59 protein-coding genes, 1 tRNA gene and 1 riboswitch are annotated in these 55,241 nt (G+C 71.5%); of the genes, 42 read left to right on the forward strand and 18 right to left on the reverse strand.

Going from position 1 to position 55,241, the window contains the following annotated elements:
- Nucleotides 1–129: 129 nt before the first annotated feature.
- The 6 genes from fdh (at nt 130) to selB (ending at nt 8,893) form a co-directional block, all read left to right on the forward strand.
- The gene (fdh, locus tag AB0B86_RS22905; protein WP_357419797.1) at nt 130–3,402 is read left to right on the forward strand and encodes a formate dehydrogenase; all 3,273 of its coding nucleotides are present in this window, start codon (nt 130–132) and stop codon (nt 3,400–3,402) included.
- Complete coding sequence (locus tag AB0B86_RS22910) at nt 3,395–4,516, forward strand: 4Fe-4S dicluster domain-containing protein (protein ID WP_357405672.1); 1,122 nt, start codon at nt 3,395–3,397, stop codon at nt 4,514–4,516. Before fdh ends, AB0B86_RS22910 begins: the two co-directional genes overlap by 8 nt.
- Entirely contained in the window at nt 4,513–5,685 is a 1,173-nt protein-coding gene (nrfD, locus tag AB0B86_RS22915; RefSeq protein WP_357405388.1) for an NrfD/PsrC family molybdoenzyme membrane anchor subunit, read from the forward strand. Before AB0B86_RS22910 ends, nrfD begins: the two co-directional genes overlap by 4 nt.
- A gap of 13 nt (nt 5,686–5,698) precedes the next feature.
- A tRNA-Sec gene (locus tag AB0B86_RS22920) sits at nt 5,699–5,794 on the forward strand.
- A 22-nt stretch (nt 5,795–5,816) separates the two neighbouring features.
- On the forward strand, nt 5,817–7,121 hold the full coding sequence (gene selA / locus AB0B86_RS22925; RefSeq protein ID WP_357405390.1) for an L-seryl-tRNA(Sec) selenium transferase: 1,305 nt from the start codon (nt 5,817–5,819) through the stop codon (nt 7,119–7,121).
- 2 nt (nt 7,122–7,123) lie between these two features.
- The gene (gene selB / locus AB0B86_RS22930; protein WP_357405392.1) at nt 7,124–8,893 is read left to right on the forward strand and encodes a selenocysteine-specific translation elongation factor; all 1,770 of its coding nucleotides are present in this window, start codon (nt 7,124–7,126) and stop codon (nt 8,891–8,893) included.
- A gap of 15 nt (nt 8,894–8,908) precedes the next feature.
- On the opposite strand, the gene AB0B86_RS22935 is transcribed toward selB, so the two are convergent.
- Entirely contained in the window at nt 8,909–9,949 is a 1,041-nt protein-coding gene (locus AB0B86_RS22935) for an NAD(P)-dependent alcohol dehydrogenase (protein WP_357419798.1), read from the reverse strand.
- 96 nt (nt 9,950–10,045) lie between these two features.
- Here AB0B86_RS22935 and AB0B86_RS22940 point away from each other — a divergent pair, with 96 nt between their 5' ends.
- From AB0B86_RS22940 to AB0B86_RS22960, 5 genes are all read left to right on the forward strand, one after another.
- Entirely contained in the window at nt 10,046–10,654 is a 609-nt protein-coding gene (locus AB0B86_RS22940) for a TetR family transcriptional regulator (RefSeq protein WP_357405396.1), read from the forward strand.
- A 55-nt stretch (nt 10,655–10,709) separates the two neighbouring features.
- Entirely contained in the window at nt 10,710–11,441 is a 732-nt protein-coding gene (locus AB0B86_RS22945) for a hypothetical protein (RefSeq protein ID WP_357405398.1), read from the forward strand.
- Between the two features lie 39 nt (nt 11,442–11,480).
- Entirely contained in the window at nt 11,481–11,678 is a 198-nt protein-coding gene (locus AB0B86_RS22950; protein ID WP_088989536.1) for a hypothetical protein, read from the forward strand.
- Nucleotides 11,679–11,758: 80 nt separating this feature from the next.
- Nucleotides 11,759–13,036: a hemolysin family protein gene (locus AB0B86_RS22955; RefSeq protein ID WP_357405400.1), complete on the forward strand. Its 1,278-nt coding sequence runs from the start codon at nt 11,759–11,761 to the stop codon at nt 13,034–13,036.
- 72 nt (nt 13,037–13,108) lie between these two features.
- Nucleotides 13,109–13,294 (forward strand): hypothetical protein, encoded by a 186-nt coding sequence (locus tag AB0B86_RS22960; RefSeq protein WP_036410487.1) that lies wholly within the window; start codon nt 13,109–13,111, stop codon nt 13,292–13,294.
- 4 nt (nt 13,295–13,298) lie between these two features.
- On the opposite strand, the gene AB0B86_RS22965 is transcribed toward AB0B86_RS22960, so the two are convergent.
- Nucleotides 13,299–13,949, reverse strand: coding sequence for a hypothetical protein (locus AB0B86_RS22965; protein WP_357405402.1), 651 nt, complete (start codon nt 13,947–13,949; stop codon nt 13,299–13,301).
- Between the two features lie 133 nt (nt 13,950–14,082).
- On the opposite strand from AB0B86_RS22965, the gene AB0B86_RS22970 reads away from it, so the two are divergent.
- On the forward strand, nt 14,083–14,286 hold the full coding sequence (locus tag AB0B86_RS22970) for a hypothetical protein (protein WP_357405404.1): 204 nt from the start codon (nt 14,083–14,085) through the stop codon (nt 14,284–14,286).
- A 6-nt stretch (nt 14,287–14,292) separates the two neighbouring features.
- Here the strand turns inward: AB0B86_RS22970 and AB0B86_RS22975 are convergent, their stop codons facing one another.
- From AB0B86_RS22975 to AB0B86_RS22985, 3 genes are all read right to left on the reverse strand, one after another.
- Entirely contained in the window at nt 14,293–14,769 is a 477-nt protein-coding gene (locus tag AB0B86_RS22975; RefSeq protein WP_357405406.1) for a hypothetical protein, read from the reverse strand.
- A complete protein-coding gene (locus tag AB0B86_RS22980; RefSeq protein WP_130401038.1) occupies nt 14,766–14,978 on the reverse strand; it encodes a phosphatidylethanolamine-binding protein in 213 nt (70 codons plus the stop codon). The genes AB0B86_RS22975 and AB0B86_RS22980 overlap by 4 nt, the downstream gene beginning before the upstream one ends.
- A 73-nt stretch (nt 14,979–15,051) precedes the next feature.
- Nucleotides 15,052–15,933: a universal stress protein gene (locus AB0B86_RS22985; RefSeq protein WP_357405409.1), complete on the reverse strand. Its 882-nt coding sequence runs from the start codon at nt 15,931–15,933 to the stop codon at nt 15,052–15,054.
- A 115-nt stretch (nt 15,934–16,048) separates the two neighbouring features.
- Between AB0B86_RS22985 and AB0B86_RS22990 the strand changes: the two genes are divergently transcribed.
- The 15 genes from AB0B86_RS22990 to AB0B86_RS23060 all read left to right on the forward strand — a co-directional run bounded on the left by AB0B86_RS22990 (nt 16,049) and on the right by AB0B86_RS23060 (nt 27,611).
- The gene (locus AB0B86_RS22990; RefSeq protein ID WP_357405411.1) at nt 16,049–16,795 is read left to right on the forward strand and encodes an SAM-dependent methyltransferase; all 747 of its coding nucleotides are present in this window, start codon (nt 16,049–16,051) and stop codon (nt 16,793–16,795) included.
- 71 nt (nt 16,796–16,866) lie between these two features.
- Nucleotides 16,867–18,045, forward strand: a complete 1,179-nt coding sequence (locus AB0B86_RS22995) for a PP2C family protein-serine/threonine phosphatase (RefSeq protein ID WP_357405413.1) — start codon at nt 16,867–16,869, stop codon at nt 18,043–18,045.
- Nucleotides 18,046–18,101: 56 nt separating this feature from the next.
- The gene (locus AB0B86_RS23000; protein WP_357405415.1) at nt 18,102–18,566 is read left to right on the forward strand and encodes a MarR family transcriptional regulator; all 465 of its coding nucleotides are present in this window, start codon (nt 18,102–18,104) and stop codon (nt 18,564–18,566) included.
- A gap of 289 nt (nt 18,567–18,855) precedes the next feature.
- Nucleotides 18,856–19,485, forward strand: coding sequence for a CDP-alcohol phosphatidyltransferase family protein (locus AB0B86_RS23005; RefSeq protein WP_357419799.1), 630 nt, complete (start codon nt 18,856–18,858; stop codon nt 19,483–19,485).
- Entirely contained in the window at nt 19,482–20,426 is a 945-nt protein-coding gene (locus AB0B86_RS23010) for a DUF881 domain-containing protein (RefSeq protein WP_357405419.1), read from the forward strand. The genes AB0B86_RS23005 and AB0B86_RS23010 overlap by 4 nt, the downstream gene beginning before the upstream one ends.
- Nucleotides 20,423–20,755 (forward strand): small basic family protein, encoded by a 333-nt coding sequence (locus AB0B86_RS23015; RefSeq protein ID WP_030327710.1) that lies wholly within the window; start codon nt 20,423–20,425, stop codon nt 20,753–20,755. Before AB0B86_RS23010 ends, AB0B86_RS23015 begins: the two co-directional genes overlap by 4 nt.
- An 11-nt stretch (nt 20,756–20,766) precedes the next feature.
- Nucleotides 20,767–21,777: a DUF881 domain-containing protein gene (locus AB0B86_RS23020; protein ID WP_357405421.1), complete on the forward strand. Its 1,011-nt coding sequence runs from the start codon at nt 20,767–20,769 to the stop codon at nt 21,775–21,777.
- A 60-nt stretch (nt 21,778–21,837) separates the two neighbouring features.
- Nucleotides 21,838–22,218 carry a glycine cleavage system protein GcvH gene (gene gcvH / locus AB0B86_RS23025; RefSeq protein WP_357405423.1) on the forward strand — a complete coding sequence of 127 codons (381 nt, stop codon included), beginning with the start codon at nt 21,838–21,840 and terminating at the stop codon, nt 22,216–22,218.
- A gap of 215 nt (nt 22,219–22,433) precedes the next feature.
- Nucleotides 22,434–22,886: an FHA domain-containing protein gene (locus AB0B86_RS23030; RefSeq protein ID WP_007071101.1), complete on the forward strand. Its 453-nt coding sequence runs from the start codon at nt 22,434–22,436 to the stop codon at nt 22,884–22,886.
- A gap of 50 nt (nt 22,887–22,936) precedes the next feature.
- Complete coding sequence (locus AB0B86_RS23035; protein ID WP_357405425.1) at nt 22,937–23,638, forward strand: MerR family transcriptional regulator; 702 nt, start codon at nt 22,937–22,939, stop codon at nt 23,636–23,638.
- Between the two features lie 185 nt (nt 23,639–23,823).
- Complete coding sequence (locus tag AB0B86_RS23040) at nt 23,824–24,288, forward strand: bifunctional nuclease family protein (RefSeq protein ID WP_030492026.1); 465 nt, start codon at nt 23,824–23,826, stop codon at nt 24,286–24,288.
- A gap of 196 nt (nt 24,289–24,484) precedes the next feature.
- On the forward strand, nt 24,485–25,081 hold the full coding sequence (locus AB0B86_RS23045; RefSeq protein ID WP_357405428.1) for a MerR family transcriptional regulator: 597 nt from the start codon (nt 24,485–24,487) through the stop codon (nt 25,079–25,081).
- Nucleotides 25,082–25,336: 255 nt separating this feature from the next.
- Nucleotides 25,337–25,735 carry a group 1 truncated hemoglobin gene (locus tag AB0B86_RS23050; protein WP_357405430.1) on the forward strand — a complete coding sequence of 133 codons (399 nt, stop codon included), beginning with the start codon at nt 25,337–25,339 and terminating at the stop codon, nt 25,733–25,735.
- A 2-nt stretch (nt 25,736–25,737) separates the two neighbouring features.
- On the forward strand, nt 25,738–26,919 hold the full coding sequence (locus AB0B86_RS23055; RefSeq protein ID WP_357405432.1) for a globin domain-containing protein: 1,182 nt from the start codon (nt 25,738–25,740) through the stop codon (nt 26,917–26,919).
- Nucleotides 26,916–27,611 carry a cell division protein DivIVA gene (locus AB0B86_RS23060; RefSeq protein ID WP_357405434.1) on the forward strand — a complete coding sequence of 232 codons (696 nt, stop codon included), beginning with the start codon at nt 26,916–26,918 and terminating at the stop codon, nt 27,609–27,611. The genes AB0B86_RS23055 and AB0B86_RS23060 overlap by 4 nt, the downstream gene beginning before the upstream one ends.
- Nucleotides 27,612–27,752: 141 nt before the next feature.
- Here the strand turns inward: AB0B86_RS23060 and AB0B86_RS23065 are convergent, their stop codons facing one another.
- Nucleotides 27,753–28,409 (reverse strand): NAD(P)H-binding protein, encoded by a 657-nt coding sequence (locus AB0B86_RS23065; RefSeq protein WP_357405436.1) that lies wholly within the window; start codon nt 28,407–28,409, stop codon nt 27,753–27,755.
- Between the two features lie 122 nt (nt 28,410–28,531).
- On the opposite strand from AB0B86_RS23065, the gene AB0B86_RS23070 reads away from it, so the two are divergent.
- The 3 genes from AB0B86_RS23070 to gcvP all read left to right on the forward strand — a co-directional run bounded on the left by AB0B86_RS23070 (nt 28,532) and on the right by gcvP (nt 33,703).
- Entirely contained in the window at nt 28,532–29,599 is a 1,068-nt protein-coding gene (locus tag AB0B86_RS23070) for a MerR family transcriptional regulator (protein WP_357405438.1), read from the forward strand.
- A gap of 166 nt (nt 29,600–29,765) precedes the next feature.
- Nucleotides 29,766–30,617, forward strand: a complete 852-nt coding sequence (locus tag AB0B86_RS23075) for an NAD-dependent protein deacetylase (protein WP_357405440.1) — start codon at nt 29,766–29,768, stop codon at nt 30,615–30,617.
- Between the two features lie 87 nt (nt 30,618–30,704).
- Nucleotides 30,705–30,804: riboswitch (glycine riboswitch) on the forward strand.
- Nucleotides 30,805–30,880: 76 nt separating this feature from the next.
- Complete coding sequence (gene gcvP, locus AB0B86_RS23080; RefSeq protein WP_357419800.1) at nt 30,881–33,703, forward strand: aminomethyl-transferring glycine dehydrogenase; 2,823 nt, start codon at nt 30,881–30,883, stop codon at nt 33,701–33,703.
- Nucleotides 33,704–33,827: 124 nt separating this feature from the next.
- Here the strand turns inward: gcvP and AB0B86_RS23085 are convergent, their stop codons facing one another.
- Nucleotides 33,828–34,028, reverse strand: coding sequence for a DUF5999 family protein (locus AB0B86_RS23085; protein ID WP_007460326.1), 201 nt, complete (start codon nt 34,026–34,028; stop codon nt 33,828–33,830).
- 123 nt (nt 34,029–34,151) lie between these two features.
- Here AB0B86_RS23085 and AB0B86_RS23090 point away from each other — a divergent pair, with 123 nt between their 5' ends.
- Nucleotides 34,152–35,396: a chorismate-binding protein gene (locus AB0B86_RS23090; RefSeq protein WP_357405444.1), complete on the forward strand. Its 1,245-nt coding sequence runs from the start codon at nt 34,152–34,154 to the stop codon at nt 35,394–35,396.
- A gap of 10 nt (nt 35,397–35,406) precedes the next feature.
- Nucleotides 35,407–35,916, forward strand: coding sequence for a peptide deformylase (gene def, locus AB0B86_RS23095; RefSeq protein ID WP_357405446.1), 510 nt, complete (start codon nt 35,407–35,409; stop codon nt 35,914–35,916).
- On the opposite strand, the gene AB0B86_RS23100 is transcribed toward def, so the two are convergent.
- A complete protein-coding gene (locus tag AB0B86_RS23100) occupies nt 35,896–36,681 on the reverse strand; it encodes a GNAT family N-acetyltransferase (RefSeq protein WP_357405448.1) in 786 nt (261 codons plus the stop codon). The two genes, def and AB0B86_RS23100, sit on opposite strands and share 21 nt — an antisense overlap.
- A complete protein-coding gene (locus AB0B86_RS23105) occupies nt 36,681–37,454 on the reverse strand; it encodes a TSUP family transporter (protein ID WP_357405450.1) in 774 nt (257 codons plus the stop codon). Before AB0B86_RS23105 ends, AB0B86_RS23100 begins: the two co-directional genes overlap by 1 nt.
- Nucleotides 37,455–37,638: 184 nt before the next feature.
- On the opposite strand from AB0B86_RS23105, the gene AB0B86_RS23110 reads away from it, so the two are divergent.
- On the forward strand, nt 37,639–38,418 hold the full coding sequence (locus AB0B86_RS23110) for an endonuclease/exonuclease/phosphatase family protein (RefSeq protein ID WP_357405452.1): 780 nt from the start codon (nt 37,639–37,641) through the stop codon (nt 38,416–38,418).
- Between the two features lie 90 nt (nt 38,419–38,508).
- On the opposite strand, the gene AB0B86_RS23115 is transcribed toward AB0B86_RS23110, so the two are convergent.
- Nucleotides 38,509–39,507, reverse strand: coding sequence for a tyrosine-type recombinase/integrase (locus AB0B86_RS23115; RefSeq protein ID WP_357419801.1), 999 nt, complete (start codon nt 39,505–39,507; stop codon nt 38,509–38,511).
- Nucleotides 39,508–39,660: 153 nt separating this feature from the next.
- Between AB0B86_RS23115 and AB0B86_RS23120 the strand changes: the two genes are divergently transcribed.
- Entirely contained in the window at nt 39,661–40,629 is a 969-nt protein-coding gene (locus AB0B86_RS23120; protein ID WP_357419802.1) for a hypothetical protein, read from the forward strand.
- A gap of 98 nt (nt 40,630–40,727) precedes the next feature.
- Here the strand turns inward: AB0B86_RS23120 and AB0B86_RS23125 are convergent, their stop codons facing one another.
- Nucleotides 40,728–41,522, reverse strand: a complete 795-nt coding sequence (locus AB0B86_RS23125; protein ID WP_357419803.1) for an alpha/beta hydrolase — start codon at nt 41,520–41,522, stop codon at nt 40,728–40,730.
- Nucleotides 41,523–41,746: 224 nt separating this feature from the next.
- Between AB0B86_RS23125 and zwf the strand changes: the two genes are divergently transcribed.
- The 4 genes from zwf (at nt 41,747) to AB0B86_RS23145 (ending at nt 45,656) form a co-directional block, all read left to right on the forward strand.
- Nucleotides 41,747–43,120, forward strand: a complete 1,374-nt coding sequence (gene zwf / locus AB0B86_RS23130; protein ID WP_357405460.1) for a glucose-6-phosphate dehydrogenase — start codon at nt 41,747–41,749, stop codon at nt 43,118–43,120.
- Between the two features lie 67 nt (nt 43,121–43,187).
- Complete coding sequence (locus tag AB0B86_RS23135; RefSeq protein ID WP_357405462.1) at nt 43,188–44,012, forward strand: hypothetical protein; 825 nt, start codon at nt 43,188–43,190, stop codon at nt 44,010–44,012.
- Between the two features lie 109 nt (nt 44,013–44,121).
- A complete protein-coding gene (locus AB0B86_RS23140) occupies nt 44,122–45,534 on the forward strand; it encodes an OFA family MFS transporter (RefSeq protein WP_357405464.1) in 1,413 nt (470 codons plus the stop codon).
- Nucleotides 45,531–45,656: a hypothetical protein gene (locus tag AB0B86_RS23145; protein ID WP_357405466.1), complete on the forward strand. Its 126-nt coding sequence runs from the start codon at nt 45,531–45,533 to the stop codon at nt 45,654–45,656. Before AB0B86_RS23140 ends, AB0B86_RS23145 begins: the two co-directional genes overlap by 4 nt.
- 30 nt (nt 45,657–45,686) lie before the next feature.
- Here the strand turns inward: AB0B86_RS23145 and AB0B86_RS23150 are convergent, their stop codons facing one another.
- Complete coding sequence (locus AB0B86_RS23150; protein WP_357405468.1) at nt 45,687–46,415, reverse strand: SDR family oxidoreductase; 729 nt, start codon at nt 46,413–46,415, stop codon at nt 45,687–45,689.
- A 79-nt stretch (nt 46,416–46,494) separates the two neighbouring features.
- On the opposite strand from AB0B86_RS23150, the gene AB0B86_RS23155 reads away from it, so the two are divergent.
- The 3 genes from AB0B86_RS23155 to AB0B86_RS23165 all read left to right on the forward strand — a co-directional run bounded on the left by AB0B86_RS23155 (nt 46,495) and on the right by AB0B86_RS23165 (nt 48,606).
- On the forward strand, nt 46,495–47,328 hold the full coding sequence (locus tag AB0B86_RS23155; RefSeq protein ID WP_357405471.1) for a patatin-like phospholipase family protein: 834 nt from the start codon (nt 46,495–46,497) through the stop codon (nt 47,326–47,328).
- A 49-nt stretch (nt 47,329–47,377) separates the two neighbouring features.
- Nucleotides 47,378–47,839 carry a peroxiredoxin gene (locus AB0B86_RS23160; protein WP_357405473.1) on the forward strand — a complete coding sequence of 154 codons (462 nt, stop codon included), beginning with the start codon at nt 47,378–47,380 and terminating at the stop codon, nt 47,837–47,839.
- Between the two features lie 83 nt (nt 47,840–47,922).
- Entirely contained in the window at nt 47,923–48,606 is a 684-nt protein-coding gene (locus AB0B86_RS23165) for a hypothetical protein (protein WP_357405475.1), read from the forward strand.
- 56 nt (nt 48,607–48,662) lie between these two features.
- On the opposite strand, the gene AB0B86_RS23170 is transcribed toward AB0B86_RS23165, so the two are convergent.
- A complete protein-coding gene (locus AB0B86_RS23170; RefSeq protein WP_357405478.1) occupies nt 48,663–49,115 on the reverse strand; it encodes a MarR family winged helix-turn-helix transcriptional regulator in 453 nt (150 codons plus the stop codon).
- A gap of 96 nt (nt 49,116–49,211) precedes the next feature.
- Here AB0B86_RS23170 and AB0B86_RS23175 point away from each other — a divergent pair, with 96 nt between their 5' ends.
- Nucleotides 49,212–49,643, forward strand: coding sequence for a hypothetical protein (locus AB0B86_RS23175; protein WP_357405480.1), 432 nt, complete (start codon nt 49,212–49,214; stop codon nt 49,641–49,643).
- Nucleotides 49,644–49,824: 181 nt separating this feature from the next.
- On the opposite strand, the gene AB0B86_RS23180 is transcribed toward AB0B86_RS23175, so the two are convergent.
- From AB0B86_RS23180 to AB0B86_RS23200, 5 genes are all read right to left on the reverse strand, one after another.
- Entirely contained in the window at nt 49,825–50,757 is a 933-nt protein-coding gene (locus tag AB0B86_RS23180) for a CU044_5270 family protein (RefSeq protein WP_357405482.1), read from the reverse strand.
- Nucleotides 50,754–51,338, reverse strand: coding sequence for an RNA polymerase sigma factor (locus AB0B86_RS23185; RefSeq protein ID WP_357405484.1), 585 nt, complete (start codon nt 51,336–51,338; stop codon nt 50,754–50,756). The genes AB0B86_RS23180 and AB0B86_RS23185 overlap by 4 nt, the downstream gene beginning before the upstream one ends.
- 75 nt (nt 51,339–51,413) lie before the next feature.
- Nucleotides 51,414–52,607, reverse strand: coding sequence for a GNAT family N-acetyltransferase (locus tag AB0B86_RS23190; protein WP_357405486.1), 1,194 nt, complete (start codon nt 52,605–52,607; stop codon nt 51,414–51,416).
- A gap of 198 nt (nt 52,608–52,805) precedes the next feature.
- A complete protein-coding gene (cydB, locus tag AB0B86_RS23195) occupies nt 52,806–53,804 on the reverse strand; it encodes a cytochrome d ubiquinol oxidase subunit II (RefSeq protein ID WP_357405488.1) in 999 nt (332 codons plus the stop codon).
- Nucleotides 53,805–53,818: 14 nt separating this feature from the next.
- Nucleotides 53,819–55,234, reverse strand: coding sequence for a cytochrome ubiquinol oxidase subunit I (locus AB0B86_RS23200; RefSeq protein WP_357405490.1), 1,416 nt, complete (start codon nt 55,232–55,234; stop codon nt 53,819–53,821).
- Between the last annotated feature and the right edge of the window lie 7 nt (nt 55,235–55,241).

The following is a 55,241-nucleotide window of genomic DNA, read 5'->3' on the forward strand; positions in this document are numbered from 1 at the left end:
GCACACCGACACCAGCGCCGCCCCCGGCCCACGAGGCCGGGGGCGGCGCTGTCTGACCGCCCCCACTCGCGAACATGTCTCGGTTGACCTATCTTCATGGGGTCGCTCGGGTGGGAGGGGGTGTCGGGCATGGGTCTGCGGACCTTTGTCGAGGGTTGGCCGGTCTACCGCCAGCTCACCGGCACGGACCCGTTGGGCCGGGGCGCCGCCGCCAAGTCCGCGCGCTCGGCCGGCCTGACCGCCCGCACCGACACCGCCGACAGCGTGGCCCGCTCGGTGTGCCCGTACTGCGCCGTCGGCTGCGGTCAGCGGGTGTACGTCAAGGACGGGCAGGTCAGTCAGATCGAGGGTGACCCGGACAGCCCGATCTCGCGGGGTCGGCTCTGCCCGAAGGGTTCGGCGAGCAAGAGCCTGGTGACCAGTCCGCTGCGGCAGACGACGGTCCGCTACCGCCGTCCCTATTCGACGCAGTGGGAGGATCTGGACCTCGACACCGCGCTCGACATGATCGCCGACCGGATGCTCGCGGCCCGCGAGCAGACCTGGGAGGACATCGACACGCAGGGCCGGCCGCTCAACCGGACGCTGGGTTTCTCCAGCCTGGGTGGGGCGACGCTGGACAACGAGGAGAACTACCTCATCAAGAAGTTGTTCACCGCGATGGGGGCGCTCCAGATCGAGAACCAGGCCCGTATTTGACACTCCGCCACCGTCCCCGGTCTGGGGGCCAGCTTCGGTCGTGGCGGTGCGACGGATTTCCAGCAGGACATCGCCAACGCTGACGTGATCGTCATCCAGGGTTCGAACATGGCCGAGGCGCACCCGGTGGGTTTCCAGTGGGTGATGGAGGCCAAGCGTCGGGGCGCGAAGGTGTTCCACGTCGACCCCCGGTTCACCCGGACCAGCGCGGTTGCCGACGCGTACCTGCCGATCCGGGCCGGCACCGACATCGCCCTGCTGGGTGGCGTGGTGCGCTACATCCTCGACAACGAGCTGGACTTCCGCGAGTACGTGCTGTCGTACACGAACGCGGCGACGATCGTCAGCGAGGATTTCGTCGACACCGAGGACGGCGACGGGTTCTTCTCGGGGTTCGATCCGGAGACCGGCAGCTACGTGCAGGACAGCTGGCAGTACGCGGGGCACGAGGGTTCGTCCGGCAGTGGGCACACCGCCCAGGAGCGGGACAGCGCCGCCGGGTTGACGCACGAGTCGCACGGCGCGCAGGTGGGTGGGCAGACCGAGCGGGACGAGACGTTGCAGCACCCGCGCTGCGTCTACCAGATCCTCAAGCGGCACTTCTCCCGTTACACCCCGGAGATGGTGGAACGGGTCTGCGGGATTCCGCGGGAGCAGTTCCTCGAGTTGGCCGAGGCGTGGACCCGCAACTCCGGTCGGGAGCGGACCGGCATGCTGATCTACTCGGTGGGCTGGACGCAGCACAGCGTCGGTGTGCAGTACATCCGTACCGGCGCGATCATCCAACTGCTGCTCGGCAACATGGGTCGCCCGGGTGGCGGTGTGATGGCGCTGCGCGGGCACGCGAGCATCCAGGGCTCCACCGACATCCCGACGCTGTTCAACCTGCTGCCCGGCTACCTGCCGATGCCCCACCATGCCGAGCACCCGAGCTTCGACGAGTGGGTGGAGAGCATCCGGCACCCGGGTCAGAAGGGGTTCTGGGGCAACGCGCGGTCGTTCGCGGCCAGCCTGCTCAAGGCGTACTGGGGTGACGCGGCGACACCGGAGAACGACTTCTGTTACGGCTACCTGCCCCGGTTGACCGGTGATCACGGCACCTACCAGCAGGTGCTCAACATGATCGACGGGAAGGTCAAGGGGTACTTCCTGCTCGGGCAGAACCCGGCGGTCGGCTCGGCGCACGGCCGCGCGCAGCGCCTCGGCATGGCCAACCTGGACTGGCTGGTGGTCCGGGACCTGTTCATGATCGAGAGCGCCACGTTCTGGCAGAGCGGCCCCGAGGTGGCCACCGGGGAGATCGTGCCCGAGGAGTGTCGGACCGAGGTGTTCTTCCTGCCGGCCGCCTCGCACGTGGAGAAGGAGGGCACGTTCACCCAGACGCAGCGGCTGTTGCAGTGGCGGGAGAAGGCCGTCGAGCCACCGGGCGACGCCCGTTCCGAGCTGTGGTTCTTCTACCACCTCGGGCGCAGGCTGCGGGAGAAGCTGGCCGACTCGCCGCTGCCGCGCGACCGGGCGTTGCTCGACCTCACCTGGGACTACCCCACGCACGGTCCGCACGCGGAGCCGAGCGCCGAGGCGGTGCTGCGCGAGATCAACGGGTACGACGTGACGACCGGCCGTCCGCTGTCCAGCTTCGCCGAGGCCCGCGACGACGGCTCCACAGCGATCGGCTGCTGGATCTACACGGGGGTGTACGCCGACGGCGTCAACCAGGCGGCGCGGCGCAGGTCCCGACACGAGCAGGACTGGGTGGCCGCCGAGTGGGGCTGGGCGTGGCCGGCGAACCGGCGCATCCTCTACAACCGTGCCTCCGCCGACCCGGACGGTAACCCGTGGAGCGAGCGCAAGAAGTACGTCTGGTGGGACCCGGACAAGGGCGAGTGGACCGGCTACGACGTGCCGGACTTCGAGAAGACCAAACCGCCGTCGTACCGGCCGCCGCCCGGCGCGTCCGGGACCGAGGGCATCGCCGGTGACGACCCGTTCGTCATGCAGGGTGACGGCAAGGGTTGGCTGTACGCGCCCAGCGGCGTGCTGGACGGGCCGCTGCCCACCCACTACGAGCCGGTGGAGTCGCCGGTGCGCAACCCGCTGTACCGGCAGCAGGCCAACCCGACGCGCAAGATGTACGCGCACCCGGTGAACTCGGTGAACCCGAGCCCGCCGCAGGAGCACGCGCAGGTGTTCCCGTACGTGTTCACTGTCAGTCGGCTGACCGAGCACCACACCGCCGGGGCGATGAGTCGGATGGTGCGGACGCTTGCCGAGTTGCAGCCGGAGATGTTCGTCGAGGTGTCGCCGGAGTTGGCGGTCGAGCGTGGGCTGGCACATCTGGGGTGGGCGCACCTGGTGACGGCGCGGGCGGCCATCGAGGCGAAGGTGTTGGTGACCGATCGGCTCACCCCGTTGCGGGTGGATGGTCGGGTCATTCATCAGGTGTGGTTGCCGTACCACTTCGGGTTCGAGGGCCTGGTCACCGGCGATTCGGCGAACGACCTGTTCGGTATCAGCCTGGACCCGAACGTCCTGATCCAGGAGAGCAAGGTCGGCACCTGCGACATCCAGCCGGGCCGGCGGCCCACCGGGCCGGCTCTGCTCGACCTGGTGGCTGACTACCAGCGGCGGGCCGGGATCCTGCCCGGCCAGCACGCTCCGGCCGTCACCACCGACAGTGTGGCGGAGGAGCGCGGTGATTCCTGACCCGAACAGCCTGTACGGCCCGTTGGATCCGGCGCCCGAGGCCGGTTACCAGAACGCGCCGCCCCGGATGGGGTTCTTCACCGACACCAGCGTCTGCATCGGCTGTAAAGCGTGCGAGGTGGCCTGCAAGGAGTGGAACGGTGTCCCGGAGAGCGGGCTCGACCTGCTCGGCATGTCGTACGACAACACCGGCGCGTTGACCGCGAACTCGTGGCGGCACGTCGCGTTCATCGAGCAGCCCCGGCCGGCCGGGCACCGCGCGCCGCCGTTCGCGGGGACGCCGACCGATGGCTCGGTGAGCGCGGCGTCGGCGGCCGTGGCGGCGGGTACGACCGAGCGCACCGGCACGGACCCGGGGCTGCCGACCGGCACGCCGTCCGCCGCCGCCCGGATGACCGGGGGCGGGCCGATCGATGTCCTCGGCGCCCCGATCGCCGACTCTCCGACCGGTCCGATCGCCACGGGCCGGGCTGGCGGGGGTCCGCAGTTCCTGGGGATGCCGGGGGCGCAGCCGCCGGGGCGGGGTACCGGTGCCGAGGGGCGTTCGGATTTCCGCTGGTTGATGATGTCGGACGTCTGCAAGCACTGCACGCACGCGGCGTGTCTGGACGTGTGTCCGACGGGGTCGTTGTTCCGGACGGAGTTCGGGACTGTGGTGGTGCAGGAGGACATCTGCAACGGGTGTGGGTACTGCATTTCGGCGTGTCCGTACGGGGTGATCGATCAGCGTAAGGACGACGGTCGGGCGTGGAAGTGCACGCTGTGCTACGACCGGTTGGGTGCGGGGATGACCCCGGCGTGTGCGCAGGCGTGTCCGACCGAGTCGATCCAGTACGGCCCGCTCGACGAGTTGCGGGAGCGGGCCGCGGCACGGGTCGAGACACTGCACGAGCGGGGCGTGCCGGAGGCCCGCCTGTACGGGCACGACCCGAACGACGGGGTGGGTGGCGACGGCGCGTTCTTCCTGCTGTTGGACGAGCCGGAGGTGTACGGGTTGCCACCGGATCCGGTGGTGACCACCCGGGACCTGCCGGCCATGTGGAAACGCGCCGGCTTCGCCGCCCTCGCCATGGCGGCGGCGACCGTCGCCGCGTTCGTCGGAGGTTCCTCGTGAGCGCGCACCGCCCCGAAACGGGTGACCGCTTCCGCCGCTTCCGTGACCGGCTCGCCGCCGACCCCTCGGATGGTTCGCGGGTGCGGCACGCGGCGGCGAGCCCCGACTCCGGAACGGACCTGACCTCCGGGCGGTCGCGGGCCGCCGAACGCTCCGGTCGCCGGAGCGGGCGTCGCGGCGGTGGCGAGGAAGTGCGGGTGCCGGCGGCCGAGTTCACGTCGTACTACGGTCGCCCCATCCTCAAGGCGCCGGTCTGGAAGTGGGACATCGCGGCGTACCTGTTCACCGGTGGGCTGGCCGCCGGCTCGTCGCTGCTCGCCGCGGGTGGGCAGCTCACCGGCCGGCCGGCGTTGCGTCGCGCCGGTCGGGTGACCGCGCTGGCCGCCGTCAGCGCCAGCGCCGTCTTCCTGATCCGGGACCTGGGCCGGCCGGCGCGGTTCCACCACATGCTCCGGGTGGCCAAACCGACCTCGCCGATGTCGATGGGCACCTGGATCCTCACCGCGTACGGGCCGGCCGCGGGCGTCGCCGCCATTGCCGAGGTCGCCGGTCGGCTGCCCCGCCACGGGCCGCTCGGGCTGGCCGGTCGGGCGTTGCCGTCGCTGGGGCACGCCGCCGGGCTGCTCGCCGCCGGGACCGCGCCCGCGCTGGCCACGTACACCGGGGTGCTGCTCGCCGACACGGCGGTGCCGTCGTGGCACGAGGCGTACCCCGAGTTGCCTGTCATCTTCGCCGGCAGCGCCCTGGCCAGCGGCGCCGGCGTGGGTCTGCTCGCCGCGCCGCCGGAGCAGGCCGGGCCGGCCCGGCGGATGGCGGTGGCCGGCGCGGCCCTGGAACTGTACGGCGCGCACCGGGTGGAGACCCGCCTCGGTCTGCTCAGCGAGCCCTACCGGCAGGGCCGCCCCGGGCGGCTGCTGCGCGCCGGGCGGCTGCTCACCGCCGGTGGGGTCGGCGGTGCGCTGCTCGGCCGGCGCAGCCGGTCGGTGAGCGCGCTGTCCGGTGCCGCGCTGCTGGCCGCCTCGGTGCTCACCCGGTTCGGCATCTTCTACGGCGGCGTCGCCTCCGCCCGCGATCCCCGGTACACGGTGGTGCCGCAGCGCGAACGGGCCGACGCCCGGCGAACCAGCATGGATCTTCCAGCTGGTCGCGCGGCCCCGCCCGGGGTGTGATCGAATGTCCGGTGGAGGCGTTCAGGTGGCTGGTGCCCCTCCCGGTCTTCAAAACCGGAGTGGTCCGGGACCCGGGCCAGGCGGGTTCGATTCCCGTCCGTCTCCGCCAAACCGCAGCGGGGGATGACGCGATGGGCGACGGGCCGGTGGACCCGCGACGCCGCGTGCCTCGCACCGACACGCTCCTGGCCGACCCGCTGCTGGCCGCGGCCAGCACGACGCTGGGCCGGGACCGGGTGAAGGCGGTGGTCGTCCGCGCCCAGGAGCAGGCCCGCCGCGGCGAGATCAATCCCGACGAGGTACGCGACGCCGCGGTCGCCGCGTTGCCCGCCGTCGGCCCCCGGGCGGTGCTCAACGCCACGGGCGTCGTGCTGCACACCAACCTGGGCCGGGCGGCGCTGTCGCCCGCCGCGGTCGCCGCGGTGGTGGCCGCCGCCGGGCACACCGACGTGGAGTTGGACCTGAGCACCGGCCGACGGGCCCGCCGTGGCCGCGACGCGCTCGACGCCCTGGCCGCCGCCGTGCCCGACGCGGGTGCCGTGCACGTGGTCAACAACGGCGCCGCCGCGCTGGTGCTGGCCGCCACCGCGCTGGCCGCCGGCCGGGAGATCGTGGTCAGCCGGGGCGAACTCGTCGAGATCGGCGACGGTTTCCGCCTGCCCGACCTGCTGGAGAGCACCGGCGCCCGGTTGCGGGAGGTGGGCACCACCAACCGCACCACACTCGCGGACTACGCCGCCGTGCTCGGCCCGCAGACCGGCTTCGTGCTCAAGGTGCACCCGTCGAACTTCCAGGTCACCGGCTTCACCTCGGCGACCCCGGTACGCCAACTGGCCACCCTCGGGGTGCCGGTGGTCGCCGACATCGGCTCCGGCCTGCTCACCGCGGATGCGCTGCTGCCCGACGAACCGGACGCGGCGAGCACCCTGCGCGCGGGTGCCGCGCTGGTCACGGCCAGCGGTGACAAGCTGCTCGGCGGCCCGCAGGCGGGCCTGCTGCTCGGTGACGTCGACCTGGTCGAGAGGCTGCGCCGGCACCCGCTGGCCCGGGCGCTGCGGGTGGACAAGCTCACCCTGGCCGCGCTGGCCGCCACAGTGCACCGACCGGTCACCCCGACCCGGGCCGCCCTGCACGCCGACCCGGCCGCCCTGCGAGAGCGGGTGGAGCGGCTGCGTGACCGGCTCGGCGCGGACGGCCGCAAGGCCGAGGTGGTGCCGGCCGTCGCGGTGGTCGGCGGTGGCGGAGCACCGGGGGTCGAGCTGGACTCGTGGGCGCTGAGCCTGCCCGAACGGTACGCGGGTCCGCTGCGCACCAGCGAGCAGCCGGTGCTCGGCCGGGTGGTCCGGGGTCGGCTCCTGCTCGACCTGCGCTGTGTCCCCGAAGAGGCCGACGACGCCGTCCGGGCGGCCGTGCTGCGCGTACCCGGGGACGACTGAGCGTGTTCGTCGTCGCCACCGCCGGGCACGTCGACCACGGCAAGTCGACACTGGTCCGGGCGCTGACCGGGATGGAACCCGACAGGTGGGCCGAGGAACGCCGCCGGGGCATGACCATCGACCTGGGCTTCGCTTGGACGACGCTGCCCTCCGGCGGCACCGTCGCCTTCGTCGACGTACCCGGGCACGAGCGGTTCGTGCCGAACATGCTCGCCGGGGTCGGCCCGGTGCCGGCGGCGCTGATCGTGGTCGCGGCCGACGAGGGGTGGATGCCGCAGTCCGCCGAGCACCTGGCCGCGCTCGACGCGCTCGGCGTCGGGTACGGCCTGCTGGCGGTGACCCGCGCGGACCTGGCCGACCCCGGGCCGGCCACCGCCCACGCCCGCGCCGAGATCGCGGCGACCAGCCTCGGCGCGGTGCCGGCGGTCGCGGTCAGTGGCCTGACCGGCGCGGGTCTGCCGGAGCTGCGGGCCGCCCTGGACCGGCTGGCCGCCCGGGTGCCTGCACCCCTGCTCGACGACCCGGTGCGCCTCTGGGTCGACCGCAGCTTCACCGTGCGGGGCAGCGGCACAGTGGTCACCGGCACCCTCGGTGGCGGACGGTTGCGGGTGGGCGACGAGTTGGAGTTGGCCGGGGCCGACGACCCGGTCCGGGTTCGCGGCCTGCATGCCTTGGGCGAGGCCCGACCGGAGGTGACGGCGGTGGCCCGGGTGGCGGTCAACCTGCGGGGTACGCCGCGCGACCGGCTCGGCCGTGGCGACGCGCTGCTCACCCCGGGCCGGTTTCACAGCACCGACCTGGTCGACGTGCGGCTGACCGGCGATCCGGCAGCCGACCTGCCGGCCACCCTCACCCTGCACGTCGGGTCGGCGGCGGTGCCGGTACGGGTGCGCCCGCTCGGTGTGGACACCGCCCGGCTGCGCCTGTCCCGTCCGTTGCCGTTGCTGGTGGGTGACCGGGCGTTGCTGCGCGACCCGGGCCGTCACCACGTCAGCGGCGGGGTGCGGGTGCTGGATGTGGTGCCGCCACCGCTGGCCCGCCGGGGCGCCGCAGCCGCCCGTGCGGAGGTCCTGGACGAGCTGGACGGTCGTCCCGACCTGGCCGGGGAGCTGCGCCGCCGTCGGCTGGTCCGGGCCGGCGCGTTGATCAGGATGGGGGTGCCGGTGCACACCGCGCCGGTGGCCGGTGACTGGTTGGCCGATCCGGCGCACTGGCGGCGGCTCGGCGCGCAGGTGACCGAGGAGGTCACCCGTTACGCGCGGGAGCACCCGTTGGAGCCCGGGATGCCGGTGGACGCGCTGCGTCAGCGCCTCGCCCTGCCCGACCGGGTGCTTGTCGAGGCGTTGGTCCGGCCGCCGCTGCGGATCCGCGCCGGGCGGGTCGGCGCGGCGGACGTCGACGCGCTGCCGGAGCCGGTGGCCCGGGCCGTGCGGCGGGTCCGCGCCGAGTACGGCGACCGGCCGTTCCGGGCCCCCGAGGCGGACCGTCTCGTCGACCTTGGTCTGGGTCCACGGGAGATCGGCGCGGCGGTGCGGGCCGGTGCGTTGCTGCGGTTGGCCGACAACGTGGTGCTGTTGCCCGACGCGCTCGACGGCGCGGTCCGGGTGTTGGCCGGGCTGCCGCAGCCGTTCACGCTCTCCGCGGCCCGGCAGGCGTTGGACACCACCCGCCGGGTGGCGGTGCCCCTGCTGGAGTTGCTGGACCGGCGCGGCGCGACCCGCCGACTGCCCGACGACGCCCGGGTCGTCGTCACCTCCAGCGCCGCGCGGTGACCTGGCCAACCACTGTCAGTCCAGGTCGGACATGTCCAGCACGAAGCGGTAGCGGACGTCGTTTCGCCGCAGGCGGTCGAGTGCCGTGCCCACCTGCGCCGACGGAAGTACCTCGATGTCGGCGGTGATGCTGTGCTCGGCGCAGAACCGGAGCATCTCAGCTGTCGAGCGGCGGCCACCGCTCCCGGCCGAGCTGAGCTTCTTGCGGCCGACAAGCAGGTCGGTGGTCTCGACGGTCACCGGACCCAGGTATCCGAGCAGGCTGAGGGTGCCGTCCATCGCCACCAGACGCAGATACGGGGCAAGGTCGTGCGGTGCGGAGATGGTGTCGATGACGAGGTCGAAGGTGTCGCGTGCGGCAGCCGTCTGCTGAGGGTCGGTGGAGTCGACGAACCCGTGTGCGCCGAGCCGGCGGGCGTCGTCCCGCTTGTCCTGGCCGCGGCTGATCACGGTCGTGGTGGCGCCCAGTGCCACGGCCATCTTGACCGCGAGGTGGCCCAGGCCGCCGAGCCCGGCCACCGCGACGCGACTGTCCGGGCCGACGCGATGGGAGCGCAGGGGCTCCCAGACCGTGACGCCGGCGCACAGCAGCGGGGCGGCCGCGGCCGGGTCGAGGCCGGCGGGGAGCCGGTAGGCGAAGGTGTGCCGCACGACGTATTCGCGGGAGAAGCCGCCGAGGGTCGTCGACCCGTCGCGCCGGTCTCTGCCGCCGTAGGTGAGCGTCGGGAAGGAGTGGCAGAAGTTCTCCTGACTGGCCGTGCACATGGCGCAGTCGCCGCAGGAGTCGACGATGTTGCCCACCGCGACGCTGTCGCCGATCGAGAAGCTGGTCACCTCGGCGCCGGTGCCGATCACCACACCTGTGAACTCGTGCCCCGGCACCAGGGGTGCGTTGGTCCGCTGGTCGTAGTCGTGCAGGGCGTGCAGGTCGCTGTGGCAGACCCCGCAGTAGTCGACCCGTACCGCGATGTCGTCCGGGCGTAGGTCACGGCGTTCGATCGGGGTACGCCGCAGCGACGTGGGGCCGGTCGCTCGCCATCCGGTGGTCCTTCGCATGATCGACTCCCTTAAACAGACTGTTCGGTCTGTTGAAGCGTAGGTCGGACGGCGAGCCAAAGCAAACCAACCGTTCTGTTTTGCTACTGTGGGTGCATGCCGGAGCAGCCCCTGACCTCGCGAGGCGCCGCGACGTACCAGCGCATCCTGGACGCCGCCACCGAGGAGTTCGCCCAACACGGCATCGCCGGGGCACGCGTCGAACGCATAGTGACGGCGGCCCGCACCAACAAGGCGCAGCTCTACGCCTACTTCGGGGACAAGGAACGACTGTTCGACGCGATCTTCCTCAGCTCCCTGGAGCGCATCACCAACGTCGTGCCCATCGACGCCGACGATCTCGCGGACTGGGCCGTTCGCCTCTACGACGAATACCTGCGCCGACCCGACCTCATCCGGCTCGCGACCTGGACGCGGCTGGAGCGCCGGCCCGCTGGGCACCTCGTCGAGACCCACCAGCACTACGACGATCCCAAGCTCACTGCCATCGCCGAGGCCCAGGCCGCCGGGCGGATCCGTGGCGGTGACCCGTTCGACATCATGGCCCTGGTCATCGCGATGTCGATGGCCTGGTCACCGGTGAGCAACGTCTACGCGGCCAGCAGCCAGGAACCCGACGACGTGCATTCCCGACGTCGTGCCCTGCTTCGCGACTGCGTCCGACGGGCCACCGTGCCGACGGACCAGGATCAACCTGACCGCTGACCGCCGCTACCGAAGCGGGGCTGACACGTTTGCGCCGGGATGCGACGGTGGGCTGATGGTCGAGGTGTCCCGGTCCCGGTCGCGACCGTTCGGTGGTCGCGACGTCGTCTCGGTGGCGCTGGGCTGGGGCCTGCCGGTGCTGTGGGTGCTGTGGGCCGGCCTGGCGTGGTGGGTGGAGCCCCGCGAGTCGACCGAAGCGCAGCTCGACCGGGATCTCGCGGCTGGCCGGGTGGTGACCTATCAACGGGCGGACGGCTGGGCCGACGACGATGCGTACTGGGGTAGCCGCCCTGCTCTGCGGGCCGCAGAGCAGGGTTGGATGATCGCGTGGACGCTGCCCAACGGCCAGACCCGGTACGCCCCCGTCCCACCGCCCGACCCGCAGTCCCACCCCGCCCGGCCGGACCGGTCGGCGCAGACCGGTCCGGATGCGCGGCTCGCCGCCGTGGCCGACCCGTGGCACGCCGGCGAGGCGGCGCACCTGATCGCGAACACCGCGGGTCTGCTCGCCGGTGTGGTGACCCTGCTCTGGCTGGGTCGGTTGATCGGCGGGGCGCCACCGCTGGCCGGTACCCGATGGTTCTGGTTCTGGATCGGGCTGCTGCCGTTCGGCACGGGTGTGCTCGCCTGGACACACCGGGAGCTCTGGCGGCCACCGTCGGCGCCGGTCGCCGACCGGGGCTCGGGCTGGCGGGGCCTCGGCTGGTTGATCCTCGCCGCGGTTGGGATCGCCCTGCTGGTGTCCGTCGCGCGGGCCATTGTCGGAACGACCGTGGTGCCCGGCTAACCGGCCCCCGAGCCCGCGGTGGTCACCTACGGTGACGCCATGGACCCTTCCGCTGTCTGGCGGGACCGCCAGCACCAGTGGCGGATCGAGGCGTACCGCGCGCCGGACCTGCGCTTCGCCATCTACGCCACAAACGGGCCCACCGAGTCGGTGCCGCTGTGGTTGTTCGGGATGTCGGCGTTGGCCCGGTGGCTGATGACCCACTCCATCTCGCTCGACGACCTGGAGGTCGACTGAGCGGGGGCGCGGTGCTGAACCGGGCCCGGAGCCGGCCGTGCTGCGGTTGAGTGACAGCAGGTGGCGGACGGGGGTACGCGATGGGTGGTCAACTCGGGCAGTTGGCACTGGTGGCCGTCCTCGTGCTGGTCAACGCCGCGTTGTCCGGCAGTGAGATGGCGCTTGTGACGTTGCGCGAGGGGCAGTTACGGCGGCTGGGTCGGCGCAGCCGATCCGGGGACCGGTTGGTGCGGCTGTCCCGTGACCCGAACCGCTACCTGGCCACCATCCAACTCGGCATCACCCTGGCGGGATTCCTGGCGTCGGCGGCGGCCGCGGTGTCGCTGGCCGAGCCGCTGGTGGGCCCGTTGGGTTTCCTCGGCGGTGCGGCTCGCCCCGCGGCGGTGCTGCTGGTGACGGTGCTGTTGACGTTCGTCACGCTGGTGTTCGGCGAGTTGGCCCCGAAGCGGCTGGCCATGCAGCGGGCGGAGCGGTGGGCGCTGCTCAGCGCCGGCCCGCTGGATCTGCTCGCCCGGGTGTCCCGACCGGCGGTGTGGCTGCTCAGTCGGGCCACCGACACTGTCGTCCGGCTCGCCGGGGGTGACCCGCGGGCCAACCGGGAGGAGATGACCGAGGAGGAGTTGCGGGAGATGCTGGCCAGCCAGCGCGGGCTCTCCGCCCAGCAGCGGGAGATCCTGACCGGCGCGTTCGACATCGCCGGTCGCACCCTGCGCGAGATCCTGGTGGCCCGGCGGGAGGTGACGACGCTGCCGGCCGGCCTCCGCGCCGACGAGGGGGTGCGCCGGCTCGCCTCCGCCGGGCGGTCCCGCGCCCCGGTCACCGGCCCCGGCGGGTTGGACGAGGTGCTCGGTGTGGTGCACATCCGCGACCTGGTGCAGGCCGGCGCCGCCCCGGTGGGCGAGCGGGTCCGGCCGCCGCTGCTGCTGCCGGTCACCCTGCCGGTCGCCGACGCGATGCGGCAGCTGCGCCAGCAACACCAGCAACTGGCACTGGTGGTCGACGAGCACGGCGGCATCGACGGCATGGTCACCATGGAGGACCTGCTGGCCGAGGTGGTCGGTGAGTTGTACGACGAGACCGACCGGGACGTGCGCGGTGTCGTCCGGGAGTCGGACGGGTCCCTGCTGGTGCCCGGTGACTTCCCGCTGCACGACCTGCCCGATCTGGGGGTGCGGTTGAGTTTCCCGCTGTCGCGCGACTACACGACGGTGGCGGGGTTGGTGCTGGCCCGGTTGCGGCACCTGCCCGGTGAGCCGGGGGAGACGGTGCGCCTGCCCGGGTTGACCCTGGAGGTCGTGGAGGTCGCCGACCGGGCCGTGCGTCGGGTGCGGTTGCGCGGGTTCGTCAGCGACAGGTGACAGTCACCCGAGATGGCGACAAATTCCACGAATACCGCACAAAGCCCAGCGGGTCCGTTTAGCGTGCGATACGTGAAGGACCGAGGGTTGCGTACGTTCGTCACGGTGCTGGCCGGCCTCGCGGTGATCTACTTCGGTAGCGCCGGCCGCAGCCCCGAGGAGGGCCGCGGCATCTCCGGCGGGGTGGTGGTCCTGGCGCTGCTCGCCGCCCTGCTGGTGTGGCACCTGACCCGGCCGGGAGACAAGACGGTGAAGTGAGCCCTCAGCGGGCGGCCACGCGGGCGATCTCGCCCGCCGACTCCTCGCCGAGCGCCACCCGTACCAGCGCCGAGGCGAGCCGCCCGAAGTCCGGTTCGTCGACCAGCCCGGCCAACCGGTCCGGGGAAACCGGCAGACCCAGCCGCTCAGCCCCGGACAGGGCCCGACGGTCGGCGTACGGGCGCAGGTCCGACCAGACCGTCTGCGCCTCGCGCAGGTAGATGTCCGCGCCGGTGGGGCCGATGCCGGGGAACTCGGTGAGGCGTCGACGCAGCCCGGTGGGGTCGCCCGTGGCCTCGCGGTGCAGTCGGCGCAGGTCACCGTGCCAACGGTCCAGGCACAGCCGGGCACCGGTGCCGAGCATGGTGGCGGTCCGCTCGTCGTAGCGGCGGTAGTGGCCCCGGCCCAGCGCGTCCACGCGCTCCTGCCAGCTGGCCGCCTCCATCGCCTGGGGCGTACGGTAGCCCGCCGCGAACAGCTCCCGCGCGGCGTCCACCGCCACGCACGCCCGGATCCGGGTGCTCAGCAGGGTGGCCAGCACCAGCAGTTGGTACAGCGGCCCGGGCCGGTCGGCGAGCCGGATGCCGGCCTCCTCCGCGTAGGTGCGGCCCCGCCGGTCCAGGAGGACCCGCACCACAGTTCGATAGTTGCCCACACCAACGGGTACCCGATCCGGGCGCGGCTAGCCGTCGTGCCGACGAGCGGGGTCCGGAATGCCATCGGAGCGGACGGGTATGCCGACGGTCGGGGTGGTCGATGCCGCCCGCCGTACCCGGAGGGAGACACCAGTGGTCAACCCGCAGCAGGAAGAGTTCCGGCGTAACGCCAAGGGCGCCACCAGCCAGGACAGCAAGGGGCCCCAGCCGAGCGGGCACCCGCTCAACCGTGGCTCGTCGCGCGGCGACGAGGGCCGGCCGGTGCCCAGGGGGCAGGTGTCGCCGTACGGCCCGGCCGGTGAACCGGTGGCCGAGGACGACAGCGACACCCGCTGACGGCCCCTAGCGACCGCGATCTGACGGCCGCCGCAACCTGTTCCAGGTGGCGGCGGCCGTCAGCCCGTAGGCCAGGTGCGGGATGATGTCGGAGATCCAGTCGGAGCGCCGCCAGGTGCGCGGATCGCTGATCCCGAGCGCGGTGATCGACCCGTCGGTCATGGTCATCACTCCGGCGCCGAGCAGGCCGGTGGCCAGCGGCAGTGGTTGGCGCCGACCACCGGCGTAGAGCGCGAACGCGACGCCCGCGGCGATGCCCAGCCCGTAGCCGATAAGCGGGCCCAGGCCCGAGCGGCGGTTCGCCGCCCGGGCCCCGGACCCCAGGTTGACGTGCGCGATCCCGGCCAACCGGTCGACGGTCTCCTGCGGGACGTCGCTCTCCGGCCGTCCCCGCAGGGCCACGTCGAGGAAGCTGACCACGTTCAGCGCGGTGCTGCCGACGGCGCCCGCGATGGCGCCGTCGGCCACGTCGACCCTCCTCACTTCGGGTCGCCCGGTTCGCGCTCGCTCTTGGGGCCGTAGGTGCGCTCACCGCGCACCACGCCGCGCTGGCCACGGTCCTCCTGGAGAATCCGGTTGGCGACCTGATTGGCCTTGCCGTCGGGCACCCGACGTCCGGCGTCGTCGATCGCGTTGCGCAGCCGCGCCCGCTGCTTGTCGTAGGCGTTGCTGCCCGGCCGTGGTCCTGGCATCTGGTGCCTCCTTCGTCGGCGGTCTGGGCGTACGGCGACCGTCTACCCGTCTGGCTGCCGGTGAACCTCCGCGCTAGTGGGGGGCACGGACCACGGCGACCGGGCACTGCGCGTGGTGCAGCATCGACTGGCTCACCGACCCCAGCAGCAACCCGCTCACCTCGCCGCGCCCCTGCCCGCCCACCACCGCCAGTTGCGCGGCGCCGGACGCCTCGGCAAGCACGGCGCCGGGGCGACCGCGGACCGCGCGGCAGGTCAACCGCAGCTTCCGGTGCTGCCCGGTCAGGCCGGTCAACCACTCGGCGAGCATCCGTTCCTGCTCACCGTGCAGCTTCGCCTCGTCGTACACGAGGGGTTGCATGTCGCCCGGACCGCTGCTGCCCGGGTGCCGGTAGGCGTGCACCGCCACCAGCGGCACGCCGCGCGACACGGCGGTCTCGGCCGCGAAGTCGGCCGCCAGCCGGGCGGCCGGCGAGCCGTCCACCGCGACCAGCACCGGCTCGTCGGGTCGGTGCTCGCCGCGGACCACCAGCACCGGGCAGTCGGCGTACGCGGCGACCTGCACCGCGACCGAGCCGACCACGAGTGCCGAGAAACCGCCCAGTCCCCGGTCGCCGAGCACGATGAGCGCGGCGGTGGGGGACTCACCGACCAGCACCGCTGCCGCCTCACCGTCGATGATCTCTCCGGAGATCGGCAGTCCCGGGACTGTCGCCTCGGCCTCGGCCACCGCGGCCTGGACGAGCTCCTCGGCCCGGTGGCGCAGCCCACCCCCGGGCGGCGCGTCCGGGGCGGGGGAGACCGGCACGTGCAGCAGCGGCCAGATGAACCCGTGCACGATGCGCAGGGGCCGGTGTCGACGCGCCGCCTCGGTGGCGGCGAGGCGGACGGCGCGCAGGGACGGTTGTGAGCCGTCCACGCCGACCACCACCGCCGCGCTGTTCGCCGAGTTCACCGCGTACCTCCCGCTCGGGGCCAGTATCGCGGGCGGGACGTCTCCGCGTCGCGATACCGCTGAGCACGTCGGGGTCGGTACGCTGGCGGCGACCGGTCCGGAGGGAGGATTGTCGATGGGTGAACCGGACCAGCCGAGCACCGGCCGCATGATCGACTTTTGGCTCGGTGGGGAGCACCACTTCCCGGTCGACGTGGCCGCCGCCAGCGCGTTCGAGCAGGCGTACGGGCCGTGCGCGCCGGTGTTCCGGGAGCTGCGGGCGTTCCTGGGCCGGGCGGTGCGGGCCATGGTCGCCCACGGCGTGGACGGTTTCCTGGTGTTCGGCGCCGGGGTGCCGACGATGGGCAACGTGCACGAGGTCGCGGTGGACGCGACTGTGCTCTACACCGACGTCGACCCGGTGACCATCCGGATGGGGCAGAGCATCCTCGCCGGCAGTGACCGGGCCGGCTACGGCTTCGGTGACGCGACAGACATCGGTACGATCGACCCGGCCCAGCTGCACCGTTTCGTGCCGGGCTGGGGCCGCCGACCGGTCGGGGTGGTCTTTCTCGGGCTCGCGGCGTTCCTCGACGACGCCACGGTGACCCACACGCTCGACGAGCTGTATTCGGGCGCGGCGCCGGGCAGCCTGCTGGTGGTGGACTTCGACACCGAGGAGTTGGCGGGTCACCCGCAGGCGCTGGCGATGATGGGGCCACAGTTCCGGATGCGCCAGCCGGCGGCGTTCGCGCCGCTGTTGGGCCGTTGGGCGCCGACGGCGGACGGGATCGTGCCGGTCGCGCACTGGCGGCCGGAGGGTCCGCCGGCGCGGGTGCCCGACGCGTTCCACGGCGTGCTCGCGACCCGTGGTGACGACTGACCGCGGAGCGTCGCGGTCCCGGGGTGTCCGTATGATGCTTGCCCTATAGCAAGCTTCTGGAGAGGACGACCATGGTGGACCCGCCGGACGTGGTGTCGCGTGCGCTGCGTGAGGCCCCGCCCGACCAGTTGGCCGAGGCGGCGGACCAGGCCATCCGCGCGACGCTTGGCGCGTTACGCACCGACGTCTTCGTCGCCGACTACCGGATCAGCGGACTCTGGCCGGTGCTGGATCCGGACCTGCCGGCAGCCGGGTTCCTGGCCTGTCACACAGTGGCGCAGCGGTGCTTCAGCAGCCAGCAACCGGTACGCGACGCCGCCGACGAGGGCCCCTGCCGGCTCTACCTGCCGCTGACGCTGTGGGGGGAGCGGCTGGGCGTGCTGATGATCGAGCTGCCGGCCGTACCGAATCCGAGCGTCACCGGCCATGCGACGGACATCGCCGGGGCGCTCGCGGTGGCGATGCGCGCGGCGGATCGGGGGACCGACAGGTACCGGCGGGCCCGTCGCCGGGAGCGACTGACGATGGCCGCCGAGATGCAGTGGGACCTGTTGCCCGGTCGCAGCGTGGCGCACCACGCGTTCCAGCTGGCCGGGCAGTTGGAGCCGGCGTACACAGTGGGCGGGGACCACTTCGACTGGTCGCTGGACGGCGACCGGCTCACCGTGACGGTGCTCAACGGCGAGGGCAGTGGGCTGGCCGCGTCGATGCTCACCGCCGTCACTGTCAACGCGATGCGCAACGCGCGTCGCTCCGGTGGCGGCCTTGTGGAGCAGGCCGAGCTGGCCTCGGACACGGTCTTCTATCAGCACCGGGGCGGCCGGTACGTGGCCACCCTGCTGCTCGATGTCGACACCCGCACCGGTGCGGTCCGGGCGGTCGACGCGGGTTCCCCGCACCTGCTGCGGATGCGCGGGCCCACGGTGGAGCCGCTGAAGTTGGATCAGCAGTTGCCGTTGGGGATGTTCGCGGAGACCCGCTACGAGGTGCAGGAGTTGCACCTGGAGCCGGGTGACCGCCTCTTCGTGGTCAGCGACGGGGTGTGGGCCGCGAAGCCGCCGGGGCAGGAACCGTACGGGGATCGGGTGATGGCGCGTTCGCTGCGCGCCACGCGGTTGCAGCCGGCAGCCGAGGCGGTTGGTACGGTAATGCGCGAACTGCGCGCCTACCACGCGGATTCCGACCTCCGCGACGACGCCGTCGTGGTGTGTCTGGACTGGCACGGTCCGCGTGGACGGGGTAGCGGGTGAGGGTGGCCGCCGCTTCGTCCGGCGGGCACCAGCGCGACGACGGCAGGGGACATCGGGTGGAGCGACCTGGGGATCTCGCCACGGCGATCACCGCGGCTGCCGGGACACTGATCGCCGTGCTCGACTCGTCCGCGGCGGGGCATCAGGTGCCGCCCACCCAGTTGCGGGTGTTGGCGCTGATCAGCAGCCGATCGGAGACGAACGTCAACGGGTTGGCGGAGCTGCTGGACGTGGTGCCGTCGTCGGCTAGTCGCCTCTGTGACCGGCTGGAGGCGACCGGGCTGTTGCGCCGGGTGGCCGATCCCCGCGACCGGCGTGAGGTGCGGTTGGTGCCCACCCCGGCGGCGTTGACGCTGCTGGGGGAGTTGGCCGAGCGGCGGCGTCGGGCGGTGCAGTCGGTGCTGGACCGGATGCCGGCGCGGACGCAGCACGATCTGTTGCTGGCGCTTGTCGCGTTCGGCCGGGCAGCGACCCAGTCGGTGCCGGAGCAACAGGTCGATCCGGCGGTGCAGACGGCCTGAGCGCCGCCACACCCACTAGTATCCTAGGACGCTCTACGCGTGGTGATCCACGCCACAGTGCGGCACAGCCGCACCGAGTCGGCCACGGCGGCACCCGGCCAGCCGGGGCAGGCCCGATATAGTGACAGCGCACTTACCCGGCCCGTGATCTTCGAGATCGCGGGCCGGCTCAGGGATGAGGCCCCATCCGGGGCCGCAGGGGGGAGCCGGCGCAGGCCGGCCCGACAGCGCGTACGACCCTCCGCCGCGCCAGACGTCGGCCGGGGGTCCGTGCCGTGGAGGAGGATCGGTGTCGCGTCCGGCTCGGGCAGAGCAACCGCGGGACACCGGTGACCAGGCTCCCGGCAACCAGGTGCTCACCCTGCCCAACCTGATCAGCTTCGTGCGGCTGCTGGGCGTACCCCTCTTCCTCTACCTGTTCCTGGTCGAGCGGGCCGACGTGGCGGCGATCGTGGTGCTGGCCATCGGCGGCACCACGGACTGGGTGGACGGCTGGATCGCCCGCCGCCTGCACCAGGTGAGCCGACTCGGGGAGTTGCTCGATCCGTTCGCCGACCGGCTCTACATCCTCGCCACCCTGGTCGCCTTCACCGTTCGGGAGGTGGTGCCGTGGCAGTTCACCGTGGCGCTGTTGGCCCGCGAGGTGCTGCTGCTCGGCTCGCTAGCAGTGCTGCGCCGCTACGGGTACGGGCCGCCGCCGGTGCACTACGTGGGTAAGACGGCCACGTTCCTGCTGCTGGCGGCGTTCCCGGTGCTGCTGTTGGCGAGCGAGTGGAGCGCGGCGGCGACGGCGACGGCCGCGATCGGCTGGGCGTTGGCCTGGTGGGGGTTGGTGCTCTACTGGGTGGCCGGCGGGATGTACGTGGTGCAGGCGGCCCGGCTGGTGCGCGCGGCGCGCGGTCCGGGAGCGGCGGCATGAGCGCGCCGCAGCCGGGCAAGCCCCGTCCGGATCGGGTGTACGCGCCGGATTTCCTCACCGAGCTGTTCCGTAACCCGCTCGATCCGGGTTACGCGGATGCTGCTGCTGCCCGTCGGCGCTCGGCGAGCCCCGGGTCGGCCCGGGGGTGGCGGGCCTGGCCGGCGCGGTCGGTCAGTGTGGTCGTGGTGGTGCTGCTCGGGTTCCTGTTCGCTGTCGCGTACCGGCAGACGATGGCCGACGAGCCGGGGCGGGCCCAGGCCCGTTCCGGTCTGGTGGCGCAGATCAAGGAGCGGGAGGCTCAGACCGACCGGATGTCCACCCGCGCCGACCAGCTGCGCGAGGAGGTCAGTCGGCAGCGGGACGCGGCGTTGAGCGGGTCGGCCGCGGCGCGGCTGCGGGACCAGGAGGCGAGCACCGGCCTGGGTCGGGTGCGCGGTGACGGCGTGGTGGTGCGGTTGGCGGACGGGCCGGGTAACGCGGATGCGGTGACGGGTGCTGGCGCGGGGCCGTCGCGGGTGTTGTACAGCGATCTGCAGGGCGTGGCGAACGCGTTGTGGAGTGCCGGTGCGGAGGCGATCGCGATCAATGGGCAGCGGTTGACCTCGACGTCGACGATCCGGACGGCGGGTGACGCGATCCTTGTGGATTTCCGGCCGGTGATGGGGCCGTACGAGGTGTCGGCAGTGGGGCCGGGTTCGATGCGGCGTCGGTACGAGGACAGCCGGAACGCGGATGTGATGCGGGAGGTCGCGCAGAAGACGGGGTTGTCGTTCGCTGTGCGGCAGTCTGATGACCTCACCTTGCCGGCGGCTCCGGAGCCGCAGCTACGCTACGCCAAGCCGTTGGTCAGTCCGAGCCCTTCCGCGTCGGGTGTCCGGTCCGGCAGTCCTGGGTCGTCCGGTCCGACGACGACCGTTAGCCCTTCCGGAGGTGGCCGATGATCGCGGTGCTGGCGTTGCTTGCCGGTGTGGTGCTGGGTGTGTGGCTTGATCCCACGGTGCCGGCGGCGTTGCAGCCGTACCTGCCGATCGCGGTGGTGGCCGCGTTGGACGCGGTGTTCGGTGGGGTGCGGGCCCGGTTGGACCGCATCTTCGACGACAAGCAGTTCGTGGTGTCGTTCATCTCGAACGTGCTGGTCGCTGGTCTGATCGTGTATCTGGGTGACCAGCTCGGGGTGGGTGGGCAGTTGTCCACGGGGGTGGTCGTCGTGTTGGGTGTCCGCATCTTCGGCAATGTGGCGGCGATCCGTCGGCACCTGTTCCGGGCGTAGGTTTGACAGCGATGAGTGACGAGCAGAGCGACACGGGGACCGGGTGGCCGCAGCCGGGTGGGCCGACGCGCCCGGGTGGGCCGGCGGGTGAGCCGGATCCGCGGCCGGACGCGCCGGATCCGGACGAGCTGAGCCCGTTGGCGTCGCCGGAGCCGGCGCCGCCGCAGCGGCCGGACGACGCGGACGAGCCAGTGGTGGAGCCGGTCGACGATGGTGCGACGGTGGACCTGAACGCGGTGTCGCGGTCGGGGGAGCCGGTGGCGGGTTCCGACGGGTTGGCCGAGCCGGCCGGGGAGTCGGTGCTGCGGCAGGTGGTGACGGGTCGGTTCCGGTGGAGTACGGCCGGTGTGATGATCGTGGCGTTGTTGGTGTTGCTTGGTTTCACGTTGGTCGTGCAGTTGAAGACGACGTCGACGGATCCGACGTTGGGGGCGACGCGCCAGGAGGACCTGGTGCGGATCCTGTCGGATCTGGATGCTCGGGAGAGTCGTCTTCAGCAGGACATTCGTGCCCTGGAGGACAGTCAGCGGCAGTTGCACTCGGGTGAGCAGGGTCGTCAGGCGGCGTTGGACGAGGCGACGCGGCGGGCGGACGAGTTGGGCATCCTGGCGGGGACGTTGCCGGCGGTGGGGCCGGGGTTGACTGTGCAGTTCGAGGCGGACGTCAAGCCGATCACGGCGACCCGGGTGTTGGACGCGGTGCAGGAGTTGCGGGGTGCGGGCGCGGAGGCGATGCAGATCGCCGGTGGTGATCGGGCGACGGTGCGGATCATCGCGTCGACGTACTTCCTCGATGGGGACAACGGGTCGTTGATGGTGGAGGGGCGTCGGTTGACGGGGCCGTACACGATCACGGTGATCGGTGATCCGGCGACGATGCGTACGGCGTTGAACATTCCTGGTGGGGTGGTGGCGTCGGTCCGGGGTGTCGGCGGTAACGTGACGTTTGGGGAGCGTGAGGTTGCCGAGGTTTCGGCGCTGCACGAGCCGATCAAGTTGGAACACGCCCGTCCGGTCTCCTGACCGGCGCGGCCGCGCCGGGCCCGGGTGGTCCGGGGCACCGATGGATGAAGGACGCGTCTGGTGATTCCTGAGGATTTGCGATACACCGCCGAGCATGAGTGGGTGGCGGGTGACGGCACGGGTGTGATCCGGGTCGGTATCACGCAGTTCGCGCAGGACGCGCTGGGTGACATCGTGTATGTGCAGCTGCCCGAGGCGGGTGCTGTGGTCGCGGCTGGTGATTCGTTGGGCGAGATCGAGTCGACGAAGAGTGTGTCGGAGATCTACGCGCCGGTCGCCGGTACGGTGGTGGCGTCCAACGAGGCGTTGGGTGACACGCCGGAGCTGATCAACACTGATCCGTACGGTGCGGGTTGGTTGGTGGAGATCACGCCGAACGATCCGACGGCGACGGATGGGTTGCTGACGGCGGCCGCTTATCAGAAGATCACCGAAGGCTGAGTGTGCGTGATCCGGTGCGTGGGCTGTGTGCGCGCGTCCGGTTGCCCTGCATTTCGGCGCTGGCTAGGCTCGCCCAGTCGACCGAGAACCCAAATAGTTGAGCGTTGCGGAATTGCCTTCCCGGGCACGGGGAGCCAGCCGCCGGGTGTTCAAGTGCCCGGCGGCCAGACCCGCCATTACCCGACGCCGACCGAACAGATCCGTGAGGTGGTCCCATGACGCGGCCAGACGACGAGTTCCCCCCGCTCGACGTCACTTCGACGCTCAATCTCGGTTCGCTCGACGAAGTGCTGGAAGGGCCGGATACCGATGTGGTGCCGAGCCGGATGTCCGGCTCGTTGCCGCCGGGTATGGCGCTGCTGGTGGTTCGTCGAGGCCCGAATGCGGGTGCCCGGTTCCTGTTGGACCACGATGTGACGACGAGTGGCCGGCATCCGGACAGTGACATCTTCCTCGATGACGTGACGGTGTCGCGTCGGCACGCGGAGTTCCACCGGGACGGTGGGACGTTCACGGTGCGGGACGTGGGTAGCCTGAATGGCACGTACGTCAATCGTGAGCGGGTTGAGGCGGCCACGTTGAGCAATGGTGACGAGGTTCAGATCGGTAAGTTCCGGGTGGTGTTCATCGCCGGTCCGCGCCCGGAGGAGGAGGCCGGCCGGGGGTGAACGAGCCTGCGGCCTCCACGTCACCCGGAGCGGCTCGGTCTGAGCCGCTGATGAGCATCGGTGAGGTGCTTGGGCAGTTGCGGGTGGATTTTCCGGACACCACGATTTCGAAGCTGCGGTTTCTTGAGGCTGAGGGCCTGGTCGAGCCGCAGCGGACGGCGGCGGGTTACCGGAAGTACAGCTGGGACGATGTGGCGCGGTTGCGGTTCGTGTTGACCGCGCAGCGGGACAAGTACCTGCCGTTGCGGGTGATCCGTGAGCAGTTGGCCCAGTGGGATTCGTCTGGTGAGCAGCCGGGGCGGTCGCGGCCGGCGTTGGTGGCGGTTGGTCCCGATGGTGCGGTGCCGGGTCGTGAGTCGGTGGAGCCGGCCGAGTCGTCGCAGGTGCGGCTCGGCCGGGCGGATCTGGTGGCGCGCAGTGGGATCGACGAGTCGACGCTTGTGGAGTTGGAGCGGCTCGGTGTGCTGGTGTCGGATCCGCCGGGGTGGTATGACGCGGATGCGTTGATCATCGCTTCGGCGGTGGCGGGGTTGGCGTCGTACGGGTTGGAGCCGCGGCATCTGCGGGGTTACCGGACGGCGGCGGATCGCGAGGTTGGTTTGTTCGCCCAGTTGGTGGCGCCGTTGGCGCGGCAGAGTGATCCGGGGGCGCGGGCTCGGGCGGCGGAGACGGCGCGTGAGTTGGTGGCGTTGTCGGAGCAGTTGCACGCGGCGTTGGTGCGGGTGGGTCTGCGTTCGACGTTGGGTCGGTGAGGGTGCCCGGCGGGTGGTGGCTGAGCGGAAAGATCTCTTCCGGGAAGCGTGCCGTAGGCTTGCCGGGGTAACCCCTTTCTGGCGCGGGCGTGGTGCGGTAGCGCACGGGACGACCGTGTCGCGGTCCGTGTACCGTGCAGGGAAGGGCGCGGTGCGGCGTAGGTGACAACGACACGGAGGCGGCGGTGCGCGAGCTGAGCGTGGTCGGAGTTCGGGTGGAGTTGCCTAGCAACCAGCCGATCGTCCTGCTCAGGGAGGTCGAGGGGGACCGCTATCTGCCGATCTGGATCGGCGCGGTCGAGGCCACGGCTATCGCTTATGAGCAGCAGGGGGTCAAGCCGGCCCGGCCGTTGACGCATGATCTTCTGCGGGATGTGTTGGCGGCGTTGAAGGCGCCCTTGCAGGCGGTGGAGATCACCGAGCTCAAGGAGAACGTGTTCTACGCGGATCTGTTGATCGGTGATGGGGTGCGGGTGTCGGCGCGTCCGAGCGATTCGATCGCGTTGGCGTTGCGTGTCGGTGCGCCGATTCGTTGTGCTGAGCAGGTCCTCAGTGAGGCGGGGATCGTCATTCCTGATGAGCAGGAGGACGAGGTGGAGAAGTTCCGGGAGTTCCTGGATCAGGTGCGTCCGGAGGATTTCGCGGGCTGAGGTGGCCGTGGGCTGTGCTCCCGGGTGTCGGGGTGGGTGATTCCCGGTCCGGTTGATGATCTTTCTCGGTGGCTGCGCGGCGTGTCGTGTCGGTTCCTCCGTGGTAACCCCTGAAGGTGGCTATAGGGTTGCCGTGTCGAGGGGTGCGCGTCGGAGGAAACGGCGTGTTGCCGCACTGACGGGGGAGGTTGTCCGGATGCACGAGCCGCGGGATCCCGAGCCAGGTGGGGAGTTCGACGAGTCGGGTGCCTCGTCGCCAGGAGTGGCGATTGAGGGTGACGGTTCGGTCGGCTACCGGGGTGTGACGGCCTGCCACGCGGTGGGCATCAGTTACCGGCAGTTGGATTACTGGGCGCGGACGGCGCTTGTGGTGCCGAGTGTGCGGGACGCCTCTGGTTCGGGGACGCAGCGGTTGTATTCGTTCCGGGATCTGGTGGTGTTGAAGGTCGTGAAGCGGTTGTTGGATGCGGGGGTGTCCCTGCAGAACATCCGTAAGGCGATCGAGGCGCTGCGGTCGCGTGGTGTGGAGGATCTGGCCGGGATCACGTTGATCTCTGATGGGACGACGGTGTATGAGTGCCGTTCCCCGGAGGAGGTGGTCGACCTGTTGCAGGGTGGTCAGGGTGTCTTCGGGATCGCGATCGGTGGGGCGTTCAAGGAGATCCAGGGGTCGTTGTCGCATCTGCCGGCGGAGCCGGCGATGAGCGCTCCGGCGGAGCCGGCGGTGGCGTCGGGGTCGGATCCGGTGGGTGACGAGTTGGCGGCGCGGCGGGCGCGGCGGCGGGCCGGCTGAGCGCGGCGCGTTCCGGGTTTTTTCGGTTGATTTTTTGGCAACAATTCGTGACGTTGAGTGACGTCGGTGGATGGGTTGGCTCCACTGTGGACACGCTGGGTGTCGTTCCCGTTGCCGATTGTGGATCTACCCGTGGGTAGTGGTGACGCTGCGTTCCGAGTCATTGTCGGGAAGGCAATCGGGAGGCAATGACCGCCGCCGATTGACACGCTATGGTCCGTCACGGTTATCGACCCTTCCCCCGGAGGAACGACCGTGACGGTTACCGAAGAGGCTGCCCCGAAGTCGCACTACGACCGCATTGGTGGTGCCAGCTCGGTCAAGGCGGCTGTGGAGCTGTTCTACGACAAGGTGTTGGCCGACCCGGCCTTGGCGGGCTATTTCGCCGAGGTGGAGATGGTCGGTCAGCGGCGGCACCTGACGTTGATGTTGGCCACCGTGCTTGGTGGTCCGAACGAGTACACCGGTCGTGGGTTGGCCGAGGCGCATCAGCCGTTGGACATTCCGGTGGAGCACTACGCGAAGGTGGGCGAGCACCTCCTGGCGACGCTCACCGAGCTGGGTGTGCCGGCGGACATCCTGGCCGATGTGCGCACGGTGTTGGGTCAGGTGCAGGACCAGGTGGTGGCCTCCGGAGACCGGTCGGGCGCCTGAGCGTGGACGCGGCCCAACTCAAGCAGAGCTGGTCGGTGGTCGCCGAGCACGGTGATCAGGTGCCGCTCTATTTCTACTCGTCGTTGTTCCTCGCTCATCCTGAGACGCGGCAGATGTTCCCGACGAACATGGCCGGGCAGCGGGACCGTCTGGTGACCGCGTTGGGGCACATCGTGTCCAACGTGGACCAGGTGGACCGGCTTGTGGGTTTCCTGCAGGATCTCGGTGCGGACCACCGCAAGTTCGCGGTACGCGCGGAGCACTACCCGGCCGTCGGTGAGGCGCTGTTGGCGACGTTGCAGCATTTCCTTGCCGCGCGGTGGACCGACGAGTTGGCCGCGGACTGGGCGGCCGCGTACGGGTTGGTGGCGCAGGTGATGACCGAGGCCGCGCAGGCCGCCGAGGCGGTGAACCCGCCGTGGTGGGTGGCGGAGATCGTGGCGCACGAGCGGCGGGCGTTCGACGTGGCGGTGTTGACGGTGCGCCCGCAGTATCTGTTGCCGTTCACCGCGGGTCAGTCGATCGGGGTGTCGCATCCGTCGGTGCGTTCGTGGCGGTACTACTCGCCGGCGAACGCGCCGCGTGCGGACGGCACGCTTGAGTTTCATGTGCGGGCGGCGCCGGGTGGTGCGGTGTCGTCGCGGCTGGTCTACGGGTCGGCGGTGGGGGATCGGATCCACCTGGCGGCGCCGGTCGGGGAGCGGCTGGGGTTGTGGTCGGCGGGTTCCAGTGATCTGTTGCTGCTTGTCGCGGGGACCGGTTGGGCGCCGGTGAAGGCGCTTGTGGAGCAGGTGGCGGCGGAGGGGTCCCGCCGGCGGGTGGATCTGTACGTGGGGGCCCGTTCCCGTAGTGAGCTGTACGACAGCGATGCGATCGACAAGTTGGCGTCGTCGTATCCGTGGTTGACGGTGACCTATGTGGTGGGTGCCGATGTGAACCGGCCGGGGGAGTTCGCGCACGCTGTGGATCGGGCGTTGGCCGACGGTGACTGGCGGTCCCGGCACGTGTTCGTGTGTGGGTCGGACGAGATGGTGTCGTACGCGGTGCGGGCGTTGCTGCAGGCGGGTTTCCACGCGGGTCAGGTGCACCACGAGGGTCTGGGTGAGCAGTGGTATGGCCCGGCGTGGCGGATGGCGGTGCAGCAGTCGCCTGTCGGTGACGTTTCGGGAGGTGGGCACAGGTGAGCGCGACCCCGATCAGCCGGTACGACGGGATGCAGGCGTCCGGCGCGGTGCAGGTGCGGATGACCGCGGACCGGGTTCGGCGGTGGCAGTTCGGGGCGGCGTCGTTCGCGCGGCGCGGCTACGACAACGCCGACGTGGACCGGTTCCGGATGCAGATCGCTGACGAGTTGGATGTGTTGGCGACGCAACTCGCGACGTTGCGGGCGGAGAACGAGCGGCTGACCGACCGGGTGGAGCTGCACCGGCACGGGGTGATCCCGAGCACGGGGGCGGCGGGTAAGGCTCCGGCGGCGCGGGAGGTGAATCTGCTGTCCGCGGCGCAGCGGGAGGCGGAGCAGATCATCGCGCAGGCGCATGACTACGCGCGGCGGGTCGCCGAGTACGCCCGGGTGCAGTACGAGAGTTACCTGCGGGCGGCGGAGGCGGAGGCGAAGCAGGAGGCGGAGCGGGCCGTGGCGGAGTACCGCAGCGCGGCGGGGTCGAGCTTCGACGACACGGTCGCCACCCGGGAGGCGTTGCGGATCTTCGGGGAGATGATGGTGTCGCACATGCAGGCGGCGGCGCGGCATCTCGATGATGGCAGCGAGCAGTTGGCCCGGACGATGGATCGGATCGCGGCGGAGACGCCGGGGGCGCCGTTCGTCGGCGGTGTGGTGGGTCAGCCGGCGTTGTCGCGCCACCAGCAGCGGTGAGCCACCCGGGTGGGGCGGGTTCCCCGTCCGGGGTGTTCAGCTGAGGTGTTGTTCGAGGTGGAGGCTCACCTGGTCGCCGCGTTGCTCTTGCCGATGGTCGTGCGCAGGGGGGCGCGGATGGGCAGCCAGTGGGGGGGCGGGTCAGGTCGTGACGGCGTGGACGGCGTCGTCGATCGGGGTGGGCCCGCCGACGAGTTCCAGGGTCGCGCCGGCGGTGCCGGGTTCGTCGAGTAGGGCGACGAGGACGTGGGCGACGTCGGCGCGGCTGATCGCGCCCCGGTCGGCGTGGCGGGTGAGGGTGACCCGGCCGGTTGGCGCATCGTCGGTGAGCCGCCCGGGGCGTAGCACCGTCCAGGCCAGGTCGCGGCCGCGCAGGTCGTCCTCGGCGGCCTTCTTCGCCCGCAGGTACGCCGCCCACACGTCGTCGGTGCCGGCGGAGGGTGGGGCGTCCACGCCCATCGAGGAGACCAGCAGGTAGCGGTGGACACCGGCGAGGGTGGCGGCGTCGGCGAGCAGGGCGGCGGCGCCCCGGTCGACGGTGTCCTTGCGGGCGGTGCCGCTGCCGGGGCCGGCACCCGCGGCGAAGACCACGGCGTCGGCGTCGGTGAGGTGCGCGGCGAGCGCCGTGGCGTCGGCGTGTTCCAGGTCGCAGACGACGGGGGTGGCGCCGGCGGCGCGTAGCGCGGCGGCCTGCGCGGGGTTGCGGATCAGCCCGACGGCGGTGTCACCGCGTCCGGCGAGGTGGCGTTGCAGCAGTAGGGCGATCTTGCCGTGGCCTCCGGCGATGACGACACGCATGGGCCCAACCTACCGGCGGTGCGGGTGGTGGCGGGGACAGCAGCGGGCTTGACCTTGACCTTCGGGGAAGGCCCAGCCTGGTGTGTGCCGGTCACGGTGACCGGCGCGAGGAGGATGTCGACGTGGAGTTGCTGACCATCGGGGCGTTCGCGCAGGCGGCGAGGCTGACGCCGAAGGCGCTGCGGCTGTACGACCAGGTGGGGCTCCTGCTGCCGGCGGCGGTCGATCCCGAGTCCGGTTACCGGCTCTACGACCCTGACCAGTTGCCGTTGGCGCGGCTGGTCGCCCACCTGCGGCGCATCGGCATGCCGCTGGCGACGATCCGCGTCGTCTGTGGCTTGGAGCCGGCGGAGGCGGCGGAGGCGATCGCCGCGTACTGGCAGCAGGTCACCGCCGACACCGCGGCTCGGGCGCGGCTCGCCACCCTCCTCGTGGACCACCTGTCGGAAGGGGGCATCACCATGTCTGAGGCGAAACCCACACTCACCGTCCGCTACGCCGTTGGTTGTGAGACCGGGTCCGTGCGCGACAGCAACGAGGATGCCGCGTACGCCAGCGGGCGGCTGTTGGCGGTCGCGGACGGTATGCGCGGCCCCGGCGGCGCTGCCGCCAGCGCTGCCGTGATCGAGGCGCTGCGGCCGTTGGAACTGGTCGACGTCCCGGCCGCTGAGTTGCTGACGATGCTCGCCGGTGCGGTCGCCGACGCCGAGCGTGCGGTGCGGGGGTTGGAGACCGATGAGGACCAGCCGGTCACCACGCTGACCGCGTTGCTGTTCAGTGGTTCCCACCTGGCCGTGGTGCATGTCGGTGACACCCGGGCGTATCTGCTGCGCGGTGGCGAGTTGTCGCTGCTCACCCAGGATCACACCTGGGTGCAGGCCCAGGTGGAGCAGGGCCGGCTCGACCGGGACGAGGCCGCCGCGCATCCGCAGCGCGCTGTGCTGGTACGCGCTCTCGGTGGCGGCCAGCCGGTCGAGGCCGATCTCGCGCTGCGTACCGCCCGGCCCGGTGATCGGTACCTGCTGTGCTCCGACGGACTGTCCGCCGTCGTCGACAGTGCCGATGTGCGGTCGACGCTGGGCGCGGCAACCGATCCCGGGCAGGCGGTGCGGGCGTTGATCGGTCTGGCGGAGGCCGCGGGAGCGCCGGACAACATCGCCTGCGTCGTCGCCGACACCGTCGGCGCGTAACGCGCGACACCCGAGGCCGTCGGCGCGCAGGGCGTGACGCGCAGCGGCCGTCGGCGGGCAGCGCGTGACACCCCGACCCGACGCCGAACCCCCGACCGGCGGGCGCGAAGAGCTGCGGGTGGCCGGGGGTTCGGCGTCGGCGGGTGGGTTGAGGCAGCATGGATGGGTGACGGAGAGCCTCGACGCGTTGACCGCACTGCTGGCCGGGGGTGGGGTGGTGGTGCTCAGCGGTGCCGGCCTGTCCACCGAGTCGGGCATCCCGGATTACCGGGGGCCCAGCGGGGTGGCGCGGCGGCACACCCCGATGACGTTCCAGGCGTTCACCCGGGATCCCTTCGCGCGGCGGCGCTACTGGGCGCGTAGTCACCTGGGGTGGCGGTTGATCGCGGGGGCGGCGCCGAACGCCGGGCACCGGGCGGTGGCGGAGTTGCAGCACGCCGGTCTGGTCGACACGGTGATCACCCAGAACGTCGACGGTCTGCACGGTGCGGCCGGCAGCACGTCGGTGATCGAGTTGCATGGTCGCCTCGACGAGGTGACCTGCCTGGACTGCGGCAACCTGACCTCCCGGGAGGAGTTGGACCGGCGACTACGCGAGGCCAACCCGGACTTCGTGGCGCAGGTCGCCGCGGTGAACCCGGACGGTGATGTCGATCTCCCCGACGAGCAGGTGGCGGCGTTCCGGACTGTGGATTGTGCGATCTGCGGCACCGGGATGCTGAAACCGGACGTGGTGTTCTTCGGGGAGACGGTGCCGCCGCAACGGGTGCAGCGCTGCTTCGCGGCCGTGCAGCAGGCCCGGTCGTTGCTGGTGCTCGGGTCGTCGTTGACGGTGATGTCCGGGCGCCGTTTCGTGATTCGGGCCGCGAAACTGGGCATTCCGGTCGCCATTGTCAACCAGGGGTTGACCCGAGGTGACGGCTACGCCACCGTCTGCGTCGACGCTCCGCTGGGCGCGTTGTTGCCCGAGCTGGCCGCGCGGGTCGCCGGTCACGCGGCGACGGCGCTGCGCGTGTGACGGCGCCGGCACGCAGCGCGGCGGTCACGGGCCCGGGGTAGGACATCTGCGGGAAACACCGGCGCTGGTAGCGTTGACCATGCCGGTAACACCCACGTGGGAGAGACCGCCCGCCGGCACGGCAGGGCGGCGCCGAAGGGGCAAATCCTCCCCGGAACCTCTCAGGCAAAAGGACCTCGTGGGCAGGCACTGTGAAGCATCCCCCGGTGGGGGTGCGACAGAGGGGGAGGCCGACACGTCGACCTCGCCCCGGGAGTGCCCCCATGACCGTAGAGCAGTTCGCCACCCGTCACATCGGTCCCGGCCCCGACGATGAGCGTCGGATGTTGGAGGTCGTCGGGCACGGCTCGATCGACGAGCTGATGGACGCCGCGATCCCCGAGGTGATCCGCTGGCACGGCACCCTCGACCTGCCGGAGGCGGCCACCGAGGCCGAGGCGATCGCCGAGTTGCGGGCCCTGGCGGCCCGCAACACCGTCGCCGTCTCCATGATCGGGTTGGGGTATCACGGCACGCACACCCCGGCGGTGATCCGCCGTAACGTCCTGGAGGACCCGGCCTGGTACACGGCGTACACGCCGTACCAGCCGGAGATCAGCCAGGGCCGCCTGGAGGCGTTGCTGAACTTCCAGACCATGGTCACCGACCTGACCGGCCTGGCCACCGCGAACGCCTCGATGCTCGACGAGGGCACCGCCGCGGCCGAGGCGATGACCCTCGCGCGGCGCGCGTCCAGGAGCAAGAGCCGGGTGTACGTGGTCGACGCCGACGCCCTGCCGCAGACCATCGCCGTGATCACCAGCCGGGCGGTGCCGCTCGGTATCGACGTGCGGGTCGTCGACGTCGAGCGCGACGAGTTGCCGGCGGAGTTCTTCGGCCTGCACCTGCAGTACCCGGGGGCGTCCGGCGCGGTCCGTGACCACACGGGCCTCGTCGAGGCCGCGCACACCGTCGGGGCGCTCGTCACTGTCGCGGCGGACCTGTTGGCGTTGACGCTGCTGCGGGCGCCGGGGGAGATCGGCGCGGACATCGCCGCCGGCACCACCCAGCGCTTCGGCGTACCCATGGGCTTCGGTGGTCCGCACGCCGGTTACCTGGCGGTGCGCGCGGGCCTGGAGCGAATGCTGCCCGGTCGCCTCGTCGGGGTGTCGCGCGACGCCGACGGCAACCCCGCCTACCGGTTGGCGTTGCAGACCCGCGAGCAGCACATCCGGCGGGAGAAGGCGACAAGCAACATCTGCACCGCGCAGGTGCTGCTCGCGGTGATGGCCGGCATGTACGCCGTGTACCACGGGCCGGACGGGCTGCGGGACATCGCGGCGCGTACCCATGCCATGGCGGCGCGGCTCGCGGCCGGGTTGCGCGCCGGCGGCGTGGACGTCGCGGACGTCGCGTTCTTCGACACCCTGACCGCGAGCGTGCCTGGCCGGGCCGCGCAGGTCGTCGCGGCGGCCGCCGCCGACGGGGTGAACCTGCGACTTGTCGACGCCGACCGGGTCGGTGTGTCCTGCGACGAGACGACCACCGACGCGCACCTGGCGCGGGTGTGGGCGGCGTTCGGGGTGCCCGCGTTCGACGGCGACGCCGACGCGGCACTGCCGGTCGACCTGGCCCGTCACAGCGACTTCCTCACCCACCCGGTGTTCCGCAGCCACCACTCGGAGACGGCGATGCTGCGCTACCTGCGGCGGCTGTCGGACTTCGACTACGCCCTGGACCGGGGCATGATCCCGCTCGGGTCGTGCACGATGAAGCTGAACGCGACCACCGAGATGGAGCCGGTCAGCTGGGCGGAGTTCGCCAACATCCACCCGTTCGCGCCGGACGACCAGACCGTCGGGTACCGGGAGATGATCGGGCAGTTGGAGTCGTGGCTGGCCGAGGTGACCGGCTACGACGCGGTGAGCGTGCAACCCAACGCCGGGTCGCAGGGTGAGCTGGCCGGGTTGCTGGCGATCCGCTCCTACCACGCGTCGCGGGGTGAGACGCACCGCGACGTGTGCCTGATCCCGTCGTCGGCGCACGGCACCAACGCGGCGTCGGCGGTGATGGCCGGCATGCGGGTCGTCGTGGTGGCCTGCGACGACGACGGCAACGTCGACCTCGTCGACCTGGACGCGAAGATCGACAAGCACCGGGACGCGCTCGCGGCGATCATGGTGACGTACCCGTCGACACACGGCGTGTACGAGACGGGCATCGCGTCGCTGTGCGCGAAGGTCCACGACGCCGGCGGTCAGGTGTACGTCGACGGGGCGAACCTCAACGCCCTGGTCGGGTTCGCCAAGCCCGGCAAGTTCGGCGCGGACGTGTCGCACCTGAACCTGCACAAGACGTTCTGCATCCCGCACGGCGGCGGTGGCCCCGGTGTGGGCCCGGTCGCGGTCCGCGCGCACCTGGCGCCGTTCCTGCCCGGTGACCCGCTCGGCGCGCACGTCGACGCGACCCCGGCGATCTCGGCGGCCAAGTACGGGTCGGCGGGCATCCTGCCGATCCCGTGGGCGTACCTGCGGATGATGGGCGCCGAGGGGCTGACCCGGGCGACCGGCGTCGCGGTCCTCGCGGCGAACTACGTCGCGGCGCGCCTGCGGGGGCACTTCCCGGTGCTGTACGCCGGCAACAAGGGCCTGGTGGCGCACGAGTGCATCCTCGACCTGCGGCCGTTGACGAAGGCGACAGGGGTGAGCGTCGACGACGTGGCGAAGCGGCTTATCGACTACGGCTTCCACGCGCCGACGATGTCGTTCCCCGTCGCCGGGACGCTGATGGTGGAGCCGACCGAGAGTGAGGACCTGGCCGAGCTGGACCGGTTCTGCGACGCGATGATCGCGATCCGCGCGGAGATCGAGCAGGTCGCCTCGGGGCAGTGGCCGGCAGGGGACAACCCCCTGGCGAACGCCCCGCACACCGCGGCGATGGTCAGCGGCGACGAGTGGCCGCACCCGTACCCGCGGTCGGTGGGCGCGTACCCGGCCGGGGTGGACCGGGCCGGGAAGTACTGGCCGCCGGTGCGGCGTATCGACGGCGCGTACGGCGACCGGAACCTGGTCTGCTCGTGCCCGTCGCCGGAGGCGTTCGAAGACTGACGACGGGCGAGCCGGGGCGGGCGGTACGGGCCGCCCCGGCAGCCGCTGCAGCCTGGACGAGGACGTCCCCGACCGGGGGACTACCCTGGCCGATGGCGGCTATTCGGTGACGCTGGGTGGTCGATCAGGCCACGAGGGCGTGGCGGGCGGGGCCGCGGTGCGGTGCGATGCTGCTGCCGTCGGGAAGCAACTCGCCGGTGTCCTCGAAGACGATCACACCGTTGCAGAGCAGGCTCCAGCCCTGCTCACGGAAGCAGGCGAGGACGCGCGCGGCTTCCCGGTCGGTGGCTTCAGCGGAGGGGCAGGTCGGTTGGTGCTGGCACATCAGGGTCTCCGGACTGTGGGGGCACTGTGTCATGGTTCACATGACCAGTGACGCACAGTACCAAGCGAAAGTGTCCAGCATCGACCAGGAGCCGGCCCGGCGTACGGGAAATCCACTGAACGGATGAGGAAGGTCGGACCATACGGCGTGGAAACGCTCCCACAGGTGTGCGTCGCGGATAGCGACCCGGCGACATTTGTCGATGCGCCCGCGGCACCGGCCGCCTGCCGAGACACCCTCACCGAACGCGCCCGCCTGCAATGGCACCGCCGCGACGGCGGCGACCCCGCCGCCCTCGCCGAGGAGTTCCTCGCCGCACACGGCCTGCCACTGCACGACCTGACCCGACCCACCCCCACCCACCCCGACACCGGGGCCTGCGGCGCCGCGCTCTACCTGTCCGCAGCCGCCGGCGCGCACCTGGCCGGCGCACCCACCACCACCGCCGAACCCGCGCCCACCCTGCCCGACCTCACCGTCGTCGTCTACCACCACGGCCCCACCCGAAACACCCCACCCGCCGGCCCACCCACCCCCTGGTGGCTCGGCCCCTGGACCGAAAGCTGGACCCCCCGCCAACACGCCGACGCCGTCGCCGAAGTCCGCGCCGCCATCGGCCGCGGCGACGTCTACCAGACCAACCTCGTCGGACACGCCGCCGCCCCATACACCGGCGACCCCCGGCCCGCCCTGAGCCGCCTCAGCGCGCTCCCCGGCGCCCGCTACGGCGGCGTCCTCACCGGCGACGGCTGGGCCATCGGCTGCGCCTCCCCGGAAACCCTCATCGAGGTCACCGACGGGCACCTCATCACCCGACCCATCAAAGGCACCCGCCCCGCCACCGCCGCCGGCCGCGCCGAACTGCTCACCAGCGCCAAGGAACGCGCCGAACACATCATGATCGTCGACCTGGAACGCAACGACCTCGCCCGCATCGCCCGCACCGGCAGCGTCACCGTCGACGACCTGTTCACCGTCCGCCGCTGGTGCGACCTGTGGCAGGCCGAGTCGACAGTGCGCGCCACCGCCGCCGACGGACTCGGCCTCGCCGACCTGCTGCGCGCCACCTGCCCCGGCGGCTCCGTCACCGGCGCACCCAAACACGCCGCCCTCACCCAGATCACCACCCTCGAACCCGTCGGCCGCGGCGCCAGCATGGGCGCACTCGGCTGGGTCACCCCCGGCCGCGTCGACCTCGGCCTGACCATCCGCACCGCCGCCGCCGACACCGACCTGCTGCACACCTGGGCCGGCGGCGGCATCACCTGGGACAGCGACCCCGCCGCCGAGGTCGCCGAAGCCGCAGCGAAAACCGCCCCGATCCGCGCCACCCTGGCCGGACACCGCACCCACCGCGACCGGCGATAAACTGCCGACCATGACCATGCGGCCCATCCGGATCATCGGCGACCCCGTCCTGCGCACCGAATGTGAGCCGGTCACCACCTTCGACACCGAGCTGCGGGCCCTCGTCACCGACCTGATGGACACCCTGCTCGGCGCCCCCGGCCGCGCCGGCGTCGCCGCACCACAGATCGGCGTCAGCGCCCAGGTGTTCGTCTACGACGCCGACGGGCACCGCGGCCACCTCATCAACCCCACCCTCGAACTCTCCGACGAACTCCAGGACGACGACGAGGGTTGCCTGTCCATCCCCGGGTTGTACTTCCCCACCCAACGGGCCCTGCACGCCACCGCCCACGGCGTCGACCAGCACGGCGAACCGTTGACGATCTCCGGCAGCGGATTCCTCGCCCGCGCCCTGCAACACGAAACCGACCACCTGCGCGGCACCCTCTACGTCGACACGCTGCGCGGCGACACCCGCCGCCGCGCCCTGCGCGAAATCCGCGCCGGCCGCTTCGACTCACCCAGCCGCCGCCGCTGAAGCCGTCACCATCCACTCGTCGTAATCGGCGACCCGGGTGAAACCGACCCGCTCGTACAGGCGCACCGCAGCCACGTTGTCCGCCTTCACGTTGAGCGTGACGTGCGCGACGCTCTCCCGCAGCCGCGCACACAACGCCGCCACCACCGACGCGCCCAGCCCCCGCCCCCGCCAGAGCGGATGCGTCGTGACGTTGCCCAGGGCCGCCACCCCGTACGCCGGCGAGAACACATGCACCCCGGCCACCGCCACCAACGCATCCCCGTCGCGCACCCCCAGATACTGCCCCGTCTGCACCATCCGCTCGTCGAACCAGTTACCGGGGTACGCCCGCGCGTACAACTCCCGCACCTGCGGCAGGTCCGCCGCCCCGAGCACCACCCCCACCGGCGCCACCGCGCCCAGCCGCGCCGGATCGGTCAGCGCCATCCGGTGATGCCGGCCACCGGCAACCAACCGGAACGCCCCGGACAGCGCACCGGTCAGACCGGGGGACAGGTGCGCGTACAGCCGCGCCGGCAGCACCGGCGCCAACTCCGCAAGCAACACCGACAGCGCCACCGTGTCCGCCGGCGCGGCGAACGCCAACAACGTCGGCAGGTCCGTGCCGTGGTACAGCAACGCAACCTGCTCACCCCGACGAAACCACGACGTGTACGGCCAGAAGAAATCGTCCAGGTCACCCAACTGGTAGGCGTGCAGCACCGGATCCCGCCCCAACAACCGCGCCAACACCGCACGGTCGTGCTCGGCCCGCACCGCCATCAGCGCGCCACCCACTGGTCATGGCCGAGCTTCGCGACCAACGCCACCACGACCACCAGCAGCACCACCCGCACGAAACCCGAACCCCGACGCAACGCCATCCGCGCCCCCAACACCGCCCCGGCGATATTGCACACCGCCATCCCCGCACCCAACAACCACCACACATGCCCGGTCACCCCGAACACCACAAGCGCACCCAGGTTCGTCCCCGCGTTGACCACCTTCGCCATCGCCGAACCGTGCACGAAGTCCGCACCCACCAACGCCGTGAACGCCAACACCAGGAACGTCCCAGTACCCGGACCGATCAACCCGTCATACAGGGCGATCCCCACACCGGCCACCGCGACCACCACGCCCACCCGCACCGGCGTCCGCCTCGCCGGCACCGCCAACACCCCCATCCGGGGCCGCAGCAACACGAACACCGCCACCAGAACCAGCACCACCAACACCACCGGCCGGTACGCCGACGCCGGCACCGCCCCGGCCAACGCCGCACCCACACCCGCGCTCACCACCGCCAACCCCGCCGCCGGCCCCGCCACCCGCCAGTCAACAGTCGTCCTGCGGGCATACGTCGCCGCCGCCGTGGCGGTACCGAAGATCGCGGCCAACTTGTTAGTGCCCAACGCGGTGGCCACCGGCAACCCCGGCGCGGCCACCAGCAACGCCGGCAGCAACAACAACCCACCACCGCCGACCACGGCATCGACCCACCCCGCCATCGCGGCAGCGGCCAGCAGAGTACTCAGCGATACGGCGTCCACGGGCGGCAATTCTCCCCACCACAACCGCCCCCAAGACCACCCGAGTGGCCAGCCTCACCCCCTCACCGACGCCGAGAACGCCGCAACCGCACCCCCAACGCGCCAACAGCCACGAACACCAACGCGGAACACAGCAACACCTTCAGCACCCGGCAACCATGCCACGGGGACGTATGGTGCAGAAGTGCGCCTGGCCACCTTCAACCTGCTGCACGGACGATCCCTGACCGACGGGCTCGTCGACTCCGACCGCCTCACCACCGCCATCAGCGCCCTCGACGCCGACGTGCTCGCCCTCCAGGAAGTCGACCGCGACCAACACCGCAGCGGCAAACTCGACCTCACCACCATCGCCGCCCACGCACTGGACGCACCCCACCACCGCTTCGCCGCCGCCGTCGTCGGCACCCCCGGCGAACACTTCCGCCCACTGCGCCACGACGACGACGGACACGGCGAACCCTGCTACGGCATCGGCCTGATCAGCCGCCACCCCGTCCGCAGCTGGCACATCACCCGCCTCAAACCCGCCCCCGTCCGCTCACCGGTCTACGTACCCGGCCCCCGCGGCGGCCTCATCCTGCTGCACGACGAACCCCGCGTCGTACTCGCCGCCGTCCTGGACACCCCCCACGGCCCCCTCACCGTCGCCGCGACCCACCTGTCCTTCGTGCCCGGCTGGAACGCCCGCCAACTCCGCCAAACCGTCCGCGCCCTCCGCGCGCTACCCGGCCCCCGCATCCTGCTCGGCGACCTCAACCTGCCCGCCGGCCCCGCCCGACTCGTCTCCGGCTGGCAGCCCCTGGGCCGCCGCCCCACCTACCCCTCCGGACAACCCCGCGTCCAACTCGACCACATCCTCGCCGACCGGCACGCCCTCAACCAGCTCCCACCGGTACGCGCCGTCACCACGCCAGCGTCCACTATCTCCGACCACCGCCCCCTGCTCGTCGACCTCGGCTGAACCCGCCGGCCACCCGGCCCAGAACGCGTGGGTGGGAAACCACCACCGCCGTGCCCACCCACCCTCCAACACGCCAACGCCGACGCGCGCTCAATCCCGGCCCACCACCAGCGACGCCAACACCCGGTTGGTGCGGTTGGCCCGCACCGCGTCGCGCTGCTGCCCGGCCGTCACCTCGATGTACGTCTGCGACGACGCCAACGACGCGTGCCCCAACAGCCGCATGATCTCCGCGGCGCTCGCCCCGTCCTCGGCCAACCGGGTCGCGAACGTGTGCCGCAGCGCGTGCAACCGCGCCCCCCGCGGCACCCGGTCCCCGATACCAGCCCGCCGGTAACACGACTCCACCAGATACTGCAGCCCACCCCGGCGCAGCGGCTCACCGTGGCGATCCACCAGCAACGCCGAGTCGGGGCGCACCGACCGCGCCCCGAAGCGCCGACGCCGACTGTCCAGGTAGTCGGCCACCACCCGGTCCAGATCAGCCTCGATCGGCACCACCCGGGGCCGCCCACCCTTGCCGGCCACCTCGACGCGCCGCTCACCCGGCCGACCCGCCAGCGAGCCGACCCGCAACGCCAGCAGCTCCGACAGCCGCAGCCCCGCGCACAACGCCACCGCCAACACCGCCACGTCCCGCTCCGGCCACGGGTCACGCTGCCTGCCGTCGTCCCGCGCCACGGACGCGAGCAGCACCTCGGGGGTGTCCGTGCCGCGCAGCGGCTTCGGCTGGGGGAGTAGCGCCCGGGGCCGGTCGACCGCCGGCATCGGGTTGCCCGCCAGCACCCCCTCCGCCACCAGGAACGTGAAGAAACTGTTCCAGGTGGACCAGGCGCGGTGCACCGAAGCGGGCGCCCGGGGCGCGGCGAAGCGGGCGAACGCCGCCCGCATCACCCGGGGGGAGAGGTCGGTGATCGACAGCTCGTCCAGGGGCAGGGGAGTGGCGGCGGCTTCGGCGATCAGGTCGCCCACCGTGCGCAGGTCCCGCCGGTACGCGGCAAGGGTGTGCGGGGAGGGCTTGCGGGTGGCTCGGGCGGTCAGGAACTCCTCGATCAGCACCCCGAGCGATTCGTCCTGTTTGTGATGCATAAGGGATATTATGCAGCATTTTCGGGTTTCCGGGAAGGGCGGAGGAGGGGGAGCGGCCCACACCACACCAGGCTGCTCGGTCACCGCGGCGATACCACCCGTCAGCCAGAACGAGGGGCGTGGTGTGGTGTGGCATCTCGCTACCATGACCGGGTGGCCGTCATCTCTCGCCGGAAGCTGGTGTGGGGTGGGGTTCTCTTCCTCCTGCTGGCCTACGTCGTGCTGCTGACCACGACGACCCTCGGCACGGTCTGGGCAGCCTGGTGGTCCGGCAAATCCACAACCGACATGCGGCTGTGGTGGTGGCCGATGCTGTTCTGGAGTCGCCTGGGCAAAGGCATTCAGCTGCTGGCCGGGCTCGTCGTGATACTCGACGTGATCGATCTGGATCGGCTGCGCCGATCTGCTGTCACGCTCGACAGTAGAGGACGCGCCCTTCACCTTCTGGCGCCAATCGAAAGGCACCGCGCGAAGGTGTACGGAGTCCGTGAAGAGCTCACCCGGTGCCTCGTGGACATGAAATACCTGGCGGCCCGAGGAGGCGTGACCCTCGACATCTCGTCTCTGCGAGCCGAGCCCAGCCTCGCCGTCTCGGAGGAGACGGCGAACCTGCTCGGCGCGGTGGATGTCGCCGAAACCCTGCGCAGGATGCACGCCGAGGCGGCCAAGCAGGGGTGGCGCGGCGCGGAGCTGACGCGGCGCGTCCACGAACGCATCGACACCTTCCTTGCCGACCAGTTTGGTCCAGGTGAGCGGGGATGGTCGGGCACTGTCGCCCACCAGTTTCAGGCGCGCACCACCTTCTTCGGGATCATCGGCCTCATGGTGGCGCTGGCCGGCACCACAACCGTGACCATGGTCCTGATCTCCACGACGCTCAGTGAATGGATAACCGCATCCATCGCGATCGTCGTCTTTCTCGTGAGCGTCCCCATCGGCGTGTTGCCCATGGAGGACTGGCGTCTCGGCGGGTCCCTGCTGGCGGCCTGGCGCTCCGGCTGCGCCCGGCTCTTGAGCTTCTTCGCCGAGATGATCGGCACCGCCCGGCCGGGCCACGTGTTCCGTTGGATGGCACTCTGGCTTTTCCTCGCGGGGATGCACTTCGACCTGTTGGCCTCCTGAAGCGACCTGCTGCGGTGGCCGGTTCGTGGCCCCGCCACCCGCTGTGCCGGCAGAGTTCCAGGGGACCTCCCAACCCTGGTTACTTTACATAATGTGCATTATCGAATCTCAGCCACGCGTGCCCGGAGCAGCCAGTCCTGGGTCAGCGCTCGCAGCAACGCGGGCTGTTCGAACGGCAGGTAGTGTCCGGCCCCGTCGAGCACGCTGTAGGTGCCGCGCGGGTACCGGCGCATGGCGCGGAACTGGTCGGCGTACCCGATGATCCCGTCCTGTCGCCCGGTGATGACGCTTACCGGTCCGTCGAAGACGACATCGACGTTCTCGTCGGGCAACGCGTAGCCCGGACCGGTCTGCAGCTCCTCCTGAAACGTCGCATCGCCGGGGCCGCCGGAGTCGAGGGCGGCCAGCACCGTCGCGACGACACCCGGGGTGCGGTGGCCCACGGCGGCGTCGAGGTGCGCGCGCAGCGCCTCGGGCGCGGCGTCGAGCCAACCGGTGGGCGCGTCGGGCTGCGGGGCGTCGGGCAACTCCCTGCTGTCGCGGGCGATGGTGATCCCTGGGCAGACGAGCAGCAGGCCGCGGACGAGTTCCGGTCGTTGGCGTGCGATGCCGGCGGCCAGGTACGCGCCGTAGGAGGCACCCGCGAGCAGGACCGGTGCTTGCGCGTGCTTGTCGAGCCATCCGCACACGCTCTCCAGCACCGCCTGGGAGGTGGCGGGGTCGGTCCCGGGGCTGTCGCCGTGACCGGGCAGGTCCAGGTAGGTCTCGCGCAGGTCGGTGCCGGCGAGGGCCGGGCCGAAGGCGGCGGCCGTGGCGGCCCGGGTCATGCCGAACATGGGCAGGCAGACCACCTCGGGTCCGGTTTGCGCCGATCGGTCGAATGCCAGGCTCATCGTTTGTTCCTCCCGGGGTGATGGTGGTGGCACAGGAGGACAACCTTTCACGGGCGGTCGACCTCGCGGGGACCGGTGCAGCGGTGGAGCGGTGCGTTCCGGGGCGTACTCCCCTCGCTGTCGCCGACCTCACGTGCGCCGCTCGTCGGGGAATGCCCGGGGCGGGTCGCGCGGTTCTCCGTTCGGAAGATCAGGATCATGATCGAATTGGAAGTGCCATGCACATGCGCTCAGATGCGGTGGTGCTGTTCGGTGTCACCGGTGACCTCGTGTCGAAGAAGCTGTTCCCGGCGCTGTACGAGTTGACCCGGCGTGATCGCCTCGATGTTCCGGTGATCGGTGTGGCCCGCTCCCCCTGGGATGATCAGCAGTTGGTCACCATGGCCCGTAAGTCGGTGGCCGAGGCGAACGACGAGGTCGACGACGAGGTCTTCGACCGGTTGGCGGGCAACCTCGCGATGATCTCCGGGAACTACGCGGACCGGGCCACCTACGAGCGGCTGGCCGAGCGGCTGCGGGGTGCGCAGCGGCCGATCTTCTACCTGGCGATTCCTCCGGCGGTGTTCGGTTCCGTCATCGAGGGGCTCGCGGCCGTGGGCCTGGCCGACCGGGGTCGGGTGATCGTGGAGAAGCCGTTCGGGCGTGATCTGGCGTCGTCGCGGGAGTTGGACCGCACGCTGCGGGCGGCGTTCGCGCCGGAGCGGGTGTTCCGCATCGACCACTATCTCGGCAAGGAGGCGGTGGAGGGTCTGTACGCCTTCCGGTTCGCCAACCGGTTGTTCGAGCCGCTGTGGAACAACGAGCACATCGACAACATTCAGGTGACCCTGGCGGAGGGTTTCGGCACGCAGGGTCGTGCCGGCTTCTACGACACGGTGGGCGCCACCCGGGACGTGTTGCAGAACCACATCCTGCAGATCGTCGCGCTCATCGCGATGGAGGCGCCGGCCAGCGAGGACACCGCGGCGTTCCAGGAGGCGGAGGTGTCGGTGCTGCGGCAGATCGCGCCGCTGTCGCCGGAGTCGACGGTGCGGGGGCAGTACGCGGGCTATCGGGACGAGCCGGGTGTCGCGTCGGGTTCGAACACGGAGACGTTCGTCGCGACCCGGTTGACTGTCGACTCGCCGCGTTGGGCGGGGGTGCCGTTCTATCTGCGTACGGGTAAGTCGCTGCCGGGGACGGCGACGGAGGTGGTGGTCGAGTTCAAGCAGCCGCAGCGGTCGCTGATTCCGGCGGAGCGGGGCACGGTGACCGCCGCGAACCTGCTGCGGTTCCGGCTCGGGCGCGGTGACGGCATCACGATGTCGATCCAGGCGAAGAGCCCGGGGGCTGAGGTGGCGAGCCGTCCGGTGGATCTGTCCGTCGACTTCGGTGCGGCGCTGGGGCGGCGTCAGGAGGCGTACGAGCGGTTGCTGGACGACGCGATGGATGGGCAGCATCTGCGGTTCGCCCGGGAGAAGACGATCGAGCAGGAGTGGCGCGTCGTCGAGCCGATCCTGGATCTGGCAGACCCGGTGCGGTCGTACGAGAAGGGCACCTGGGGTCCGGCGGAGGCGGACGCCCTCGCCGGTGGTTGGCACGCCCCGGACCTGCGATAGTGGCGCTGCTCACGGTGTCGGCGGCGCCGACGCGGTGGGCGGCGCGCACCGTGGCAGGCTCTGCCGAATGGCACCTGATGAGACGGTACGCGCGCTCGCCGAACTGGCGGAGGCCGAGTTCATGTTCCGGTACGAGTCGGGTGCGCCGGCCGACGTCCGGGACGCGCTCGGGATCCGGACCGCCAGGATGGGCGGCGGGGTGGTGCTGTCGATGCGGCACGACCCGACCGGCTACTGGTCCAAGGCGCTCGGGTTCGGCTTCGACGAGCCGGTGACCGGCGAGTTGATCGCCCAGGTGTGCGACTTCTACCGCGCCGAGGGCACGCCGAAGGCCGTCATCCAGATCGCGCCGGACCGGTTGCCGGCGGAGTGGGACGAGATCTGCGCGCGGGAGAACATCACGGCCGGCGGTGTGTGGGTGAAGCTCGCCGGTGAGATCGGTGCCCTGCGTCCCGGTGACACGCGCCTGCGGGTGGGTCCGGTCGCGGACGGGTCGGTGCGCGAGTGGGCGTCGGTGGTCCTGCGGTGCTTCGGGATGCCCGAGGAGCACCTCGCGCCGATGCTTGTCGCGAGTGTCCGCGACCCGGGGTTTCGTCCGTTCGCGGCCTGGGACGGTGCGCGGATGGTGGCCGCCGCGAACCTGTTCGTGCATGGCGAGGTGGGTTCGCTCAACACCGGTGCCACGGTGCCGACCCATCGGGGTCGGGGCGGGCAGTCGGGCTTGTTGGCGGCCCGGGTGGCAGCCGCCGCGGAGGCTGGTTGCCGGTGGGTCACGGCGGAGACGGGCCGGCCCGCGCCGGGTTCGTCGAATCCGTCGCTTGACAACATGCTGCGGCTGGGGATGAGCCCGCTGTACGAGCGGCGCAACTGGCTCTGGCAGGCGGCTGAGTGACCGCTCAGCTCACGGTTTCGACCGTCGGGCGACGTCGAGGTTTGCGGCCTCCGTGTGCGGGGGGCACGTTGTGGGGACGTCTCTGTCCTCACCGGAGAGGAAGCAGCGCATGCTTTCCGCACTCGATCGTCGGCACACCGTCGCGCCGCCCGGCTACAGCCGGTGGCTGATCCCCCCGGCGGCGTTGGCCATCCACCTCTGCATCGGTCAGGTCTATGCGACAAGCGTCTACAAGAACTCGCTGATCGCGCACTTCGACACCAGTCAGACCGCGATCGGGGTGATCTTCAGTATCGCGATCGTGATGCTGGGGTTGTCCGCGGCGGTCGCCGGGACCTGGGTGGAGGCGAACGGGCCGCGTAAGGCCATGTTCGTCTCGGCCTGTTTCTGGGCGGCGGGTTTCCTGGTGGGGTCGCTGGGCATCGCCACGAAACAGCTGTGGTTGTTGTATCTGGGCTACGGGTTGCTCGGCGGCATCGGGCTGGGCATCGGTTACATCTCCCCCGTCTCCACGTTGATCAAGTGGTTCCCGGACCGGCCGGGGCTGGCCACCGGGTTGGCGATCATGGGGTTCGGTGGTGGGGCGATGGTCGCCTCTCCCCTGTCCCGGCAGCTGTTGTCGTTCTACGACGCCGGCTACGACCCGGCGAACGCGGGGTCGACGGCGTCGGGCAGCGCCCTGGTGTGGTTGTTCGTGACGCTTGGCCTGGGCTACTTCGTGATCATGATGTTCGGGGTGGCGAACGTGCGGGTGCCGGCCGAGGGCTGGCGGCCGGCCGGGTTCGACCCCGCGAGTGTGGCGGCGAAGCCGCTCGTCACCACGGCGAACGTGTCGGCGGCGAACGCGGTGAAGACCCGGTCGTTCTGGCTGCTGTGGGTGGTGCTGTTCTGCAACGTGACAGCCGGCATCGGCATCCTGGAGCAGGCCAGCCCGATGATCCAGGACTTCTTCCGGGACAACGGCACGTCGGCGGTGACAGTCGCGGCGGCCGGTGGGTTCGTGGGTCTGCTGTCGCTGTTCAACATGGCGGGCCGGTTCGTGTGGTCGTCCACCTCGGACGTCATCGGCCGCAAGCCGATCTACCTGGTGTACCTGGGGGTCGGCATGGTGCTGTACGCGCTGTTGGCCCTGGTCGGGCAGAGCGCGACAGCCCTGTTCGTGTTGTTGGCCTGCGTGATCCTGTCGTTCTACGGAGGTGGGTTCGCGACGGTGCCGGCGTACCTGCGGGACCTGTTCGGCACGTTCCAGGTCGGTGCGATCCACGGCCGGTTGCTGACCGCGTGGTCGGCGGCGGGGATCGCGGGTCCGCTGATCGTCAACGGGTTCCTCGACGCGCAGGGCAAGCCGGGCACGTTGACGGCGGCGGCGTACCGGCCGGCGTTGTTCACGATGGTGGGCGTGCTCGCGGTGGGTTTCGTGGCGAACCTGCTGGTGCGGCCGGTGCCGCAGCGCTACCACGAACCAGCGGCGGAGCAGGGTGCGACTGAGGACATGGGGGCGGAGAGGAGTGCCACGCGATGAGTGACGACAGCCGATCCGGGCAGCAGGCCCGGTTGTGGATCTCCTGGTTGGTGGTGGCTGTGCTGCTCGGCTACGGGGTGGTGCAGACCGTGATCACGGCGGCGAAACTGTTCACGCACTGAGCGGTGAGCCGGGGCGCCGCGCGCCCCGGCTCACAGTCCGCCGGAGACCCGCAGGACCGTCCCGGTGGTGTACGAGGCGTCCGGGCTGAGCAGCCAGGCGATCGCGGCGGCGATCTCGTCGGGTTCGCCGGCGCGGCCCAGCGGGATGCGACCGGCGGCGGTGTCGGCGCGGTCGGGTACGCCGGAGGCGGCGTGGATGTCGGTGCGCACGAGGCCGGGTGCGACGGCGTTGACGCGGATGCCCCGCGGGGCGAGTTCCTTGGCCAGGCCGACGGTGAGGGTGTCGGTGGCGGCCTTCACCGCGGCGTAGTGCACGTACTCCCCCGGGCTGCCGAGGGTCGCGGCGGCCGACGAGACGTTGACGATCGCGCCGCCGTCGGTGAGTCGGCGGGCGGCCTGCTGGGCGCAGAGGACGTAGCCGACGAGGTTGACGTCGACGACCCGGCGCAGGTCCTCGACGCGCAGGTCGGTGAAGGGTCCGATGAGGCTGGTGACGCCGGCGTTGTTGACCAGGCCGGTGAGTGGGCCGAGCTGGGCGGCCGCGTCGAACAGTTCGTTCACCTGGTCGGGGTCGGTGGTGTCGGCGCGTACCGCGATGGCCTGGGCCCCGGCGGCGCGCAGGTCGGCCAGGACGGCGGCGGCGGCGGTGTCGTCGCGGCGGTAGCACAGCGCGAGGTGGTGACCGGCCTGGGCGAGGCGGCGGGCGGTGGCCGCGCCGATGCCACGGCCGCCGCCGGTGATGACGGTGACAGGTGCCACGGTGTCTCCAGGGCTGTCGGAGCAGGACGCGCCGACGCTACCGTGACCGGCGCGGTCCGGTCGTGGAGAGGAGGGTCACATGCAGCGCGCGTTGGTGCTCGGTGGTGGCGGGGTGACCGGTGTGGCCTGGGAGTTGGGGCTGCTGGCGGGGCTGGTCGAGCGGGGTGTGCCGGTCACCGGGGCGGATCTGGTGGTCGGCACGTCGGCGGGCTCGGTGGTCGGCGCGCAGGTGTGCTCCGGGTTGCCGGTGCAGCGGTTCTACGAGGATCAGTTGGCCCCGCCGAGGGGTGGGTCGGCGGCCCGGTTGGGTGTGGTGGCGTTGGCGCGGCTGGTGTGGGCCGGTGGTCGTACCCGCGACGCGGTGCGCGCACGGGCCCGGATCGGGGCGATGGCGCTGGCGGCGCGTACCCAGTCGGAGGCGTCGCGGCGGGCGGTGATCGAGGCTCTTCTCGTGGCCCGGGAGTGGCCGGCGCGGCGGTTGCTGGTCACGGCGGTGGACGCGGCCTCCGGCGAGTTCGTGGTGTTCGACAGCGACAGCGGGGTGTCGCTGGTGGACGCGGTGGGTGCGAGTTGCGCGGTGCCCGGGGTGTGGCCGCCGGTGACGATCGGCGCGCGCCGGTTCGTCGACGGTGGGATGCGCTCGACGGTGAACGCGGACCTCGCGGCGGGCGCGCAGCGGGTGCTGGTGCTCGCGCCGACGTCGGGGGCGTTCGGGCCGATGCCGCGGGTGTCGGCGCAGGTGGACGGTTTGCGTTCCGCCGGGTCGAGGGTGGTGGTGGTGACGCCGGACGCGGCGGCGCGCTCGGCGATCGGCCGTAACGTGCTGGATCCGGCGCGGCGCGCGGGTGCGGCGCGGGCCGGGCGGGCCCAGGCCGACGTGGTGGCCGACGAGGTGGCGGCGCTCTGGGCGTGATCGCTTACGCTCACCGCGCGTTCGGTCGATTGGACAACGGAGGTGCGCGGTGGCGGGTGTGGGTGTCGGTGACGTGGTGCAGGACTTCGAGCTGCCGGATGAGACGGGCACGCCGCGGCGGCTGTCGGAGTTCCTGGCGACCGGGCCGGTGGTGCTGTTCTTCTACCCGGCGGCGATGACGCGGGGGTGCACGGCGGAGAGTTGTCACTTCCGGGACCTCGCGGCGGAGTTCACGGCGGTGGGCGCGTCGCGGGTGGGCATCAGCCGTGACCCGGTGGCGAAGCAGGCGGAGTTCTCGAAGCTGCACGGGTTCGACTATCCGCTGCTGTCCGACCAGGACGGCACCGTGGCGCAGCAGTTCGGGGTGAAGCGGCGGGTGCCGTTGGGGCCGCTGAGCATGAAGCGGATGACGTTCGTGATCGGCACTGACCGGCGGGTCGTCGAGGTGATCCACAGCGAGGTCAGCATGAACGACCACGCGGACCGGGCGCTGCGGGCGTTGGGTGGCTGAGTGGGCGTGGGCCCTGTGCGGCGGGTGTCGCAGTGGGCTGGTATCAAGACAGCAATCAAACAGGTGTACGGAAGAGGGTTGTGATGGATGCCGGCCAGGGTTTGTCCACTGACGAGGTGCAGAGCATCCGGGAGGCGTTGGCGGCCGGGCGTAAGCCGCGGGTGGTGTTCACCGCGTCGGCGGGGCAGATCGCCGGCCAGGTCGGTCAGGTGGTCGAGCTGACCGACCCGGAGGTGTCCGACGAGTTCGTGGTGGTGCGTTTCGGTCGCGACGAGTTGCCGTTCTCCCCCGCCGACCTGGCGGTGGCGCCCAAGGGCGCGGGTCGGCGGGTGGTGGAGCCGAAACCGGAGCCCGAGCCGGAGCCGGAGCCGGTGGCGGCGCCGGAGTTCGTGTTGGACACGCCGCGGGTGCCCGCGCAGCGACAGGAGGAACCGAAGGTGGAGCAGACCGAGAAGCCGCCGGCGCGGCGGGCGGTCAAGGCCGTCAAGCCGAAGGGCCCGGCGGGGCTGACGGTGACCTTGGCGTACGCCGACGGTGAGTGGACGGTGGCCGCGCAGCAGGGCAGTAAGGCGCTCGCGAAGCCGTACGTGGTGAAGCCGGCCGAGGCGTTGAAGATGGTGGCCCTGGTCGACGTGCCCGGTGTGCAGGAGGCGGTGGAGCAGATCCTCGGCACCGAGCGGGCCGAGGCGGAGCAGCAGGCGGAGAAGCTGCGCGCGGAGTTGGCGGAGATCGAGGCGCGGTTGGCGGAGCTGCGCGAGGCCCGCTGAGCTGGTCGCGGCGGGTCTGCCCGGGGTTGGGTGGGTCCGCCGTGGCGGTGTCGGCGTCAGTGGCCGCCGTGGTGCTCGAGCAGGCGGGTGAGCAGGCGGGTCAGTTGGTCGCGTTCGGCGCTCGACAGGGGTGCGAGCAGGTCGTCCTGCACGCGGGCGACGGTGTCGGCCATCCGGTGGGCTTCGGCGGTGCCGGCCTCGGTGAGGCTGATGACGTTGCGGCGGCGGTCGGCCGGGTCGGGGGCGCGTACGACGAGTCCCCGACCGGTCAGGTCGTTGACGGCGGCCACGACGTCGCTGCGGTCGATGGCGCAGCGACGTCCCAGGTCGGCTTGGCTCGCGGGTCCGCTCTCGGCAAGTGCGGCGAGCAGCCGGTAGTGGTAGCCGCGCAGGCCGTGCGCGGCGAAGCCGGCGCTGATGAGTCGTCCGGCGTGGGTGGCGGCCTGGTTGAGCAGCCAACTCGGGGTGGTCCGCAGCCCGGCGGGTGACTGCGGGGCGGTGGCGTCCATGGCGGCAGCCTAACAGTAATCGTTGGTGCGACCCACAAACCGTGTTACGTTGGCTCCACCAACGTTGGCAACGCCAACGTTTTTGAAGGAGGCATCGTGTCCACTCTCAACGGTCAGGTCATCGGTCAGGCCCATTTCGCCACCCGTGCCCTGCTCGAACGCGCCGTCGCGCCCCTGGGCGTCGACTTCGGCCAGGTTCTCGCGCTCAACGCCCTCGCCGCCGGTCCCGTCGCCCGCACGCGTCTGGTGCACCGCATCACCAGCACCCGCAAGGTCGACGAGCCGGCCGTGCACGAGATGATCGCCGGCCTCGTCGCCGCCAACCTGGCGCGGCTCGACGACACCGCAGAACCGCAGGTAGGGCTCACCGACGCCGGCCACGCCACCCAGGCCCACATCGCCGACGCCGTCGGGGGCATCACCGCCCGGCTGTACGGAGACATCCCGCCCGCCGATGCCGACGCTGCCGCCCGCGTTCTGACGCTCATCACCGAGCGGGCCAACGACGAACTGGCGGGCGTCGCCTGAACCGCGTTGCCAGGTGGCGTAGCCGACCACGTCGCCGTCGTCCTCGACGAGGGTGAGCCCGTCGCCGGGCAGGGCGCCGTGTCGGCGGAGCCGCGCAAGGCCCGCTGAGGCGGGTCCGGGCCGGCTGCGGTGTGCCGGCAGGCGGCCGGCCCCGGCGGGTTGGGGCCGACCGCCTGGATGCCTACTGGCGCGGGTGCTGTCCGAGCTGGGCCACCACTGCCCGTTGCAGCACCGCGGTGGTGCCCAGCACCGTCCCGGCCGGCCCGTCGGCGGTGTCCGCCACGAGATAGCTGCGCTCTCCGAGGTAGTCGAACGTCGCCTCATCGAAGATCCACTCGTCGCGGCGGCTGTGTTCGGTGTGCGCGACGGCTATCCCCCGCCGCCCGGTCGCGTCGGTGACTCCGCGCACCACCTCGACGCCGGGGATCTTCGCCGCGGCCCGGTAGAGTGCGGCGCTCGTACGCGGCGGCACCAACGACTCGCGCAGGATGTCACCGATCGCGGTGAACGCCGCGCTGTCGGGGCTGCTGCCCGGACCTCGCTGCTCGCGTTCCCGGTACAGCTTCGCCAGCAGGGCGTCGGGGTCGTCGGGCAGGTCCACAAGCGCGGCGTTCGGTGTCACGTCCGTGAGCGTTTCGCGTTGCGGGATGGTGCCGACGATCGGCGCGTGGAACAACGGTTGCCTCAGCAGGCCGTCGCCCCGCTCGTCGCGGGGAATCCAGATCTCCCGCTCCTGTACCGGTCGCAGCCGGGCCGGGCCGTCACCGAGCTCGGCGACGGCACCCCGGCTCCTGATGTAGACGTAGCCGCCCGCGCCGGGCGGTGGCCCCGGCTTGTCGGCGGTGGCCACGGCCATCCGGTTGAGGAGCAGCGCCGCACCGACGCGTTCGCCCTGCCCGACCGGGACGACGAGCGGCGCGCTGTCCGGCGCCCACGGCTGGGCGACCATCCCGGCCGCGACCGCGACGGCCAGCACTCCCGCCACCGGCGCGAGCACACGCAGCCGTACTGGCCGCCGTGACGGCCGCCGGACCTCGGTCAGGAGATGCTGCCGCAGTGCCTGTCGGCGCGGCTGCGGCAGCGTCGGCACGGGCGGGGCGGAGGGCTCTGTCATCGGTACTCTCCCTGCTCGGCGGGGACCATCCGGGTGCCGGCCAACTCCTGCTGAGCCAGCGTTCGCAGCCGGGCGCGGGCCCGCGACAGCCGGGAGCGCACGGTGCCGACGGGTACGCCCAGCGCCTCGGCCGCCGCCGCGTAGTCCAGGTGCGACCACACGCAGAGCAGGAACACCTCCCGGTCCGCGCGGCGCAGCGCCCGCAACGCCGCCAGGGCGGCGGTCACCTGGTCGGCGTCGTACATCCGGTCGATGACCTCGTCGGCGAAGTCCGGGACGGTGTCGCGGACCGGCAGCCGCCGTAACGCCTCCCGGTGCCGGCGGGCCGCCCGTCGGCGGTTGCGCAGCACGTTCGTCGCGATGCCGAGCAGCCACGGGCGCAGGCTGTCCCCGTCCGGGCGCAGGGATCCGCGGATCCGCCACGCCTCGAGGAAAGTCAGCGACACCACATCCTCGGCGTACGCCGGGTCGCCTTCGCTCCACAGCGCATGTCGATGAACCGCGTCGGCGTGCTCGTCGAAGAGCTCACCCAACGCCTCGGAGTCTCCGGCCCGGATCCGGGCCCGCATCTCGGCTGTCACACCTGTATCTGTCCGCTGCCGCCGGTGAGTTCCCCTTTCCGGTGCGGGAGTTCACCGGCACCGGGCGGACGGCGGTCAGAAGTAGTCGAGCAGCTGCGCCGGACCGCCGGCGCCCAACAGGTCGAGTGCGCCCGGGTCGACGCCCGGGCTGTGGTGCAGCAGTCCGGCCTGCGCCACCGACCGGGCACCGGCCGCCCCGGCGTAGAGCAGAGCGAAGCCGCGTACGTCCAGTCGCAGGTCGGCTTCGCCGCCGATGCGGGTGAGCTCGGCGTCGCCGTCGGCGACGGTCAGCCGCCAGGTGCCGGTGTTCCATTCGGCGAGTGCGTCGGTGAGTGCGAAGTCGACGACGCCGCGGGCGTGGGCGGGCCACCCGCGGGTGTGCACCGCGCGGGCGACGTCGACCGGTCGGTGCAGCCACAGGTCCCGCGCGTGGTCGCGGGCCGCCTCCAGCGGCAGGTGGGCGCTGACTGCGTCGCCGTCGAGCGGGCACAGCCGCAGCGTCGGCGTTACGCTGGCCCAGCTGCCGAGCACCCCGACGAGTTCCCGGGCGGCGTCGGCGGTGACGGCCAGCGCCTCGTCGACGGTAAGCACCGAGTCGGCGCCGTAGCCTTGACCGCGTTGCCAGGTGGCGTAGCCGACCAGGTCACCGTCGGCCTCGACGACTGTGACACCGTCGCCGGGCAGGTCACCCTTGGCGTTGAAGTAGTCGTACAGCTTCCCCCGGCGCGTCAGCATGCCGTTGCGGTGGCGGGTGACCCGCTCGTACAGGTCGGTGACGGCGGCCAGGTCGGCGGGCGTGCCGGCCCGTACGCTCAGGTGCGGGGCGGGCCGGTGTCGGGGCAGCGCGGCGGTGGCGAGGTTGACGGTGCGCAGCACCCCCGCGGCCTCCCAACCGCAGGCCCGGTAGGGGGCGGCGACGGTCGGGTACAGGGCGCTGACCGCCGCGCCGCGTTCGTGGGCGCCGGCCAACAGGGCGGTGAGCAGGGCCCGGGCCACGCCCCGGCCCCGGGCCTCGGGGGCGACCGCCACCCCGGCGACGTCGGCCGCCGGTACGGCCCGTCCGGACCACCACTGGTCGTGGTGCAGGTCGACGGCCTTGCCGACGAGGCGACCGGTGTCGTCGAACGCGCCGTAGCGGGTCATGCCGGGCACCTCGACGCGGGTGCTGGCGTGGCGTTCCTGGGTGCCGCCGAACGCTAACCGGCCCAACTCCCAGGCGGCGTCGAGGTCGTCGGTGGTGAGTTCGCGAACGTGCGCAGTGGCGGACATCGGAACAACCTAGCGGCACGGGCTCCGCGCCGACCGCCAATTCCCCGGCCCGACCACCCCACCCCACCCCACCCCACCCCACCTCACCTGCGGCCGTCGATCATGGAGTTGTGGTGGGTGACAAATCTGTCCTCATTTGCCCAAACTGGGCACCACAACTCCATGATCGACGCGCGCGGCGGGGTGGGGGCAGCCCGGTCAGTGTTGCGGGATGTTGGCTACGCCGATGCGCTTGCGGAACACCCAGTAGGTCCAGCCCTGGTAGGCCAGCACGACCGGTGTGAAGATCACCGCCACCCAGGTCATGATCTTCAGGGTGTACGGGGTGGAGGCGGCGTTGGTGGCCGTCAACGTGCCCGCCGCGTCCAGGGTGGAGGGCAGCACGTTCGGGAACAACGCCGCGAACAGGGTCGCCACGGCCAGGCCGATCGCCACGGCGGTGCCGGTGAACGCCCAGCCCTCCCGGCGTACCCGGGCGGCGGCCAGACCACCGAGCAGGGCGAGGGCCGCGCCGACGGCGAGCACGACGGCCGCCGCGCTGGAACGGATGCTCAGCGTCCAGGTCAGGAACGCGACCGCGAGCACGGCGGCGCCGACGCCCAGGCGCACCGCCAGGGCGCCCGCGCGTTCGCGGATGTCGCCGGTGGTCTTCAGGGCGAGGAACACCGCGCCGTGGGTGAGGAACAGCGCGAGGGTGGTCGCGCCACCGAGCAGGGCGTACGGGTTGAGCAGGTCGATCAGGCCGCCGACGTACTCGTGGTCGGCGTCCAGCGGCACCCCGCGCAGGATGTTGGCGAAGGCGACGCCCCACAGGATCGCCGGCAGCAGTGAGCCGACCACGATCGCGGTGTCCCAGCGGCGCTTCCAGGACGCCTCGGGGCGCTTGTGCCGGTACTCGAAGGCCACGCCCCGGGCGATCAGGGCCAGCAGGATCAGCAGCAGCGGCAGGTAGAAGCCGGAGAACAGGGTGGCGTACCACTCGGGGAACGCGGCGAACATGGCGCCGCCGGCGGTGATCAGCCAGACCTCGTTGCCGTCCCAGACCGGGCCGATGGTGTTGATCAGGACGCGGCGCTCGCGGTCGTCGCGGCCCAGCACGGGCAGCAGCATGCCGACGCCGAAGTCGAAGCCCTCCAGGATGAAGTACCCGGTGAACAGCACGGCGACGAGGAGAAACCAGATGGTGGTCAGGTCCACGATGGGCTCCGGGATCAGTAGGCGAAGGCGAGCGGGCGCTCGGCGTCGTCGTGGGTGTCGTCGATGGGGTGCTCTTCGCTGACGTCGGGCACACCGGCCTTGGCGTAGCGCAGCAGCAACTTGACCTCGATCACGGCGAGGGTGGCGTAGATCAGCGTGAACGCGGTGAAGGAGGTGAGCACCTCGGTCAGCGAGACGCTGCGGGAGACGCCGTTGCGGGTGAGCATCTCGCCGAAGACGATCCACGGCTGCCGACCCATCTCGGTGAAGATCCAGCCGAAGGAGTTGGCCAGCAACGGCAGCACCGGCATGGCCAGGCCGGCGCGCAGCAACCACCTGCTGCTCGGGGTGCGGCCCTTGCGCTGGCTCCACAGGACCAGCAGGGCGATCGCGGCGGCGGCCATCCCGAAGGCGATCATGAAGCGGAAGCTCCAGTAGGTGACCGGGATGATCGGGGTGTAGCTGCCCGCGCCGTACTGGGTGGCGTACTGGGCCTGCAGGTCGTTGATGCCGTGCACGGTGCCGTTGGGGTCGCCGGTGCCCAGGTACGACAGCAGGTACGGGATCTTCAGGGCGAACACCTCGCGGCTGCCGTCGAGGCTGCCGATGGTCAGGACGGAGAACGAGGCGGGGCTCTCGGTGGTGTAGAGGCCTTCGGCGGCGGCCATCTTCATCGGCTGCACGTCCGTCATGATCTTGCCTTGGATGTCGCCGGTGAACAGCACGGCCGCCGAGGCGACAAGGACCACCCAGGAGCCGAACTTGGTGGCGAAGCGGTACGCGCCGGTGTCGGCGGAGTCGCGGTTGCGGATCACGTGCCACAGGCCGACCGCGACGATCAGCGACCCGGCGACCAGGAATGAGCCAGCCAGGGTGTGCGGGAAGGTGATCAGGGCGACCTTGTTGGTCAGCACGGCCGGGAAGTCGGTCAGTTCGGCGCGTCCGCTGTCCGGGTTGATCCGGTAGCCGACCGGGTTCTGCATGAACGAGTTCGCCGCGAGGATGAAGTACGCGGACAGGTTGGTGCCGATCGCGGCGGCCCAGATGCTGGCCAGGTGCGCTCGCTTGGGCAGCCGGTCCCAACCGAAGATCCACAGGCCGATGAAGGTGGATTCGAGGAAGAACGCGACGAGCGCCTCGATGGCCAGCGGTGCGCCGAAGATGTCGCCGACGAAGCGGGAGTAGTCGCTCCAGTTCATCCCGAACTGGAACTCCTGCACGATGCCGGTGACCACACCCATCGCGAAGTTGATCAGGAACAGCTTGCCGTAGAACTTGGTGAGTTTCAGGTACCGCTCGTTGCCGGTGCGGTGCCACATCGTCTGCAGGATGGCCACCAGCACGGACAGGCCGATGGTCAGCGGAACGAAGAGAAAGTGGTAGACGGTGGTGACACCGAACTGCCAGCGGGCGACGTCCAACGCGTCCACCTGAAAC

The sequence above is a fragment of the Micromonospora sp. NPDC049047 genome (assembly GCF_040649135.1).
GTDB lineage: Bacteria > Actinomycetota > Actinomycetes > Mycobacteriales > Micromonosporaceae > Micromonospora.

What these genes read in the sequence shown, in the direction of transcription:
- selA (WP_357405390.1), top strand. Translation starts at nt 5,817, where the DNA reads ATGGGCGACGGGCCGGTGGACCCGCGACGCCGCGTGCCTCGCACCGAC.
- AB0B86_RS22935 (WP_357419798.1), bottom strand. Translation starts at nt 9,949, where the DNA reads ATGCGAAGGACCACCGGATGGCGAGCGACCGGCCCCACGTCGCTGCGG.
- AB0B86_RS22940 (WP_357405396.1), top strand. Translation starts at nt 10,046, where the DNA reads ATGCCGGAGCAGCCCCTGACCTCGCGAGGCGCCGCGACGTACCAGCGC.
- AB0B86_RS22945 (WP_357405398.1), top strand. Translation starts at nt 10,710, where the DNA reads ATGGTCGAGGTGTCCCGGTCCCGGTCGCGACCGTTCGGTGGTCGCGAC.
- AB0B86_RS22950 (WP_088989536.1), top strand. Translation starts at nt 11,481, where the DNA reads ATGGACCCTTCCGCTGTCTGGCGGGACCGCCAGCACCAGTGGCGGATC.
- AB0B86_RS22955 (WP_357405400.1), top strand. Translation starts at nt 11,759, where the DNA reads ATGGGTGGTCAACTCGGGCAGTTGGCACTGGTGGCCGTCCTCGTGCTG.
- AB0B86_RS22980 (WP_130401038.1), bottom strand. Translation starts at nt 14,978, where the DNA reads ATGCCAGGACCACGGCCGGGCAGCAACGCCTACGACAAGCAGCGGGCG.
- AB0B86_RS22990 (WP_357405411.1), top strand. Translation starts at nt 16,049, where the DNA reads ATGGGTGAACCGGACCAGCCGAGCACCGGCCGCATGATCGACTTTTGG.
- AB0B86_RS22995 (WP_357405413.1), top strand. Translation starts at nt 16,867, where the DNA reads ATGGTGGACCCGCCGGACGTGGTGTCGCGTGCGCTGCGTGAGGCCCCG.
- AB0B86_RS23010 (WP_357405419.1), top strand. Translation starts at nt 19,482, where the DNA reads ATGAGCGCGCCGCAGCCGGGCAAGCCCCGTCCGGATCGGGTGTACGCG.
- AB0B86_RS23015 (WP_030327710.1), top strand. Translation starts at nt 20,423, where the DNA reads ATGATCGCGGTGCTGGCGTTGCTTGCCGGTGTGGTGCTGGGTGTGTGG.
- AB0B86_RS23020 (WP_357405421.1), top strand. Translation starts at nt 20,767, where the DNA reads ATGAGTGACGAGCAGAGCGACACGGGGACCGGGTGGCCGCAGCCGGGT.
- AB0B86_RS23030 (WP_007071101.1), top strand. Translation starts at nt 22,434, where the DNA reads ATGACGCGGCCAGACGACGAGTTCCCCCCGCTCGACGTCACTTCGACG.
- AB0B86_RS23035 (WP_357405425.1), top strand. Translation starts at nt 22,937, where the DNA reads ATGAGCATCGGTGAGGTGCTTGGGCAGTTGCGGGTGGATTTTCCGGAC.
- AB0B86_RS23045 (WP_357405428.1), top strand. Translation starts at nt 24,485, where the DNA reads ATGCACGAGCCGCGGGATCCCGAGCCAGGTGGGGAGTTCGACGAGTCG.
- AB0B86_RS23065 (WP_357405436.1), bottom strand. Translation starts at nt 28,409, where the DNA reads ATGCGTGTCGTCATCGCCGGAGGCCACGGCAAGATCGCCCTACTGCTG.
- gcvP (WP_357419800.1), top strand. Translation starts at nt 30,881, where the DNA reads ATGACCGTAGAGCAGTTCGCCACCCGTCACATCGGTCCCGGCCCCGAC.
- AB0B86_RS23085 (WP_007460326.1), bottom strand. Translation starts at nt 34,028, where the DNA reads ATGTGCCAGCACCAACCGACCTGCCCCTCCGCTGAAGCCACCGACCGG.
- AB0B86_RS23090 (WP_357405444.1), top strand. Translation starts at nt 34,152, where the DNA reads ATGAGGAAGGTCGGACCATACGGCGTGGAAACGCTCCCACAGGTGTGC.
- def (WP_357405446.1), top strand. Translation starts at nt 35,407, where the DNA reads ATGACCATGCGGCCCATCCGGATCATCGGCGACCCCGTCCTGCGCACC.
- AB0B86_RS23100 (WP_357405448.1), bottom strand. Translation starts at nt 36,681, where the DNA reads ATGGCGGTGCGGGCCGAGCACGACCGTGCGGTGTTGGCGCGGTTGTTG.
- AB0B86_RS23115 (WP_357419801.1), bottom strand. Translation starts at nt 39,507, where the DNA reads ATGCATCACAAACAGGACGAATCGCTCGGGGTGCTGATCGAGGAGTTC.
- AB0B86_RS23125 (WP_357419803.1), bottom strand. Translation starts at nt 41,522, where the DNA reads ATGAGCCTGGCATTCGACCGATCGGCGCAAACCGGACCCGAGGTGGTC.
- zwf (WP_357405460.1), top strand. Translation starts at nt 41,747, where the DNA reads ATGCGCTCAGATGCGGTGGTGCTGTTCGGTGTCACCGGTGACCTCGTG.
- AB0B86_RS23135 (WP_357405462.1), top strand. Translation starts at nt 43,188, where the DNA reads ATGGCACCTGATGAGACGGTACGCGCGCTCGCCGAACTGGCGGAGGCC.
- AB0B86_RS23140 (WP_357405464.1), top strand. Translation starts at nt 44,122, where the DNA reads ATGCTTTCCGCACTCGATCGTCGGCACACCGTCGCGCCGCCCGGCTAC.
- AB0B86_RS23145 (WP_357405466.1), top strand. Translation starts at nt 45,531, where the DNA reads ATGAGTGACGACAGCCGATCCGGGCAGCAGGCCCGGTTGTGGATCTCC.
- AB0B86_RS23155 (WP_357405471.1), top strand. Translation starts at nt 46,495, where the DNA reads ATGCAGCGCGCGTTGGTGCTCGGTGGTGGCGGGGTGACCGGTGTGGCC.
- AB0B86_RS23165 (WP_357405475.1), top strand. Translation starts at nt 47,923, where the DNA reads ATGGATGCCGGCCAGGGTTTGTCCACTGACGAGGTGCAGAGCATCCGG.
- AB0B86_RS23170 (WP_357405478.1), bottom strand. Translation starts at nt 49,115, where the DNA reads ATGGACGCCACCGCCCCGCAGTCACCCGCCGGGCTGCGGACCACCCCG.
- AB0B86_RS23180 (WP_357405482.1), bottom strand. Translation starts at nt 50,757, where the DNA reads ATGACAGAGCCCTCCGCCCCGCCCGTGCCGACGCTGCCGCAGCCGCGC.
- AB0B86_RS23190 (WP_357405486.1), bottom strand. Translation starts at nt 52,607, where the DNA reads ATGTCCGCCACTGCGCACGTTCGCGAACTCACCACCGACGACCTCGAC.